This is a genomic window from Streptomyces sp. NPDC002577, assembly GCF_053594815.1.
In genome coordinates this window covers 56,412-99,446 of record NZ_JBSFWK010000035.1, presented here as the reverse complement: position 1 = coordinate 99,446, position 43,035 = coordinate 56,412, and the positions used below count along the sequence as shown (strand labels likewise).

The following is a 43,035-nucleotide window of genomic DNA, read 5'->3' as shown; positions in this document are numbered from 1 at the left end:
CAGGGCACGATCGTGAAGGTGGCGGTCGAGGAGGGCCAGGAGGTCAAGGAAGGCGACCTCGTCGTCGTCCTGGAGGCCATGAAGATGGAGCAGCCCCTCAACGCCCACCGCAGCGGCACCATCAAGGACCTCAACGCCGAGGTCGGCGCATCCATCACCTCCGGCGCCGTCATCTGCGAGATCAAGGACTGACTCACACCGGTAACCAAGCGATGCGCCTGGCAGTGCCGGACCGGGGCAACTGCCTGCCGAGTGACCACCAAAGGCATACCATTGGCTGACCAATGATTAGCAGGCGCATGCTTGCTGGGAGGTCACATGAGCTTCGATACGCCTTCGGGCACCCGTGGTACCCGTCAGCCCGGCCGCGCGGTCAAGTGGTTCAACAAGTGGACCATGAAGCGCATCCGCAGCAAGGGCGGAGGCCGGCTGATGGGCATGGACGCGCTGGTCCTGACGACCATCGGCCGCAAGAGCGGTGAGCCACGCACGACACCCGTGGGCTGGTTTCCCGACAGAGACGGCAGCTGGCTGATCGTGGCCTCGGCGGCCGGGGCCGCGAAGAACCCGGCGTGGTACTACAACCTGGCCGCCCATCCCGACAAGGTGCAGGTCGAGATCGGAAGCCGCAAGGTGGACGTCCTCGCCGAGCAACTCCACGGAGAGGAGCGGGAGGAGGCCTGGCGGCAGATCACCACCGCCGCACCCCGCTTCGCGCAGTACCAGGTGAAGACCGACCGGGAACTGCCGATCATCCGCCTGACGCCGCGCCCGACCAACTGAGGCGTACCGCAGTGGCGTTGACGCCTGCCCCGCTCGGCGCGGGGCAGGCTTCCCTGCTCAACGACCGCCCGCGGCCGCGTCGATCTGCATCACCACCGCCTTGGGTTCGGTGAAGAACTCGCGGCTGAAGGTGCCCCCTTCACGGCCGATCCCGGACTCGCCCACACCGCCGAAGGGCGCCCGCAGGTCCCGTACGAAGAAGCAGTTGACCCAGACCGTCCCCGCCCGGAGTGCCGCCGCGACCCTGTGTGCGCGATGCAGGTTCTCGGTGAACAGCATCGCGTTGAGGCCGTACGTCGTGTCGTTGGCCAGTTCGATCGCCTCGGCCTCGGTGTCGAACGGGATCACCACGACGACCGGGCCGAAGATCTCCTCACGGGCGTGCCGGGCATCCTGGCCCATCTCGGTGATCACCGTGGGGCGAATCGTCCAGCCCTCGCCGAGGCCGCCGGTGCACAACGTGCCGCCCTCTTCCGCGATCGAGTCCACGTAACCAGCGACCTTCGCGTGGTGCTCCGCTGAGGCCAGCGGTCCGATCTGTGTGGCCGCGTCCTTGGGGTCGCCGATGACCATCGCGTCCGCCGCGGCGACGAACCGGCTGAGGAACTCGTCGTAGACCTCCCGCTGGACGTAGAGCCGCGAGCCGGCGAGGCACACCTGGCCCGAGTTCGTGTAGATCGCCCTGATGGACCAGTCGACGGCGCCCGCCAGATCGGCGTCGGCGAAGACGATGTTGGCGCCCTTGCCGCCGAGTTCGAGGCTGACCGGTGTGAGGTTGCGTGCCCCGGCCGCGGCGATGATGCGGCCGGTGCCCGATTCACCGGTGAAGGTGATGCGGTCCACGGCGGGGTTCTCGGTCAGGGCCTGGCCCGCCGAGTCGGGGCCGTACCCGTGGACGACGTTGAACACGCCCGGGGGCATGCCGGCTTCCAGGGCCAGCCGTGCCAATAGGGTGGCCGAGACCGGGGTGTCCTCGGCGGGCTTCAGCACCACGGTGTTGCCCCAGGCCAGAGCCGGTGCGACCTTCCAGGACTCCAGCATCATCGGGAAGTTCCACGGGGCGATCGCCGCGACGACGCCGGCCGGGTCGAAGCGGGTGTAGGCGTGGTGTCCCGAGTCCATCGGGTAGGCCTCGGAGGTGGACAGCCGGGCGTGGTCGGCGAAGAAGCGGAAGTTCGCCGCCGTACGGGGGACGTCGGTGCCTCGGGACTGGGTGATCGGCTTGCCCATGTCCCGGGTGTCGGCCAGGCCCAGTTCGTCGGCGTGTTCCTCGATGAGATCGGCGAACCGGTGCAGGATGCGGCCGCGTTCGGCCGCGCCCATCCGGGGCCAGGGGCCGGTGTCGAAGGCGCGGCGGGCCGCGGCCACGGCCCGGTCGGCGTCGGTACGGTCGCCGAGCGCGATCTCCGCCCACGGCTCGCGGGTGTAGGGGTCGACGGAGGTGAAGGTGGCGCCCGAGTGCGAGGCCACCTCCTGGCCGTCGATCACATGGCCGTAGAACTCCATCAGCTTGTCGCTCCCCCGGTCTCGACTGCCGCGGCCTCCCGTTCGGCGATGGTGACGTCGCCGGCCGCCCAGTGGGTCTTCGGCAGTTCCCGGACGGCGACGCGCACGCTCTGCTGCGGCACGTCCAGCGCCTTGACGACCGCTCCGGTCACTTCGTGGATGAGCGAGCGGATCTGGTCCGGTGTGCGGCCGTTGACCAGCGTGACTTCGATGAGCGGCATGTCAGCCTCCTGTGAGGTGGAGCGAACCGAGGTGGGTGAAGTGCACCGCGACGGTGGAGCCGGGCGGTACGGGTACGGCGTCGGTCATGCCGCCGGTCAGCACGATCCAGCCGGGCTCGATCGCGAGGCCCCGTCGGCCGAGTTCGTTGGCGGCGAAGGCCAGTGCCTCGGCGGGATGGCCTTGTACGGCGGCGCCGGTGGCGCTGTCGGCGACCTGGCCGTCGACCTCGACCAGGCAGGCTTCCATCGCGAGGTCCAGCGCCGCGGGCGGCAGGCCGACGGGGCCGGTGAGGAAGCGGCCGGAGGAGGCGTTGTCCGCGACGGTGTCCTGCAGCTTGAACCGGAAGTCGAGGTAGCGGCTGTCGATCACCTCGATGCCGCCGTACACGGCGCCGACCGCGGCCAGCGCGATGGCGGCAGTGACGCCGGGACCGGCCAGCCGGTCCTTCATCACGAAGACGATCTCCGGTTCGGCGCGCGGGTGGATCAGCTGGTCCTGCGGGACCGGCTCGCCGGCGGGCAGCAGCATCGCGTCGGTCAGCCAGGCCGTCAGCGGGACGGAGATGCCCATCCGTTCCTGCTTGGCTCGCGAGGTCAGGCCGAGCTTGACGCCCACGATGTTCTCGCCCCGGTTGAGCCGGCGCTGGAGGGTCTCGTCCTGCACGGCGTAGGCGGTGTCCAGGTCGAGTTCGGGCCACTCGTCGGTGATCGGGCCACGGCCGGTGCGGGTGTCCTCCGCCTCCAGCAAGGCCGTCGCGGCGCGGTCGAGATCCCAGGTCATCGGTCCGCCCCCGCCGTCTCGCGCTCCTCGGCGAGCCGCAGGGCGATGTCGATGATCATGTCCTCCTGGCCGCCGACATAGCCGGCCTCGCCGACCTTTTCGAGGATCTCGTGGGCGGGCACGCCGTAGCGTTCCGAGGCCCGCTCGGCGTGCAGCAGGAAGCTGGAGTACACCCCCGCGTATCCCTGCACGATCGAGGAGCGGTCCATCCACGGCAGCCGCGGGATGAACGGCTTGACCACGTCTTGCGCGGCGGCCAGGGCGAGGTCGACGTCGACTCCGGTGGGGATGCCCATGCGCTCGAAGGTGGCAGCGAGCACCTCGGTCGGCGAGTTACCGGCGCCGGCGCCGAGCGCGCACAGAGCACCGTCGATCTGCTGGGCCCCGCCCTGGTAGGCGAGCACGGAGTTGGCGACGCCGAGGGAGAGGTTCTGGTGGCCGTGGAAGCCGACCTGGGCCTCGTGCCCGATCTCCTTCACCAGGGCCTGGACCCTGGCCTGTGCGTCGGTCAGCACCAGGGCGCCGGCCGAGTCGACCACGTACACGCATTGGGCGCCGGCGTCGACCATGATCCGCGCCTGCTGGGCGAGTTCCTCGGGACCGATGCGGTGCGAGAGCATCAGGAATCCGACCGTCTCCATGCCCAGCTCCCGCGCGGCGGTGAAGTGCTGGACCGAGGTGTCGGCCTCGGTGCAGTGAGTGGCGATGCGGGCCACGCTCGCCCCGACGGAGTGGGCCTGCTTCAGTTCGGTGACCGTGCCGACGCCGGGCAGCATCAGGACGGCGATCTTCGCGCGGGTGGCCTCGTCGACGGCCGCCCCGATCAGCTGGATCTCATCCACCTTGGAGAAGCCGTAGTTGAAACTGGAGCCGCCCAGGCCGTCGCCGTGGGCCACCTCGATGACCTCGACACCCGCGGCGTCCAGGGCGTGTACGACGCCGCGCACCTGTTCCTCGGTGAACTGGTGCCGCATGGCGTGCGAGCCGTCCCGCAGCGTGGAGTCGGTGATCCGCAACTTGCGCGGCTGCTGGGCGTTTTCGGAGGTAGTAGCAAGGGTCGTTTCGGGGCTCATGAGGTCACCGCCGTCTTTTTCGCGCCCGCCAGCAGCTCGCCGACGCGAGCGGCCGCGGCCGTCATGATGTCCAGGTTTCCTGCCCAGGGCGGCAGGTAGTCGCCCCGGCCGCGCACCTCGAGGAAGACGGCCACCCGGGCCTGGTCCTTCCACTCGGGGCGCGGGTCGTCGAACTGCGGGTCTGCGCGCAGCGTGTAGCCGGGCACGTATTCGGCCACCTCGCCGACCATGCGGACGATCGACTCGCTGATCGCGTCGCGGTCGGCGTCCTCGGGGATCGCGCAGAACACCGTGTCGCGCATGATCATCGGTGGCTCGACCGGGTTCATGATGATGACGGCCTTGCCCTTGCGGGCGCCGCCGACCTGTTCGATGGCCTGCGAGGTGGTCTCGGTGAACTCGTCGATGTTCGCGCGCGTTCCGGGTCCCGCCGAGCGGGAGGCGATCGACGCGACGATCTCCGCGTACTCCACCGGCACCACGCGGGAGACCGCGTGCACGATCGGGATGGTGGCCTGTCCGCCGCAGGTGATCATGTTGATGTTGGGGGCGTCCAGGTGCTCACGCAGGTTCACCGGCGGGCAGACGAGCGGGCCAAGGGCCGCGGGCGTCAGGTCGATCGCCTGGATGCCGGCTTCGGCGTAGCGCTTCGCGTTGGCGATGTGCGCCTTCGCGGAGGTCGCCTCGAACACCAAGTCGGGCAGCTCGTCCCTGGACAGCAGCCAGTCGACTCCCTCTGCGGACGTCTCCAGACCCAGTTTGGCCGCCCGGGAGAGCCCGTCGGATGCCGGGTCCACGCCGACCATGTACCGCACGTCGACCGTCTCGCTGTGCAGCAGTTTGGCGAGCAGGTCGGTGCCGATGTTGCCGGGTCCGACGATGGCCGCGGTCGCCTTGGTCATGAGGTCTCCTCGGTGAAACGTGCCGTGACGCTGCCGAGTCCGGCGTAGGCCGCAGTGACGGTGTCACCTGCCGCGACCGGCACGGAAGCGGTGATGGAGCCGGGCAGCACGACGTGCCCGGCCTCCAGGACCACACCCCGGGCGCCGACGGTGTTGGCCAGCCACACCAGTGAGGTCAGCGGCGAGCCGAGCACGGCGCCGCTTGCGCCGGTGCCGACGAGTTCTCCGTTGTGGTGCAGCGTGCATCCGGCGAGGCGGAGGTCGACGTCGGCGAGCGGGACCGGGGTACTGCCCAGGACGACTCCCCCGGACGAGGCGTTGTCGGCGATGGTGTCGACGATGCCGATGCGCCAGTCGCGGATGCGCGAGTCGATGAGTTCCAGGGCCGGCAGTACGAAGTCCACGGCCGCGGCGGCCTCCGCGACCGTGACGCCCGGGCCGGCCAGGGGCCGCTTGAGCACGAAGGCGATCTCCGGTTCCACCCGGGGCTGCAGGAACCGGGAGGCCGGCACGGGCGCGTTCTCCAGCCAGAACATGTCGTCCAGCAGATGACCGTAGTCGGGCTGGTCCACGCCCATCTGCCGCTGCATGGCGGGTGACGACAGGCCGACCTTGTGCCCCTTGATCCGCGCGCCGTCGGCCACCCGGCGGCGGATCTGCAGCAGTTGGATCTCGTAGGCGTCGGCGAGCGTCAGGTTCTGGTACTTCTCCACCAGCGGTTCGATCGGAACCCGGGTGTCGTAGGCGCCGATGAGGGCGTCGGCCGCCTCGGCCAGTGTCACGGCGGTCATGACGGCACCTCCTCGTCCTGTTCCGCCGGGCGCGCGGTCGGGTCCGTCATGGTGATCTCCGATCGGGTCGGTCGAGTGCTCGCCGTGCCTCGTCCAGGCAGGCGGTTCACCTCCAAACTGTGTGCACTTTCGACTATCGAAGTCAACCCTTGGTCGGCCTATTGACTGGGACTGAAACTGTATGCAGTGTTGACCCAGAGCCGCCGCCCCCAAGGCACCGCCGCGGGCTATGCCCGAATACTAGGGCGGCCAATAATCGAGCTCGGGAGTTCGAATGTCCATATGGAGCTTGGTGACCTGCCGCCCCGAGGACCAGGGAGCCGCATCGTTCGTCGCCATCGCCGACGCCGAGGGGCGTGTACGGCGCCACCCGTCCCTGACACGCTATTCCGACGTAGGTGCGGCGCTGCGGGACTGGGCCGACCTGGTGCCGGTCCTGCGCGGCTGGCAGCCCGCCGAGGGTGAGCCACTGGAAGGTGCCCGACTGCTGGCGCCCGTACCCGCCCCTGGCAAGTTGGTCTTCGCCGGCGCCAACTACCACGATCATCTGCGGGAAATGGGCGTCGGAGACGTGCCGGACGGCATGGAGCCGTACTTCTTCCTGTTGCCGCCGACCGCGATCGTCGGCCCGGACGACGCGATCGCCATCCCGGACGACCCGGGTGCCCGGGTCGACTGGGAGGCCGAACTCGGCGTGGTGATCGGGCGACGCGTCCACGACGTACCGGTGGAACTGGCGCTGGACGCGGTCGCGGGCTACACGATCGTCAACGACATCTCGGCACGCGGTCTGCACGCCCGTCCCAATCCGCTGGCCCCGCCGTTCGCCTACGACTGGCTCGCGTCCAAGGGGCGCGACACCTTCGTCCCCATCGGCCCGGGTGTGACGCCGTCCTGGTTCGTGCCCGACCCGCAGACGCTGCCGGTCCGGCTGTGGCGCAACGGCGTGCTGGAGCAGGACGGAAACACCAAGGACATGATCTTCAGCGTGGCGCAGCTCATCTCTGCCGCCAGCGCGCTGATGACCCTGGAGCCGGGCGACGTTCTCGCCACCGGCACCCCCGCCGGCGTCGGCGTCGCCAAGGGCATCGCACTCCAAGCGGGCGACCGGCTCCGCATCGAAATCGAACCGCTGGGCGCACTGGCCAACGACGTGCGGCGAGCCGACCAGCCCGCTGCCCCTTCGTCCGCGCAGGCGGCCCTGAACTCCCTGGAGCAGGGATGACCTCCAGCACGAACGCGAGCCGCGCCACCGACTCGGCGGATCTCGCGCCGCTGTTCACACCGTTGAGCCTCGGCAGACGCAGCGCCCGCAACCGGATCGTGCAGGCCCCCATGTCGGTCGGCTACGCCAACCCGGACGGCACCGTGACCGACCGGGAGATCGAGCACTACGCCCGGCGCGCCCAGGGCGGCGCGGGTGTGCTGATCACCGAGAACTTCGCGATCAGCGTCGCGGGACGGCAGATGCCGCTGCAGACGCTGGTGAGCGACGAAGAGCAGCTGCCGGGGCTGCGCCGGCTGGCCTCCGAGATCCGCCGGCACGGCGCTCTGGCGATCGTCCAGATCGTGCACTCCGGCCGGTATGCCGGTCCCTGGGAGGAGTACGAGAGCCGGCCCCGGCTCGCCCCCTCCGCGATTCCCTTCGAACTGACGCCGGGCCGTGTGGTCACTCCGCAGGAGATCACGCCCGAGGAGATCGAGGAGGCCATCGAGGAGTTCGTCCGCGCCGCGCAGCTGTGCGAGCGCGCCGGCTTCGACGGGGTCGACATCCACGTCGCACAGGGCTTCCTGCTCTCCGGCTTCCTCTCGCCGCGTACCAACCAGCGCACCGACGAGTGGGGCGGCGATTTCGAGGGACGGACCCGGCTGACCCTTGAGGTGGTGCGGCGCGTCGTCGCGGCCACCGGTCCGGACTTCGTGGTCGGCGTGCACCTGCTGAGCGACGAGCGTGTGGAGGGCGGCTGGAGCCTCGACGACGCCGTCCGGCTGGCCCCGCTGCTGGAGGAGGCGGGTGCCGACTTCCTGTTCGCCATCCCTGCCACGTTCGAGACCATGCGCCTGCCGCACAACGCGGGCATGCTCCACAAGCCGGGGTACTCGCTCGACGACACGGCGGCGCTGCAGCATGCGGTGAAGATCCCCGTGGTGGCCAACGGCGGCCTGGGTGATCCCCAGGAGGCAGCGCGGGTACTCGAGTCGCACCAGGCGCAGGCGGTGGGCCTGGCACGGCCGCTCTTCGTCGATCCCGACTGGCCGCGCAAAGTGCAGGCCGGCGCCGCTGACACGGTCCACACCTGCGCCTGCGACACGTCCCTCTGCCTGCGGACCCAGCTGACCGGCTCGATCTGCGAGAGCTGGCCCGAGAGCACCCGGTCGCGTGGATACCTCGGCTACGACGAAGGGGCCACTCAGTGATCACCCTGACCGACATCGCCTATGTGCGCTCGGGTGTCGAGGACCTCGAAGGCGCCGTCCGGTTCGCCAGTGAGATCGTCGGGCTCGAGGTGGTCGACTCCGACGAGCCCGGTGTGGCGCATCTGCGGGCCGACGCCCGGGGCCACTGCCTCACCTTCGTCCAGGGGCGCTCCGGAGTGATCTCCTCCGGCTTCACGGTCGCGGGGCCCGAGGCCCTGGCCGAGGCGGAGAGCGAACTGGAGAAGCAGGGCCTGAGCGTCGAACGCGGCGACCGGGCTGGGGCGCGTTCGCGCGGTGTGTCGGAGTACATCGCCTTCGACGACCCGTTCGGCAACCGTGTCGAGCTGGCGGCGGCTCAGTACCGTTCCGCGGATCCTGTGCGACTGGCCCGGGGGTCGGGGATCACCGAGTTCGGGCACCTGTGCCTGGACGCCCCCGACGTGCACGAGGCGTACCGCTTCTGGTCCACGACCTTCAACGCCCGCGTGTCGGACTGGGTCGGCGACGGCGCCTGCCTGATGCGCATCGACCCGGTCCACCACAAACTCGCCGTGTTCCGCGGCGAGGAGGCGGCGCTCTGCCACATCAACTTCCAGGTCGACTCCCTGGACGACCTGATGCGCAACTGGCACTTCCTGGTCGACCAGGGCGTGGAGATCGTCATGGGACCGGGACGCCACCCGACCTCCGGATCGGTCTTCCTCTACTTCCGGGGCCCCGAGAACCTCACCTACGAGTACGCCTTCGGCGGGCAGCTGATCGAGGACGACGCCGCGTGGACGCCACGCGTGTTCGACCTGGAGCAGCCCTCGTCCATCGACATGTGGCGCGGCCCGGTGGCGCCCACGACCCGGCAGCGCCAGCTGCCTCAGCAGGTATCCGCCGCCACGTCGTAGCCCGGCCCGGTACCGCATACAGCCGACACGAGGCCGGCAGTGCCGCCGGCCGAAGGAGGATCGATGATCTTCGTGAGCCACGTGATCCCCGTCAACGAACCGGGGGAACCCCGGCTCGACCGCGCCGCCGTCTGGGAGGGTCTGGTCCTCAAGGCCAACAACGCCCTGCCGTTCGTGCCCGCGATGAGCGACTGCAAGGTCGTCGAGCGCTACGACGACGCCTGCTTCGACCGGGACATCCGTATCCGGGGCGATGTGTTCCGGGAGCGGATCACCCTCGAAGAACCCCACCGGGTGGTGTTCACCCGTCTGTCCGGCCCGATCCTCGGCACGATCGCCAACGAGATCGAGGGCGAGGGCGACGACATGCAGCTGCGTTTCAGCTTTGCCCTGGTCCTCGCCGGCACGCCGGGCAACTCCGAGGCCGAGGAGAAGTACGCCAAGACCATGACCGGCGACTACATCCAGGCCCTCACCGCCACCCGCGACGCCATGCGCCGCATCGCAGTCAGCGACGCCGCGTGACGCGAGCACGTGACCTGACCGGTCGCACCTATTGGGGCCGCACCCTCTATCGCGGCCGCACCCCTCACTGAGCTCGCACCCCTTACTGAGTACGGACGAAAGGGACAAAGATGTCTGACATGTCCGACTGGATCGACTCCTTCTACGCCGATGTCGACGCCCAGCTGACCGACCGCGTCCTCGACCGCTTCACCCCGGACGGGGAGTTGGTCTTCGGCAACAACCCGCCCGCCATCGGTCACGACGCGATACGTGAAGTACTGGAGAACCTGCGCGCGGCGCTCTCGGGCATGCGGCACGAGTGGTGCAACCGCTGGACGGTCGACCAGAAAACCCTTGTCCTCGAGGCCCGCGTCCGCTACACCACACGCGGCGGCACCGAGGTGGTCCTCCCCTGCGCCACGGTCATCGCCCGCGACTCCTCGGGTCTGATCACCTCCCTGCGGATCCACATCGACGCCGCACCGCTGTTCGCGGCCCTCGACGCCGAGTCCGTGACCGGACAGCCGGAATCCGCGGCCTCCCACGAGGTGGATGGATGACCGGCCGGCTCCCCGGCCGAACGGCGGATCGGCCATGACCGGGCACGTCACGACCGAAGCGACGGTGGACCGCACGGCCACCGCCCGGGAGGTGGTCGCCGCGGCACGCACCCTCGCGGCGCTCGGCCTGGTGGCAGCATTCGGGCACGTGTCGGCCCGACGCGGCGACCGGATGCTGATCACACCCGCGATCGACCTCAGCCAGGCAACCGAGGAAACACTCCTCGAGATCCCTCTGGACTCGACGGCGCTCCCGGCGAACGCACCGGGCGAGGCATGGATCCACCTGGCGGTCTACCAGGCACGACCGGACGTACACGCCGTCGCCCGCGCCATACCGGAGTACGCCTTCGCAGCCGGCGCGGTCATCTCGCAAAGCATCCCGCCCCTGCACGGACAGGGCGCCATGCTCGGCGAGGCGGTACCCGTCCACGACGACGCGCGCCTGATGCGCTCGGCCGAGATCGCCGAACGGGCCGCCCGCACGCTCGGCGACTCCGACGCACTCGTCCTGCGGGGCAACGGCGCCGTCACCACCGGTGGCAGCCCCGGCCATGCCGTCGCCCGCATGTGGCTCCTCGACACCACCTGCCGGCTGCACCTCGCGGCACGGCAGGCCGGGGCGATCCAAACCCTCACATCCGAGGAGATCACGGCCTGGCGGGCAGCCGCCCCGCCCCTGCTCGACCGGCTCTGGGTACACCTGCGAAGACCCGACGGCCCCTGAGCCCTGACCCACCGCCACCGTTCACCCACGAGTGACGTAAGCGTCCGCCCCGTATCCCGGGGAGGACCGACCGACGAAGGAAAGCACCATGCGCGTCAGCGGCCTGCTGCACTACGGCCTCCAACTGCCCGACCTGGCCCAGGGCAAGGACTTCTACACCGACTTCGGCCTGAACGTCGACGAGAACGGCGACCAACTGGTCGTACGCTGCGACGGCCGGGACCAGGACCAGACACTGCTCGTCGAGGGACACGACAAGCGCCTGCACCACGTCGCCTTCGCGGCGCCCGACGGCTCGCTGCCCGAGCTGCAGCGCCACCTCGAATCGCTCGGCATCGCCCTGCAGGACGCGCCGGCAGGCGGCCTCGAGGGCGGCCTGTGGTTCCGCGACCCGGACGGCAACGCGGTCAACGTGCGCGAGCGGGACCTTGCCGCGCCGCGCCCCGTGCAACCGGTCAAGCAGAACGTGGCCGGTGACTACCAGCGAGTGGACGAAGCACGCTGGCTGACCGCGAACACCGCGCCGCGCCCCCGCCGGCTGGGACACATGCTGATCTTCTCCTCGGATGTGAACCACTCGCAGGACTTCTACGAGCGCACCCTCGGCCTGAGGCTGTCCGACCGGATCACCGGCAAGGCCGTGTTCATGAACTCCGGGCCCGGCGACCACCACGTGTTCGGGTTCATCCAGAGCAGTCACCCCGGTCTGCACCACTCCAGCTGGGAGGTCGACAACCTCGACCAACTGGCGATGGGCGCCCAGGTCATGGCCGACAAGGGACACACCGTCGGCTGGGGCCTCGGCAGGCACAGCCTGGGCTCGAACCTGTTCCACTACCTGCGGGACCCATGGGGCAGCTGGATCGAGTACTTCTCCGACATCGACCAGATCAGCGAGAACTGGAAGGGCCAGGACTGGGACGTCCCGCCCGCGGTGTGGTGCCCGATGATGCCGGACGAGTTCCTGCAGAACTTCGAGCCGAAGCCGGAGTGACGCGCACCCGCCGGCAGAGGCCGGCCGCGGTATCGCGCCCCGTAAGGGGCGCGGGGCTGTGTCGATATTCGGCTCCGCCGCGTGGGCGCGATCAGCCCCCACCGGCCCGCGGATTCATCACCGCAATTCCAGCGGAACGCTCGCACGCATCCCCCTGCCGAAAAGAGGACGAGATGACAACATCCGCGCAGTTCGCCGGGCGCGCCGCCATGGTCACAGGCGCCGGATCGGGAATCGGCAGAGCCTCGGCCCTGGCGTTCGCGGCCCGCGGGGCGGCGGTGGGCGTGTGCGACGTCAACACCGAGGGCGGCAAGGAGACCGTGTCCCTCATCGAGAGCGCCGGCGGAAAGGCCGTCCTCCTGCACACCGACGTGGCGTCAGGCGACGCGGTACGGGATGCCGTGGACACGATCGTGGCGACGTACGGAGGGCTGCACTTCGCCCACAACAACGCCGGCACGTTCACCATGGCGCTCACCGGTGAGCTGTCGGAGGCGGAGTTCACTCGCGTGTTGAACGTCAACCTCCTCGGCGTGTTCCTGTGCATGCGCCACCAGATCCCGCGGATGCTCGAGGCCGGCGGTGGCGCGATCGTCAACACGGCCTCGATCTGGGCCCACACCGGAATGCCGACTCAGGCGGCGTACGTGGCCAGCAAGCACGGTGTCGCCGGTCTGACCAAGACCGCGGCCATCGAGTACGCCGCCCAGGGCGTCCGCGTCAACGCGGTGTCCCCCGGCTACATCGAGACGCCGATGACGGCGGCCAATCCGCCCGACGCCGTGGCCGCCATCCTGTCCCGGCAGCCCATCGGCCGAGCCGGGCAGCCGGAGGAGGTCGCGGCCGCGGCGGCCTGGCTGTGCAGCGACGAGGCGTCGCTGATCACCGGAGCGGTCCTCAACGTGGACGGCGGCTATCTGGCCCACTGACCGGTCCCCCATCGACGGAGGACCACGACAACCACCTTTCAGGGAGGCAGATCGCATGGCCGACTCTGCGAACGTCACGACGATCAAGCGTTTCTACGACATAGCCGACGGAAGAATCACGGGCGACCCCACCGGGTTGTTCACCGAGGACGTCAAGATCTACACCCCCAAGTTCGGCGTCGCCGCCGGGCTCGACGCGATGGTCGCGGCAGGCAAGGGCCGCGCGATGTTCCGTCGCATGAAGCACCACGTCGACGAGTTCCAGATCGTCGAACAGGGCGACCGAGTCGTCGTCGAAGGCACCACGGAGGGCGAGACCGTCACGGGCCGGACCTGGGACGGGCGCAAGGACATCCCCGGGCACTTCTGCGCCGTCTTCGACTTCCGTGACGGGCGAATCTGCAGGATGCACGTCTACTTCGATCCCGACCTCGGCCACGAGGACGCGGACCGCTATCCGTGGTGGCAACAGGCCACCCCGACGGCGAACACCTGACCACGCCAACCAGCGACCCTCTCAAGTACCTGCCGCACAGGGTGACTTCGCGCGCCCTGCGGCGCATCGCATCACATCACGAGACGAAAGACGGGACACCATGCCTGAGAACGTGGACGGGACCATTAGGCACACCCTCGAAATGAACGAGGTGGAGTTCCAGCGGCGTTTCGACGCACCCCTGGAGCAGCTGTGGCGCTTCGTCTCCGAGCCGGAGCTGCTCGCGAAGTGGCTGGGCGGTCCGGTCGACAAGCTGGAGCCGTTCGTGGGCGGTGAGGTCGTCATCCAGATCGCGCCGAAGATGGGCGCGACGGTCTACGGCAAGGTCCTCGAGTACGTACCGCAGCAGGTAGTGGCACTGACCTGGGAGGTCCCCGCCTGGGGCCACACCCCCGACCTCAAGGGCACCACCATGCGGTGGGCGGTCGAGGCGGACGGCGACGGCTCGAAGCTCACGCTGACCCACGCCCTGCCCCACTCCGCCTTCCGCGAGCACCTCTTCAGCGCCGCCTGGCATCTGCACATGGACCAGCTGGGCCAGCTCCTCGCCGGCCACGACGAGCACTACACCATCCAGCAGGACGAGATCTACGCCCTTGTCCTGGCCTACCTCGAGAAGGACCAGGCCGAAAAGCGGGCGTACTACGAGCACCTCCTCGGCATCCAGAAGTCCGAGGCCTGACCTGACCACACGGGGGCGCACCCGCCGCACGGGAAGCGCCCCCTGAGCCCCACCCCCCACACGACAAGGTCGATCGAGAGTGCCCTTCTCAGCAAAGCCCGCCAGATCACCGTACGAAGGAGAGCCGGCATGGCATCCGACACCACCGAGACAGAGAGAATCAAGAAGGTAGCCGTCGTCACAGGCGGCGCCGCGGGCATCGGCCAGGGCTACGCCCTCCGGCTCGCGCGCGACGGCCACAACGTCGCCGTGGCAGACCTCGGCCCCGCCGACGAGACCGAGAAGCTGATCCGCGAGGCAGGCGGCGAGGCGTTCTCCGCCCGATGCGACGTATCGGACGCCGACAGCGTCGCCCGGTTCGCCGCGGCCGTCACCGACCGCTTCGGTGACGTCGACATCCTCGTCCACAACGCCGGCATCTACCCCATCGTCCCCTTCGAGGAGACCGACTGGGCGACCTGGCGCCGCATCATGGACGTCAACCTCGACTCCCTCTTCCACCTGAGCAAGGCGTTCCTGCCCGGCATGAAGCAGCACGGCTGGGGACGCATCGTGGTCATGGCCTCGGCCACCTTCCACTCAGGGCCGCCCGGCATGGTCGCCTACACGGCGAGCAAGGGCGGAGTGATCGGCTTCGTCCGCACGCTCGCCGCCGAGGTCGGCGAGCACGGGGTCACCGTGAACGCGATCGCACCGGGCCTGGTCCGCACACCGGGCACCCTCTCCGGGCCGCAACAGGAGCTGGGCATCTTCGACGCGATCCTCACCACCCAGGCGATCAAGCGCACCGGTGTCCCGGAGGACCTGATGGGCACGGTGTCGTTCCTGACCTCCGACGAGGCCGCCTTCATGACCGGCCAGACGCTGGTCGTGGACGGGGGATTCGCCCGGGCCTGAGCCCGGATCCGCTCGGGGTGAGCCCGAGCGGATCCACCATGACCGCATGCGGCCACGGGGACAGCAAGCACATCACCAAGGGACGACAGACTTCAGGGAGAGATCGTGACCGAGACCCAACTGCACACCGCTCGGAACACCGGCGAGACACCCACCTGGGTGAGCGAGCTGTACGCATGCTTCGACGGTCTGGACATGGAGGCGATACTCGCCCGCTTCAGCGAGGACGCCCGCATCCGGTTCGGCAACGCGGAGCCGACTGTGGGCCTGGACGAGTATCGAGCCACGTTCGACGCGTTCCTCGGGACGATACGAGGCACGGCGCACCGCTTCACCCAGGTGTGGGAGTGCGGCGAGTCGGCCGTGTTGGTCGCCGAAGTCGAGTACACCTGCCACAACGGCAAGGTGATGTGCCTGCCGGCAGCGACGGTCGTGCATCGCCGGTCGGACGGACTGATCGACGACATGCAGGTCTTCGCAGACGTCACCCCACTCTTCGCACCCTGACCTCTGTGTCGCGGGCGGGACGGTCACCGTCCACGCCGAAGCTGAAGACCTTCTCCGCGCGGCGCGAGTGACAGGCCAAGTCCCGCCGCCTGCACACCCTCCAAGACCGGCTGGCGGGGGTGGAGGCGGACGGGGCTGCGGGCCGGTTACGCGTGGTGCGCGGCGGCAAGGGTATGGCCCGCACCCGCCACCACCTGGCGGCGGCCGGGCTCGACGAGAAGGCGTGGCGGGAGGGTGGGAGGCCACCCAGGACCAGCCTACTGTCCGAACAAGTAACTCCATGAATCAATCCCGATTCATATGTGATCCACACCACACCGGCGCCTGAGTCCGGGGTCTCGCCTAGCAGCAGCCCCTCCGCGACCCCGGCGCTGTACTCTTTACTTGTTCAAGCAACTGTAAAAGGCCACACGAGGAACCCATGAGCCAGCCGGAGACCACAGACGCCCGTCGGCCGACGACAATCGACACCAAGGGACCGGCGGATGTGTGCATGCCGGATTCCGTTGCGGCTGGCGCCATCAATCATGCGATCTTCCGTGTCGCTCGTCTGCACCGCATGCTGGCCGGCCAACTACTTCGGCGAGTCGGTCTCCATCCCAGCCAGGAACTGGTGATGATGCAGTTGTGGGATCGCGGCCCCCAGCGGCAGACCGACCTGGTCCGCCTGCTCGGCTCCGACGCCGCCACCATGACGCGCACGATCCGGCGCCTGGAGAACGCGGGCTTCGTCCGCCGCTGCCCCTCCACCACCGACAAGCGGGTCACCATCGTCGAACCCACAGCGGCCAGCAACGCCCTGCGCAGCGAGGTGGAACAGGTCTGGATGGACCTCGAGACCAGCGTCGCCGAAGGCATGACACCGGCCCAGCAGGCCGAAGCCATCGAGGTCCTGGGACGGATCGAGAAGAGCCTCGCCCGCGCCACGTCGCACGACGCCTGAACGGCCAGGAAAAGCGGCGACACCCACGCGGCGAATCCGGGACGCCGCGCGTGGCTCAGCGCCGCAGCAGCACAGGCAGGACGGATGCCTCCATGACGCGAACGAGGTAGGCGGTGTCGACCCCCGCCTCCGCGATCGCCAGCCGGCCGTACGCGGCTCCGATGACGAGTTCCGGTCCAAAGTCGAGCGCGGGGTTGTCCGGCGATATCTCCCCGCGCCGAACGGCCCGATCCATCACTCGGCGCAGCGGCTCGGGCTCGATCTTCCGCTCATGTACGGCGGCAGTCAGCTCGGGATGGCTCTCCATGGCCCGTTTCAGCGCATCCACCGGTACCGCACCCCCGCGGCCCCCGGCCTCGCCGACGATCCGTGCGATCTCATGCAGGTCACCCCGCAAGGAGCCGGTATCGACCGACATCACCTGACCACATGCATGGTGATGCACTGCGGCGGCCACCAGCTGTGACCTGCGCCCCCACCGCTGGAGCAAGATGTCCCTGCCGACCCGCGCCCTGGCCGCGACCCCGTCCGGAGTGAGCGAGTCGTACCCGACCTCGCGCAGCAACTCGAGGACCGCCTCGTAGATCTCATCATCCCCCCGCTCGGATTCCGTCCTTGCGGCCATGGCACACCTGGATCTCTCTCGCGCGGTTTCCTGAGCGCCGTCCTTTAGGCCGACGCAAGACCGAAGAGGACCGGCACGGCCGACACGACGACCAGGATCACCGGGAACGCGGCCCCCTTGCCGTCCTTGACGCGCAGGTGTGCACCGACCGCCCCGAGAAAGAAGAGCACGACACCGACGGCTGCAGCGACGCCGAGAGGCCGATAGGCGATGCCGACCACAAGGCCGAGCGCCCCGGCGAACTTCACAGCAGCCAGCGGCAGGCGCCAGGCGTCCGGCACTCTGACGGCGTCGAGGGAGGCCATCACTCGCTCATCCTTGACGATCATGCCGCGCCCGGAGAAGACCAGCATCACCGCGACCAGGGCAGCGGCGATCACGTATCCCACGAACATGTACGACTCCAGGTAGTAGAAGAAGGCAAATGATTGAAGCGCCTCAATGATTACCTCAGATCCACGGTAGAGCAACTGTTACCGTTGACACATGACGGCAGATAGGACCGAAGGACCGATGGAGCGCCTCGGATTGCTGCTGGCCTGGCACGGGAGAATCACGGACGCCTGGATCCGGCGCGCCCTGGGCGCCACCGGCCTCACTCCTCGACACGCCATGACCTTGATGCACCTCGGCACGGGGCCCACTAGCCAGCAGTCTCTGATCGACAAGCTGAACGTCGACCCCAGCGTTTTGGTGGCCATCCTCAACGACCTCGAGGGCGGAGACCTGCTCCACCGTCGACGCGACCCCACGGATCGACGGCGTCACATCGTCGAGATCACACCCGACGGCTCGGTAACCCTCGGCACCCTGGAGACCGCGTTGACGAAGGTCGAGAACGAACTGTTCGCCGACCTGTCCGAAAAGGAGCGCGCGACTCTGCGAGGTTTGCTGAACCGCGTCGCCTCCACCGCAAGCGACTACGAGTGCTGAGTCGCTGACCGACCGTAGGCACACCGCCCCATTTAGTTGCCTGGGCAAATAAATGTGCCGACGGACCCTCGCCCGCCAAGTCGCCCACGCAGCAATACGCCACGCTCCACCCCCACCCCTCGGTGAATCTGCATGTTAGCTTTTACTTGGCTGACCAACGAACGATCGAGAGGACGTACGCCATGCCCACCGACATCAACAAGGGAACCGTCCTTGTTCTGGGTGCGACAGGCAACCAGGGGGGCGCCGTCGCACGTGAACTGCTGCGCAGGGGCTGGCCCGTGCGTGCGCTCACCCGCGATCCGAAGTCGGCGAAGGCCCAGGCCCTCGTTGAGGCGGGCGCCGAGGTGGTGGCGGGCGACCTCGACGACCCGCAGTCGCTCGACGCCGCCCTGAGCGGTGTGTACGGCGTCTACAGCGTGCAGACGTTCATGGGCCCCGAGGGCGTCGAGGGCGAGGAGCGGCAGGGTATCGCCGTCGCCAACGCCGCGGCGCGGGCCAAGGTGCAGCACTTCGTCTACGGTTCGGTGGGCGGTGCCGAGCGCGACAGCGGCGTCCCCCACTTCGAGAGCAAGGGCCGGATCGAGAAGCACATCGCCGAACTGGGGCTGCCGACGACCGTGTTGCGCCCGGCGTTCTTCATCAACAACTTCGCGTTCGTCGGCCCCCAGCGCGCCGGTGACGGGCTGGTCCTCGCGCTGGGGCTGAAGCCCGAGACCAAGCTGCAGATGTTCGCCCCGGAGGACATCGGCCTGTTCGCCGCGGACGCCTTCGAGAACCCTGACGAGTACATCGGCCGCCAGCTGGAACTCGCCACCGACGAACTGACCGGGCCGCAGATGGCCGAGGTGTTCGAGAAGGTGTCGGGCCTGCCCACCACCTTCCAGGAGCTTCCCATCGAGCAGGTACTGCAGTTCAACGAGGAGATGGGCCTCATGTTCGGCTGGTTCAACGAGGAAGGCTTCCGCGCCGACCTTCCGGCCCTGCGGGCCCGGCACCCCGAGCTGACGACCCTGGAGGCCTGGGCCCGGCGCGAATGGACCGCCCCGGCCCAGTAAGCAATCCCTCCCCCGCCGGCCCGGCTCACCACGAGTCGGGCCGTGCGCGTCTTTCCCCGTGCAGCCCCCTGCAGCCCCGTGCAGCCGCTTGCTTCACGCCGCCTCGTCCACCGTCGGCCACGGTGCAGGACCCGCGTTCACCAGGGCCATCGCCCTCGGCACAGCCGTAGGCGCATGGTTGGGAGCGTGCTCCCGCATGACCCGCAGGGCCGTGCGCTCCAGATGATGCGCCAGACACGACACCGCCGCGTCACGATCCCCGTCGACGACCGCCTCCAGGATCGCCGGATGCTCGATGTCGCCCGCGGCGGACCAGCTCTCGGGGTCGAAGCGCTGGGCGATACGGATGTATCGCGCGCTTCGGTCGGAGAGCGCACGCATCTGGCGCTGCAGTGGTTCGCTCGCACCGGCGGTGAGCAGGCCGTGGTACTCACCGTGCACGACGAACCACGTCTCGATGTCCTTGGCCCGCGCGGCACGCCGCATCGCCGTGATCCGCGCCTTGGCCTCCCGTCTCTCCCGGGCACCGAACCTGTCGAAGGTCATGGTCAGTGCGAGCGTCTCCAGCAGGATGCGCTGCGCGTAGTCGGCATCCAGCTCGGCCGGGTCGATACCTGCCACGCGCATGCGCTGGTTGGGCTCCGCCTCCACGAAGCCCTCCTCCTGCAGCATGCGCAACGCCTCCCGCACCGGCGTGCGGCTCACACCGAGCTGCCTGCCCAGCGCCACCTGCGACAGCGTGGTGCCCGGCGGCAGCCGGCCGTCGAGGATGCACTCACGCAGGAAGGCGTGCAACGGAGCGATCGACTGCCGGGCGCCCGGCAGGTTGAGCGGCTCGATGCCCGGGATGCGGATGGACGGCTGAGGCATGCCACCCATTATGACGTACCTGCATACACATTCAGTTTCGGTCGGGTGAATCCGTCGTCAGAGGCAGGCGTACCTGAAACCGTGTGTCACCCGGGACGGACCGCACCTCAAGGCTTCCGTGATGCTTGTTCACGACGATCCGCCACGAGATGTCGAGGCCGAGACCGGTTCCTTCGCCCACCGGCTTGGTCGTGAAGAACGGGTCGAAGATGCGGTTTTGGATCTCGGGATCCACGCCCGGGCCGGTGTCGCGGAACTCGACGAGCAGGTGGTCCCGGTCGAGAGCGGTGCGCAGGGTCAGTGTTCCCTCACCGTCCATCGCCTGGACGGCGTTGTCGATGAGGTTGGTCCACACCTGGTTCAGCTCCCCCGGGTAGGCGGGGATCCTCGGCAGCGTACGGTCGTAGTCCTTGACGACCCGGACACCGGGACCGATCTTCCGGGCGAGCATCACGAGGGTGCTGTCGAGCAGTTCGTGCACGTCGGCGTTCTGGAAAGGAGCCCGGTCGAGTTGTGAGTACTGCTTGGCCGCGTCGACGAGCCGCGAGATGCGGCTGGTGGAGTCCTCGATCTCGTTCATGAGCAGCTCGGTCTCCACGGTGTACTCGAGCCACCGGATCGCGGCGTCGAGGGTCTCCTCGTCCACGGTCGCCGCCACCTGGTCCAGCCAGTCGGTGCCGAGCCCGGCCTGCACGAAGGTGGCCGCGAGCTCCCAGCCCACCGCGATGTCATGCTCGTCGAGCCAGTCGGCGAGCGCGTCCTCCCGGTCGGATGCCTTCAGCGGGCTGAGCGGCGTGGTCTTCGACACCAGTTCGGCTGTGCGCTCCTGGATGTCGACGAGTGCCTCGAGGGTGTCGCGCGCCTGCGGGCCGACCGCGATCGCCGCGAGCCTGTGCCGCATCCCGGCCACTCGCTCGCGCAGCGCCGCCGTGGCGCGTACGGCCGCGGCCGCGGGGTTGTTGAGTTCGTGGGTCAGACCGGCGGACAGTGATCCGAGCGCCAGCAGCCGTTCGCGCTGGTTGATGGTCTGCTGGGTGTTCTGCGTGCCGAAGAACATCCCTTCCAGGAGGTGGACGGCCATCGGGAACCAGTCCCGCATGATCGTGGCGAAGGTCCCGGCGGGGAGGACGAAGAACCGTGAGGGCTCCGTGACCCGGAGAGAACCCCGGTAGCGGTCGCCCTCGTGGCCGTTCACATACGCCTGCAGGGCGCCCGCGTACGCGCCTCTGTGCGAGGTGCGGTTGATCTCCACGTCGTCGTCCCCGACCCGGCGCGTCATGACGATCGTGCCTTCCAGCAGGACGAAGAAGCAGGTGGCCGGGTCACCCTCGCGATAGACGTAGCCGGGCTCGAACTTCTCCACGCGGCCCTCGCGGCACAGCCGCGCCAGCTGCTCCTCGGTGAGCTTCTCGAACAGGAAGAGTGTGGCCAGCTCTTCCTCCTCGCAGGGCATCGGCTGCCCGTTCATGACTGCTCCAGATAACGGTGGACGAGCATCACGGCCATGGCTCCCTCTCCGACGGCGGAAGCGACCCGCTTGGCGGACTCGGCGCGCGCGTCGCCCGCCACGAACACGCCGGGAATGTTGGTCTCCAGGTGGTACGGCGGCCGGTCCAGCTCCCAGCCCGCCGGCGGCCGCCCGTCCGGGCTCAGGTCGGGCCCGGCCAGGATGAACCCGCGCTCGTCGCGCAGCACCGTGCCGTCCAGCCAGTCCGTCAGCGGGGCCGCGCCGATGAACACGAACAGCCACTGCGTGTCGACCAGCTCGGTGTGCCCGCTCTCGGTGTCGCGCAAGGTCAGCTGCTCCAGGTGGTCGGAGCCGTGCGCGGACTCTACGACCGTCCGCGTGCGCACGAAGATGTTGGCCGTCTGCTCGATCTGCTGGATCAGATAGTGCGACATCGACGCCGACAGGTCCGGGCCACGCACCAGCAGGATCACCGACTTGGCGCCCTTGGCGAGATACATCGCCGCTTGTCCGGCCGAGTTGGCGCCACCCACGATGTAGATGTCGTGGCCCCGGCAGGAGGGTGCCTCGGTCAGCGCGGAGCCGTAGAAGACCCCGCGTCCGGTCAGCTCCGTCAGGCCGGGCGCCGCCAGCTGCCGGTAGGACACTCCGGTCGCCAGAAGGACGCTGTGCGCGGCGACCGCGGAGCCGTCCGAGAACCGCACGATGCGCGCAGCACCGGACACTTCCAGGCCCGTCACCTCGCGGGCGGTGAGGAGTTCGGCGCCGAACTTGACCGCCTGCCGCCGGGCGCGCTCGGCCAGTTGGGCGCCGGAGACGCCGTCGGGGAAGCCGAGATAGTTCTCGATACGGGAACTCTGCCCGGCCTGCCCGCCGGTCGCCGACCGCTCCACCAGCACGGTCCGCAGGCCCTCGGAGGCTCCGTACACCGCGGCGCCCAGCCCGGCGGGACCACCACCGACGACGACCAGGTCGTAGAAGTCCTCCGTCGGCGTGGTCGCCAGACCGACCAATGCCGCGAGGTCGGGATCCGAGGGCTCCGCCAGTGCCGTCCCGTCCGCGGCGACCACCAGTGGCAGCCGCTGCCCGTCCTGTCCCGCGGCGGCCAGCAGCCGCTGTCCCTCGAGCTCGTCCGAGGAGTACCAGCGGTACGGCACGTGGTTGCGGGCCAGGAACTCGCGGACCTGCGACGAGCGTGCCGACCACCGGTGTCCGACGACCTTGGTGATGGGCGCCGTTCGGTGGTCGGTGGTCCGCCACGCCTCCAAGAGCTCGTCCAGGACCGGGTAGAGCTTCTCCTCCGGTGGATCCCACGGCTTGAGCAAATAGTGGTCGAGGTCCACGACGTTGATCGCGTCGATCGCCGCGTTGGTGTCCGCGTACGCGGTCAGCAGCACCCGGCGGGCACCCGGATAGACGTCCAGGGCCTGTTCCAGGAACTCGATGCCGTTCATCTGCGGCATCCGGTAGTCGGAGAGGATCACCGCCACCTGGTCACCGCGGAGCTTGAGCTCGCGCAGGGTGTCCAGCGCGCTCTCGCCGGACTCCGCCCGCACGATCCGGTGCGTGTCGCCGTAGCGGCGCCGCAGGTCGCGGGCGACGGCCCGGGACACGCCCGGGTCGTCGTCCACGGTCAGGATGACGGTCCGCCCCGGACTCTCCGACTGGGCCATGCCTCTCCCCTGTTCGATCATCTCGCTCCGCTCCCCCACGCTTTCGCGGTCTACTCTGGCCGCAGAGCGGCCAGTTGCTCCGCGAAGGGCACGACGTCCGTGTCGTCGGCCGCCTGGCCGCCACCCCCGGGGAGGTCGCGCAGGAGACCGGCCAGTTCCCTGCCCGCACGCGCAATTCGGCGGGGCAGCGTGTCGGTGAGGGAGTCGCCGTTGCCTCCCCAGTCCTCCGACGCCGCGTACACGGCGGTGGGTACGACCACCGCACGCAGGTACGCGAAGAGCGGACGCAACGCGTGCTCCAGAGCGAGCGAGTGGCGCCCGGTCCCGCCGGTGGCGGCCACCAGCACGGGCTTGCCGGTGAGGGCGTCGTTGTCGATGACGTCGAAGAACGACTTGAACAGACCGCTGTAGGAGGCGGTGAACACCGGCGTGACGGTGATCAGTCCGTCGGCCGAGGTGACCGCTTCGATGGCTTCGGACAGCTCTGGCGAGGGGAAGCCGGAGGCGAAGTTCTTGGCGATGTCGACGGCCAGGTCGCGTAGTTCGACGATCTTCACCTCGACCTCGCGCTCCGCCGCCAGTTCCGTGCGAACCGCCTCGGTGAGCCGGTCGGCGAGCAGACGGGTGGACGAGGGGACGCTCAGGCCGGCCGATACGACAGCCAGGCGCAGTGGCTCGCGGGTGCTCACTTGGCCCCCTCCTCAGAGCTCTCAGAGGCCGGCGACACCAGCGCCTCGCGGTCGTCGAGCAGGGAAGCGTGGGTGGGCGCATCCGGAACGTTGCTGGGCCGCAGGGCGGCGACCTCCTTGCGCAGGACGGGTATGACCTCCTCGCCGAGCAGGTCGAGCGTGTCCAGGACCGACTTCAGCGGCATACCGCCGGTGTCGACGGCGAAGAGCTGGCGCTGGTAGTCGCCGTAGTGCTCGCGGAAGGTCAGCGTCTTCTCGATGACCTGCTGCGGGCTGCCCACGATGAGCGGTGTCTGCTCCATGTACTCCTCCATCGTCGGACCGTGCCCGGCCATCGGGGAGTTGTCGAAGTACGGGCGGAACTCACCTACCGCGTCCTGCGAGTTCTTGCGGATGAAGACCATTCCGCCGGCGCCGACGATCGCCTGTTCTGCGGTGCCGTGACCGTAGTGGGCGTAGCGCTCGCGGTAGATGCCGATCAGGCGGCGGAAGTGGTCCTTGGGCATGAAGAGGTTGTTGACGAAGAAGCCGTCGCCGTAATAGGCGGCCTGTTCGGCGATCTCGGGGCTGCGGACCGAGCCGTGCCAGACGAACGGCGGGATGCCGTCGAGCGGCCGCGGGACCGAGGTGAAGGACTGCAGCGGGGTGCGGAAGCGGCCCGTCCAGTCGACGTACTCCTCGCGCCACAACTGGTGCAGCAGCGCGTAGTTCTCGATGGCGAGCGGGATGCCGTGCCGGACGTCCTTGCCGAACCAGGGATACACGGGGCCGGTGTTGCCTCGGCCCAGCATCAGGTCGACGCGGCCGTCGGCGAGGTGCTGGAGGACCGCGTAGTCCTCAGCCACCTTGACCGGGTCGTTGGTGGTGATCAGCGTCGTCGAGGTGGAGAGGATGATCCGGCTGGTCTTCGCCGCAATGTAGGCAAGGTGGGTGGTGGGCGAGGAGGAGACGAACGGCGGGTTGTGGTGCTCGCCGGTCGCGAAGACGTCGAGGCCGACCTCTTCGGCCTTGACCGCGATCGCGGCTATCGCCTTCAGCCGCTCCTGCTCGGTCGGCGGCCTGCGCGTGGTGGGGTTGGGGGTGACGTCGCCTATGGAGAACGTGCCGAACTGCACTGGGGGCTCCGGGTGCTGGGATGGGGGAAAGTTCTGAGGTGCGCGGCAGGACAAGACCGCGAGGCGCATGGGTGAGGGGCGGGCCGACCGCCTGCCCCTCACTCCGTTCGGTCACTGCTGCGGCATGAGCCCCATGACGAACGGGATGATCTTGCCGCCGCGCTCGCTGGTCCAGTTCTGGGCCAGTTCGGCCAGGAGCTGGATGGTGGAGGTGATGGTGGCGCCGGCGTTCTCCATGCGGCGGATGGCGATGTCGTCGGCCATCTTCGTCGGGGAGCCTCCCGCGTCGGCGACGACCTGGACGTCGTAACCGAGCTGCAGGGCCGTCAGGGTGGGGTAGACGGTGCAGACGTCGTTGGTGACACCCGCGATGATCAGCTTCTTGCGCCCGGTCTCCCGCACCGCGGCGGCGAAGTTCTCGTCGTCCATGGCGTTGACGACGCCCAGGCGCTTGATGCGCGCCTCGAACTCCTTCGGGGCGATCTCCGCGAGTTCGGACAGCAGCGGGCCCTGGGCGTACTCCTCCATGGAGGAGGTGAGCACCAGCGGGATGTCGACGGCCTTGGCGGTCTGGGCCAGCGCCAGGGCGTTGGCCTTCATCTGCTCGAAGGGGATGGACCGGACCCATCCCATGGTGCCCACCTGGTGGTCGATGAGCAGCATGGCCGTGTTGTCGGCAGTGAAGGGTTGTGCGGACATGAGGAAGACCTCTCTGAACGTACGGGCCAGCCTTGCCGGCTGAGCCACGTATCGGCCGGGCCGATTTAGTTTGCCGACCAATCGTTCCCCTCAGCGTACGTCACGCGGCGCGTATTCCCCCGGCGGGACAGAAATTAGGAAACGGACCGGCGACACCGCGACGGCCTGCACTCAGGGCGTCTCGAGAGCCTGCCGGACAGCCGGGACCACCTCGTGGGCGAACACGCTCAACTGCCGCTCGTGATCCCCGTCCGGCCAGTAGGCGAACCCGTTCATGCCGTGATCGCGGCAGACCTGCGTGATCTGCTCGACCCACTGCCCGACCGGACCGTGGAAGTCACCACTGGAGGCCGGTTCGATGATGCCGTTGAGGTTGTAGACCTTGCGGATCGAGCCTGGGTCGCGGCCCGCGCGCGTCGCCGCGTCGTCGAGGCGGGCGACGGCATCGCCCAGGCGGTCCAGCCCGAGAGAGAACAGAGAGGGAATCCATCCGTCGGCCCTGGCACCGGTCAGCTCCAGCATGCGGGGCCCGTACGCACCCAGCCAGATGCCCAGCGACCGGGACGGCGTGGGCCCCGGGTGGATGCCGGCCACGCGGTAGTGCTCACCGCCCGCCCGCGCCGTCCGCTCACCGCTCCACACGGCCCGGATCACGTCGATGGCCTCGACCAGCGCGTCGACGGACTCCTTCTCACTCCGACGCGGACCACCCATGGCCGCGATCGGCTCCCAGAAGGCCCCCGCACCCAGACCCAGCTGCAGGCGCCCGCCCGACAGCAGGTCGAAGCTGGCCGCGGCCTTGGCGAGCATCGCCGGCGGCCGCAGCGGCAGGTTGGCCACCGTGGGGACGAAGGTCACCCGTTCGGTGCGGGCCGCCAGGAACGCCATCAAGGTCCACGTGTCATGGAACGCCTGCTGATGGGGGTTCGGTGCTGCTGCCACTGGAGTGTGTTCGAGTGCGTTTTGGTAAGGGGGAGTGAGCGTCGTCCGTCTTTGGTGTGGCGTGCCTGTTGGCCCATGGCGTCGGCCTGTCGGGATGGGAACGGGGGTGCTGGTGTCGAATGCGTGACCTTTAGTGGCGGGCTTCGTTGGATGCGGTGACGGGGTCTTGGGGTCGGAGCTGGGTCGGGGGTGGCGGATGGGCGGGCTTAGGCAAGGCGGAGCCGTTCGTTGCGTCCGGGCCGACCGGTGTGGCGATCCGTGCCCGGCTGGGGCACCTGACGCCCGGGGACGAGAAGATGCTGGGCCTGGTCGGCGCGCATCTGGGCTCGCTCGCTTCGAGGGATTTGGCCGCCCGCTGCCGGGACGCTCTGGAGCACTCCGCGCAGACGTGGGCGGCCCGCAAGCGGGAGCTGAGGTGTGTGTCGTCGTCGCGCTGGGCCGGAGCGATCACGAAGGCGTCGCATGATCAGTGGGGGCTGGCGCGCAGGTGCCAGATGGCGCACCTTCAGTCCCTTCAGGCCGGTATTGCGGCCATCCGTCACCGGCTGTCCCTCCCCATCGGCGTGCGCGGCTCGAAGAACGCGCCGGGCGGCTACCGCTCCGCCCAGGAGTGGCATGCCAAGTCCCGCCGCCTGGCCGCCCTGGAGGACCGGCTGGAGCGCGAGCGTGCCGAGCTTGAGGCCGGACGCGTGCGCGTCGTGCGGGGCGGGAAGCGACTCGCACGCGCTCGGCACAACCTTGACGCCGCGCAGCTCACCGGGACCGCATGGCGGCAGCGGTGGGAAGCGTCGCGCTGGTTCCTGCAGGCGGACGGGGAGTCGGGTAAGCGGTACGGCAACGAGACCATCCGCGTCACCCCCGGCGGCGAGGTGTCGATCAAACTGCCCGCACCCCTTGCGGAGTTCGCCAACGCTCCGTATGGCCGGTATGTCCTGGCCGCTCGCGTCGGGTATTCGCACCGGGGCACCGAGTGGGCCGACCGCGTGGCAGCCAACCGGGCCGTGGCCTACCGCATCCACCTGGATACGGTACGGGGGCGCTGGTACCTCACCGCGTCCTGGCAGATCCCTCCCACCCCGATGATCCCCATTGAGGCCACCCTGGCCCAGGGGGTGATCGGTGTGGATACCAACGCCGATCACCTGGCCGCTTGGCGCCTGGACACCTGCGGCAACCCGAGTGGCCAGCCGCGCCGGTTCTTCTACGACCTGTCCGGCACCGCCCAGCATCGCGACGCCCAAGTCCGTCACGCCCTGACCCGGCTGCTGCACTGGGCACAGACCTGCGGCGTGACAGCGATCGCGATCGAGGACCTGGACTTCGCCGCGGAGAAGACCCGCGAGAAGCACGGCCGCAACAAGAAGTTCCGGCACCTCATCTCCGGCATGCCCACAGGCAAGCTGCGCGCCCGGCTCACCTCGATGGCCGACGCCACCGACATTGCGATCATCGCGGTCGATCCCGCATACACCAGCAAGTGGGAGCCCAGCACTGGCAGGCCCCACTGACCAGCAACAGCCGCAAGACCACACGCCACGATGCGGCAGCCGTGGCGATCGGCAGGCGCGCCCAGGGGCATCCGATCCGGCGACGGACGGCACCGCCCCGCACCCACCAGAGCGATGGATGCGGGCATCGGACCGTCCAGGCCGCACCGGGGACCTCCGGGCGTGAGGAACCCCGCCCCCGCATCCCCGGGCCACGGACACGATCCGTGCGCGCCGGAAGCGGAGCGAACGCGGGGAACCAGAACGCCCAACACCGTTCGGGGCGTTCGGCTGAGCATGAGTTCCGGCAACAGAACTCACTCCCGCTCAGCCTCTAGGAACGGTGGTCCTGAACAGTGACGAAGTCCAGGCCGCCACGGTCCGCCAGCAGGGCGTACCGCAGGGGTTGATCACCCTGGCCGCACACCGGATCGACGTTCGCACCGAACAGCACGGGCAGGGTCATGTGTCCACTCCGTAGGCCGGGGACTGGTCACCCACACCACTCTATTGGCCGACCAATTTAGTATGGGTGAGATGATTCCACGACAAGCGAATCGCGTGCCACGCAAGGAGGACCAGCAACCATGCCGCCAGCGTCCGAATCGGTCCAGGCCAAAGATGATGCGGTACCGACCGTCGCCGAGGCTCCGATGAGCGAGGCCATCTTCCGCGCCGCCCGTGTGCACCGGATCATGGCGGGCAATCTGCTGCGCGAGACCGGCCTGTACCCCGGGCAGGAGCTGCTGATGATGCAGCTATGGGAACAGGGCGAACAGCGCCAGGCCGACCTCATCAAGACGCTGGGCCTCGATCCGTCCACCGTCACCAAGATGCTGCAGCGCCTGGAGCAGTCCGGGTTCGTCACCCGCAGCCCCTCCCCCCACGATCGCCGGGCGGTCGTCGTGAACGCCACCCGCGCGGGCCAGGCCCTGCGCGACCGGGTCCTTCAGGCCTGGCGCGACCTGGAGTCGATCACGGCCGCGGGGTTCACGGACGAGGAGTACCAGCAGGCGATGCGGGTCCTGACCCGCATCGAGGCGAACCTCACCAACACCTCCGCCGACGCCGGCGATCCCTCGGTCATCTGCTGACCGCTGTTGCGGACGCACCCGGCAGTCGCATTCGCCCGGGTAGTGGACGCCGATGCTCTCGCGTACGGCGTCCAGCGTCGTCATGACCGCGAGGGTGCCATCCAGCGGAACGAACGGCGACTCGGTGGCGCCGGCCCGCAGGCAGTGGGTCACCTCCAGCGCCTCGTGGGTGCAGCCGTTGCCCGGGGAGTCCGGCATGCGGACCTCCTCGGGCTCGTGGCCCTGCCGGTGTTCCTGTCACGGAGTGAGGCCTTCCGCAGGACGCGGCTGACGTGCGCTCACTTGCCGAATCCGGCGGTGAGACCGCTGATGAGCTGGCGCCGGCCGATGGCGTACAGGGCGAGGATCGGCAGGGTGGAGAGGACGACCGCGGCCAGGATCGCGGGCACGTTGATCGTGAACTCGCCCTGGAAGCTCCAGACGAACAGCGGCAGGACGCGCTTGTCGGGGCTCTGGGTGAGGATCAGCGGGAACAGGAAGCCGTTCCAGACGTTCAGCGCGTCGTAGATCGTGACCGTGATCAGCGCCGGGCGGGACAGCGGAAGGGCCAGGTTCCACAGCATGCGCCAGTGGCCGGCGCCTTCGGCACGCATCGACTCGTACAGCTCGTCGGGGATGTCCCGCAGGAAGTTGGCCATGATGATCACGGTGATCGGGATCGCGAAGGCGGCCGAGGGCAGCACGATCGCGAGCAGGGTGTCGTACATCTGCGCCTTGGCGATCAGGTAGTACACCGGGATGATCGTGGCCTGGAGAGGGATGGCCAGCCCCAGCAGGAAGACGCTGAACGTCCAGCGCAGGGCGCGGCTGGTGCCGCGCACGATGGCGTAGGCGGCGAGGAAGGACACCGCGAGCGTGAGCACTGTCGCGCCAGCCGTGACCACGAGGCTGTTGAGCAGGTAGTGCCCGAAGCCGTTGTCGAGGACCTGGCGGTAGTTCTGCAGGGTCGGGTGCGAGGGAACGGAGAGCGGGTTGGCGTCGAAGTAGCCGTCGCGGGTGCGCAGGCTGGTGACGACGACCCAGTACACGGGCACGAGCACGATCACCAGCCACACCAGACCGCCCAGCGCGCCGAGCGGGTTGGTACGGCGCAGCCGCCACAAGCGGCTGCGGCCCGGCCGGCGTACGGAGGGTGCCGCGGCTGAGTCGGTGGACGGGGCGTGGGAGAGCGCGGACATCACATACCTGCCTGCTGGCTGCGCATCCGGCTGAAACCGGAGAACCGGACGAGGGCGAGAGAGAGGACCAGTCCGGCCACGACGAGCACCACGGAGACGGCGCTGGCGAGACCCATCTGGTTGCTCTGGAAGCCGGTGATGTACATGTCGAGCGGCAGGATGCGGGTGGAGTAGCCGGGACCGCCGCCGGTGAGTACGAACACGAGGTCGAAGTAGGTGAGGGAGCCGACGGTCATCAGCGTCGAGGACGTGACGATCGTGTAGCGCAGCTGGGGCAGCGTGATGTGCCAGAACTGCTTGATCCGGCCCGCTCCGTCGATCGAGGCGGCCTCGTACAGCGAGGCCGGGATCTGCCGGGCCCCGGCCTGGTAGAGCAGGGTGTGGAAGGGCAGGAACTGCCAGGCGATGACGAACACGAGGGCATAGAAGGCGAGTTGGGGGTCGCCCAGCCAGTCCTTGTCGAGGAGCGGCAGATGGAGCGTCGCCCCCAGGCCGAAGTTCGGGTCGAGCAGGTTCTTGAAGATGATGGCGATCGCCGCTGTGGAGATCAGCAGCGGGACGAAGTAGAAGACGGCGAGCAGCGCGCGGTAGCGCTGCTTCCCGGCGACGAACACGCCCAGCAGCAGGGCGAGCGGGGTCTGCACCACCCAGGAGATGACCATCATCTTGAGAGTGAGCCACAGGGCGTGCCGGGTGACGTCGCTGGTGAGGGCCTCGTGCCAGTTGTCGAAGCCGGCCCAGGCGGGGCTGCCCAGGCCGTCCCAGCGGGTGAAGCTCAGATAGACCACGATCGCCATCGGCACGAGCGCGAACAGGGCGAACAGCAGCAGCGCGGGCAGGGCCATGAGGAACGGCGGGCCGTCGCCGCGCGCGCGGGACGTGCCGGCGCGCCTGCGGGGTGGCGCCTTCGAGGCGCTGGTGAGGGTCACTTCGCCGCCGCCTGGTCCATCTGTGCGCAGAACTGCTGCGGGGTGATCTGGCCGAGGAAGAGCTGGTCGAGGTGGGTCAGCAGCGCGTCGCCGAGTTCGGGGCTGAGCGCCTGGTCCCAGGAGAGCTGGAAGCTCTTCGCGTCGCGGGTCAGGTTGTAGACGTACGTCGTCCAGTCCGCGTTCTTCGTGGACTTGAGCTTGGCGTCGAGGTCCTTCACCGGCGGTACGTCGCCGTTCTTGAGGAGGTTGTCGACGTAGGTGTCTTTGTAGACGCCGTCCTTGAGGTACGACACGGCGGTCTTCTTCTCCTTGGCGCTCGCCTGTGCCGACACGGAGAAGAAGTTGGCGGTGTTGCCGACGATGTTCGTCGCGTCGCCCTTGCCGCCGGAGACCGCCGGGAAGCCGGTCCAGCCGAGCTTGCCCTCCGAGACGAACTTGGGCGAACCGGTGGCCATGGTGCCGTACGCCCAGCTGCCCTGCAGGATCATCGCGGCCTTGCCGGTGTACACCTGGGCCTCGGCCTGTCCGGCGTCGGCGGAGACGGAGGTGAAGCCCTTGGCGAAGCCGCCGGCGTCGACCAGCTGCTTGATCATCTGGGCGGACTTGAGGACGGCCGGGTCGGACCAGGCACCCTTCTTGCCTGCGGCGATGTCGGCGAAGGTGTCCGGGCCGCCGACGCGGTCGACCAGGTACTCCAGCCACATCAGGTCGGGCCACTTCGAGGCGCCGCCCATGGACAGCGGGGCTATGCCCTTCGCCTTGAACTTCTTCACCAGGGCGAGCAGATCGTCCCAGGTCTTCGGCGGCTTGGCGCCCGCCTTCTCGAACAGTTCCTTGTTGTAGTACAGGACCACGGGCTGCACGCCGTTGACCGGGACGCCGTAGACCTTGCCGTCGATGGTGGCGGACTTCAGCACCGAGGGGAAGATGCGGTTCTTCCACTCGGGGTTCTTGTCCAGGTCGGGCGTGAGGTCGGCGACCTTGCCGGCGTCGACGTAGTTCTTCAGGGCGCCGCCGCCCCAGTTCTCGAACAGCACCGGGCCGTTGCCCGCGCCGACGGCCGTACGCAGCTTCTGCTTGTACGGGTCGTTCTGGAAGAACTGGTAGTCGACCTTGCTGTCGGGGTGGGCCTTGTTCCACTCCGTGGCCGAGGCGCGGAAGGTCGCCTCGGAACCCTGGGTGAGGGCCCAGACCAGCGCCCCGTCGCCGGAACCGGAGCTGGTGGTGCGCCCGCTGCTGCCGCAGGCCGTTACCGTCAGGGCGAGGGCCGCCGCGCCGGCGGTCACCAGGATGCGGGTGGGGATTCTCGTGGCCATCGTGAGCTCCTTCGCTCTCCAGAGGCTCGTACGTGCTTCGCGGCTCTGCGCAGCGGTTCGTAAGTTTTCGAAACCTCTGTGTTTCGTGGCCGACAAAGTAGGTGGGTCTTTCGGCCGGGTCAAGATGTCCACGAGATTAATCTTCACCACAAAATCCCACTCTGGACCGGCGCGAAAGCTTGCGCTAGCTTCCCCGTAAGCCTTCGAAAGGATCAGCATGGCGAAGAGAGCCGTCGAGCGGAGCCGGACGACCCTGACCGGTATCGCCGAAGCGGCCGGGGTCTCGGTGGCCACCGTGTCGAAGGTGGTCAACGGCCGGAGCGACGTGTCGCCCGAGACCCGGGCGCGCATCGAGCGGCTGCTGGTCGAACATGACTACGTGGCCCGTGGCCCGGGCGGCGCCCAGTCGCCGGTGCGCATCATCGACCTCACCTTCGACCAGCTGGTCAACCCCAACAACCTGGTGATCACCCAGGGTGTGACGGAGGCAGCGGCCGAGGCGGGCGTGGACGTCGTCATCGGCGTCGCACCCCAGGATCCGCTGGGCGCGGCCTGGACGAGGAAGATCACGAACGCGGGACGGGAGGGCGTCATCCTGGTGACCTCCGAACTGACCCCGCAACAGCGTGCCCAGTTCGCTCAGTCGGGCATTCCGCTGGTGCTGATCGATCCGATGAACGTGCCCGACGAGAGCGTGCCGAGCATCGGCGCCACCAACTTCAGCGGCGGCATGGCCGCCACCGAACACCTCCTGGGGCTCGGTCACCGCCGTATCGCGATGATCGAGGGCCGGCACGACGCCCTGTGCAACACCGCCCGGCTGCACGGCTACCAGGCCGCCCTCACCGGGGCCGGCATCACGCCCGATCCGAGGCTCATCAAGCGGGGCGCCTTCCAGTTCGGACCCGCCTACCAGGCCGCCCTGGAGCTCTTTGCCCTGGACGATCCGCCCACGGCCGTCTTCACCGGCAACGACCTGGAGGCGTTCGGCGTCATCGAGGCGGCCCGTGTGCGCGGCCTGCGCGTGCCGGAGGACGTGAGCGTCGTCGGCTTCGACGACACCGCCGCGGCCGCCACCTCCGCCCCTCCCCTGACCACCGTCCGCCAGCCCTTCGCCGAGATCGGCCGCGCCGCGCTGCGCAGCCTGCTGCGGCTCGCCGCGGGACAGCCTTTGGACAGCCACCGGATGGAACTCGCCACCCAGCTGGTGGTCCGGGCGTCCACGGCCCCACCCCCCAGCCACACCTGACCCCACACCGGCGCCATGCGCCACCAGCTCAAGGGACGCACCATGACCACACCCTGGGCCGATCCGGCCTGCCCGCGCGACGACAGGGTCGAGGCCCTCCTCGCGGAGATGACCCTGGAGGAGAAGCTCGCCCAGCTCGGCAGCGCCTGGCCGGGCGTCGAGCGCGTCAGCGGCAACGTCGCTCCGATGCAGGACGTCTTCGCCCGCCAGACGGAGTTCGCCTCGGCCAGCAAGGACGGCCTGGGCCACCTCACCCGGCCGTTCGGCACCCGCCCAGTCGAGCCGACCGAGGGAGCACGTCAACTCGCCCATCTTCAGCGTGAGTTGATGGACAACACCCGCCTCGGCATCCCGGCCATCGCGCACGAGGAGTGCCTGACCGGATTCACCACCTACCGTGCCACCGTCTTCCCCACCGCCCTCGCCTGGGCCGCCACCTTCGCCCCGGACCTGGTCGAGCGCATGTCCCACGCCATCGGCAGCAGCATGCGCCGGGTCGGCGTCCACCAGGGCCTCTCCCCCGTCCTGGACGTCGTACGGGACTACCGCTGGGGCCGGGTCGAGGAGACCCTCGGCGAAGACCCGTACCTGATCGGCATGACCGGCAGCGCCTATGTGCGCGGGCTGGAGAGCGCCGGGATCATCGCCACGCTGAAGCACTTCGCGGGGTACTCGGCCTCCAAGGGCGCCCGCAACCACGCTCCGGTCTCCATGGGGCGCCGCGAGTTCGCCGACGTGATCCTGCCGCCGTTCGAGATGGCGCTGCGCGAGGGCGGGGCGCGCTCGGTAATGAACTCCTACTCCGACGTCGACGGCATGCCGGCCGGCGCCGACCCGTCGCTGCTCACCGGAACCCTGCGCGAAGAGTGGGGTTTCGACGGCACGGTCGTCTCCGACTACTGGTCGATCGCCTTCCTGCGGACCATGCACCGCATCGCCGCCACGGACGGCGAGGCCGGCGCCCGCGCCCTGGCGGCCGGGATCGACGTCGAACTGCCCGACACCCTGTGCTACGGCGAACCGCTCGCCGAACTCGTCCGGGCCGGCACCGTCTCCGAGAACCTCGTCGACCGCGCCGTACGCCGCGTCCTGCGCCAGAAGACGGAACTCGGCCTGCTCGACGCCGACTTCAGCCCCGAGGTCGACACCGAGGAGCCGATCGACTTCGATCCACCGGCCCATCGCGCGATCGCCCGCGAGCTCGCCGAGCAGAGCATCGTCCTGCTCGACAACCGCGACGGCATTCTGCCCCTGGACCAGGACACACCGTCCCTCGCCCTCGTGGGCCCCTGCGCCGACGACCCGAACGCCTTCTTCGGCTGCTACTCCTTCCCCAACCACGTCCTCCCCCACCACCCGGGCTACGACAACGGCATCGAGACGCGCTCGCTGCTCGACGCCCTCACCACCGAGCTGCCGGGGACCCGGGTCGCGTACGAACAGGGCTGCCCCGTCAAGGACATCGACCGCAGTGGTTTCGATGCGGCCGTCGAGCAGGCCCGGCAGGCGGACGTGTGCGTGGCCGTGGTCGGCGACCGCGCCGGACTCTTCGGGCTCGGCACCTCCGGTGAGGGCTGCGACGCGGAGGACCTCGCGCTGCCCGGCGTCCAGGACGAGCTGGTCGAGGCGCTGCTGGCCACCGGCACCCCGGTCGTGCTGCTCGTCGTCTCCGGCCGGCCCTACGCGCTGGGTGCCTACGCGGACCGCGCGGCCGCCGTCGTCCAGGCCTTCTTCCCCGGCGAGGAGGGCGGGTCCGCGCTGGCTGGCGTGCTGTCCGGGCGGGTCACTCCGTCGGGCAAGCTCCCTGTGCAGGTCCCCAGGAGCCGGGGCGGTCAGCCCGCCACCTACCTCCACGCTCCGCTGGGCGGCAACAGCGAGGGCGTGAGCAACCTCGACCCCACGCCGGCGTACCCCTTCGGGCACGGGCTGTCGTACACGACCTTCGCCTACGAGGGGCTCGAAGTCGGCGCCGAGCACATCCCGACCGGCGGCGAGGTCGAGATCAGCTGCCTGGTGCGCAACACCGGTGACCGGGCCGGCGCGGAGGTCGTCCAGCTCTACACCGCCGACCCCGTCGCGGAACTCCCGCGGCCTGTCACGCAGTTGACTGGATTCGCGCGCGTCAGCCTCGCGCCCGACGAGCAGCGCCGGGTCGCCTTCCGGCTGCATGCGGACCGGCTCGCCTACACCGGGGCGGACATGCGCCGCATCGTCGAGCCGGGCGAGATCTCGGTGATGGTCGGTTCGTCCAGCACCGATGTCCGGCTGCGCGGCACGTTCCACCTGACCGGTCCCGTCCGCACGGTCGGCGCTGAGCGTGTCCTGCACACGGCGGTGGAAGTGGACTGAAACCGCAACGGCTGTCCGGCCCCTCACGTCGCCGTGACGGGCCGGACAGCCGTTCAGTTTCACGCGCGGGATGGCGATGCCTCTCCGCATGCGAAGGCATGGCTCTCCTGGACGAGCTGCCAGACGACAGCCAGTTCGCCGTCGTCCTGCGGCCCGTACAGCATCACCCAGGTTTCAGGTCCCAGGCCCATGGCGACGACCGGGTGTTCTTCCGCCCATCCCGTCCGGATCGCCTCTGCGGCGCGGGCGGAGGGCAGGGCCACATGCAGGCTTCCGCTCCCGTCGCCGTGCAGGTGGGCGAACTCGGTTCCGACCATGAACGCATCGGCGGGTCCCAGGGCGAGCCCGGGGTCGAGGTGCAGCGCCCGCGTGTGCGGTAGCGAGATGCCACTGCGGCCGCTCGTCACGCCCGGCAGACCTGTCATCAGGCGCCACAGCTCCTGCTGGAGGGCCGGGGGCGCGTACTGGTCGAGCTGTATGTGGGGGGTGGCGGGGGTGGTGCGCGGGCGGTGGCCCGACCGCTCGGGCAGGCCTGCCTCCTTCGCCGTGCCGCTGCTCATGTCTAGTCCTTCCTTCCGGCGAAGCTGCTGGTCATCCGGGGTGCGGGTGCGGTCCGGCGGGAGGGCGTAGCCGCCGTGAATAATGAGGAGGGCAGTCATGGGGGCCTCTCAGGAGTCACACCCTTAACGCTTCATTGGCCGCCCAATCTACGCTGCTCCGTCAAACTCCCCCTTTCCTCGCTTTACCGACCGGCCAGGACACCAGCGGCCGTTGCAGGCGGCGCGGTCAGCCTCAACCCCGCCAGCACTTTCGCGCTTAGCGGGGGAACCCACGGCTCACCTCGATGAACCGCTGTCGGCCGCCACGCGGCGGCTATTTGGTCGACCATGCTCCGGGCTCTCGCGCTCCACGGCGCGCGGTGCGACCGCCCGGCTTGCTGCCGGCCTGTGCCGCAGAGCATCGTTGACCGTAATCACAGGCGGGACAGGACACGACGATGAAGTCCCATGAGCCGCCGGGGCAGCACCGACCGCTGCCGCCCGGCACCGTCCTCGACACGGCCCTCGCGGTCGTGGTCGCGGACGCCGACGGCCGCATCACCCACTGGAGCGAAGGTGCCCGGGTGCTCTGGGGGCACACTGCGCCAGAGATCGTCGGCAGACCACTCGCCGATCTGTTCACCGAAGCAGAGGGCGGGCCCCGGCATCGCGACGGCCGTCCACTGGCTGCCCAGGTGCACGTGGTTCCCCTGTCGGAGGACGGAGGGGAAGCCGGTTTCCTGCTCACGGCGCGTCCGGACGCGGCTCAGGACGCGGCCGCGCGGGAGCCGCTCAAGGGGTGGGCGTTCGACCAGCATCCCTTCCCGCTCTCGGTATGCGGTCCAGACGCGCGACTACTCCATGTGAACGAGGCGTTGGTGCGGGTGACGGGCTACCCCGAGGAGCAGCATCGGGGCAGACTCATCACCGAGATCGCCCAGGGTGACGTGTACGAAGACATCGTGAACCGCATCCGACGGGTTCTCGAGACGGGCAAGCCGGAGTTCGTCGAGCACTTTGTCAGGCTGCCGGGCGAGTCGAGAGCGCACGCCTGGACCATGGACGTCTATCCGCTCGAGGACGCGTCCGGCCGGGTGCGCGGCGCGGCCGTGTCGTCGTACGACTACTCCGAGCAATACGACTCCAGGGAGCGGTTCGCGCTGCTGGGCGAGGCCCGCACCCGCATCGGCAGCAGCCTGGACGTGGCGGGCACCGCCCGCGAACTCACCGAGGTCACGGTGCCTCGCTTCGCAGACGTGGTGTGCGTCGACCTGCTGGATGCCGTTGTCCGGGGCGACCTGCCCCTGCCGGTCACACCGGGCCCCGTCCGGCTGAACCGGGCCGCCGTCGGGGCGGCGAGCCTGGTGTCCTGGCAGCACGCCGCCCAGGGCGAGACGGCATACCATCCTGCTTCGTCGCCCGTCGCCCGATGCCTGGTCACCGGCCACGCGGAACTGCACCACGTCACCAACCCCGCCATCACCGGCTGGTTCGCCGAAGATCCCGTTCATGCGGCGCGGGCGCAGGAAAGCGGACTGCACTCGCTGATCGCAGTCCCCATCCGGGCACGGGACACCGTTCTGGGAGCGGCCCTCTTCCTCAGGTGCGCGCCGCACCGTGAGCCGTTCACCCATGACGATCTGGCCATCACCGAGGACCTGATCACGCGGGTCGGCATCTCGATCGACAACGCGCGCAGGTTCACCCGCGAACGTGGCGTCGCGCTGGCGCTGCAGCGCGCGCTGCTGCCGCCTGCCCCTGGCCCGCACGCGGCCGCGGAGACGGCCGCACGCTACCTTCCCGCGGGCGGCGACGCTCAGGCGGGCGGAGACTGGTTCGACGTGATTCCGCTGCCGGGAGCGCGGGTCGGCCTGGTCGTCGGCGATGTCGTCGGCCACGGCATCCCCGCCGCGGCGACCATGGGGCGTCTTCGCACCGCCGTCCGTACCCTCGCCGACATCGACCTGCCGCCCGATGAACTCCTCACCCACCTCGACGACATCGTGACCCACGACGCCGCCGAACGGAGCGACATCGCCGACGGGATCCCCGGCGATGTGGGAGCCACCTGCCTGTACGCGGTCTACGACCCCGTCGCCGGGACCTGCTCCCTGGCTCGCGCCGGTCACCCGGCTCCGATCCTGGTCCATCCGGACGGCACGAGCAGTGTCGTCGACGCGCCGGCCGGCCCACCGCTCGGGTTGGGCAGCCTGCCGTTCGAGGCAGCCGAAGTGACCTTGTCCGAGGGGAGCCTGCTCGCACTGTTCACCAACGGCCTGCTCGCCGCCGGCGACGTGGACGAGAGGACGGACGAGTTGCGCCGCGCCCTGACGCAGCGGTCGTCCTCACTCGACGCGCTGTGCGACGGTGTCCTGCGCACGATGAATCCCGAACCAGCAGGCGATGACAGCACCTTGCTGCTGGCCCGGCCGCGCGTCTTCGGCAAGGACCGGGTTGCCGAATGGGATGTTCCCGTCGACCCCGCTGCTGTGGCCGAGACCCGCCGACGTGCCACGCGGCAGCTCCGCTCTTGGGGGCTGGAGCACGTCGCCTTCATCACCGAACTGGTCGTCAGCGAGTTGGTCACCAACGCCGTTCGGCACTCCACCGGACCGATCCGTCTCCGGCTCATCAGGAACGAGACCCTGGTGTGCGAGGTCTCGGACGGCAGCAGCACCAGTCCGCACCTGCGCAGGGCACGGCTGCACGACGAGGGCGGCCGTGGTCTGTTCTTGGTCGCGGAACTGACCCAGCGGTGGGGCACGCGCTACACCCGGGCGGGCAAGACGATCTGGGCGGAGCAGTGCCTGTCGGAGAAGTGAGCGGCTCGGCGCGTCAGCCGGTGCACTGTGTCGCGAGCGGGCTGCTGCCGGTCCTTCCCCCGACCGCCCTCGATCTCATTGCCCGGCGCCGACGACGGCGCCCGGAGACCCAACCGGCGTGCGGCGGGCGGCGACTACGTCCAGAACGTACTGGAGGGCTAGGCAGCCCAAGCCCCATGCGGCCAGGGTCAGCACTGCTCCGGTGAGATGCGTGTCGTGGAAATAGGCGGCGCCCCGCAGACCCCGTACCGCCGCCGCCGGAGGCATGAACGAAGCCAGTGGGGAGAGCCACGCGGGCAGAAAAGTCGCCGGCAGGATTCCCCCGGAGGCGGCGTTGCCGAGGATCAGGAGCACGACCGAGGCCACCGGCATGCCGAGCGGCCCGAACAAGCGCAGCAGCAGCCCGGCAGCCGCGGCGCAAGCCCAGGCCAGCAAGCCCACCACGACGGCGACCACGGCGAACGATGCCGGCAGCGCGTTCAGGGCGGTGTGCGCGATCAGCGCGACCATCACGCCGGAGGCGGCGGAGAAGACCAGCATCGATACGACGCGAACGGACAGCCGCAGGCGCGGAGCGATCCCGTACGAGGACACCGCGAAGAGGAAGCCGGCAAGCACCACGCCGAAGGACGCGTAGAACACCGACAGCCCGCGCGAGTCCCCCGCTGCCAGGGGCAGCACATCCTTCACGGGAACGGGCTTCCCGACCGCAGTCGTCATCGCCGTGGCGAGGCCGGAAACCGTGGACGGCCCCTGCGCGCCGGCCACCAGAACACGCGTGCCTCGGCGGTCGGCGACCAGAGCTGCCGGGACCTCGTCGTGGGTGACGGCCTGGCGAGCGGCCTCGGCATCCGGGTAGCGGTAGAAGCTGTACCCATCGGGTGCCGCGTTGTTGAGGGCGAGTTCCGCGCGGGCGGCCACCTTGTCGGATGCGGCGATGCCCAAGGGCTGATGACGCACTGACGGCGCGTGGAACGCCGCGAGATAGATGGCGACGAACGCGGTGCCGATCGCCAGCGCGGTGACCACAGGTACGAGCATCGCCTTGCGGGCGCCGGCGGCCGCGGCGAGCACCGGAGCGGGAATGCCGCGCTCGGAGTCGACCAGCGCGTGCCTGGCGCGTCGCGGGTGATCGACTACGGGGTTCGCACCGGGATCGTGAGGGGTGACCCGGGACGGTGCGCCGGGAGGGAACGTGGTGCCGTGGTGCATGGGGTGAGGGACTTTCCGGTGTCAACGGGGCCGGGGCCCCTTCGGTGGTGTGCTCCCGCCGAGGCTGCGGGCAGGGCAGGGGCGCGTTCGTCACCCCTTCGTGGTCGACCCGTCCCTAGAACATGCCGCCGTCGACCTGCAGAGTGCGGCCGGTCATGTAAGCCGCGTCGTCGGAGGCGAGGAACGCGTATCCGGCGGCGATCTCCGCGGGTTCCGCGAGCCGTCGCAGCGCGACCGCGACGCCGAGCCACTCGGACAGGTCCTGCTTTCCGGCCAGGTCGGGGTGCTGGTAACCGGCCCCGTACTCGGCCGCCATGTCGGTGGCAGTGCCACCCGGAGCGATGGCGTTGATGGTGATGCCCTTCTGCCCGAGCTCGGCGGACAGGTTCAGCACCATCGACTCCACCGCCGCCTTGCTGGCGGCATACAGGGTGTGGCCGAAGAACGCCTTGGAGGCACTGACCGAGGAGGTCAGCACGATCCGGCCGCCCTGGCGCATGTGGGCCACGGCGTGTTGCACGGCGAACAGCTGCCCGCGTGTGTTGACCGCGAAGACGCGATCGAAGTCGGCCGGCGTGATCTTCTCGAGAGCGTCGAAGTGCTCGATACCGGCGCAGGACGCGAGCACGTCCAGTCGGCCGAACTCGGCCACCGCCCGCTCGATCAGCGTCCCGGTCTGCGCCGGAACGGCGGCGTCCGCCTGAACGGCGATCGCCCGGCCGCCGTCGGCACCGAGCTCGGCGACTAGAGCGTCCGCTGCCTCCTTGTTACCTCGGTAGCCGATCGCCACCGCCGCACCTTCGGCGGCCAGCCGCCGCGCGACGGCCGCGCCGATCCCACGGCTGCCGCCGGTGACGACTGCCGCCTTGCCTTCGAAACGTGTCCTCTGCACGGATGACACCACTTCTCTTCTCTCGGGATACGTGGGGGACAGCGGGCGACGCATACGCAGTCCGAACCGAAGGCCGGCCGGGGCATCGGCGTACTCGAGGGGTGTCCTCGGGGCGCGTGCCTCCGGCGGCACATCCACCGACACCGTACACCAAGCGAAGGAAATCCTTCACTTATGCGGCGTGGGGGGTGCTGCTGACGTAATCTCGATGCGGCGGCCGGCAGCGATCAGGGCGGGTCGGCACAGTCGAGAAAGGACGGGCTCACGGTGACTTCCCGCACCGCCGGTGAGGGCAGCAGGCCGCAATTGAGGGCCGACGCGGCCCGCAACCGGGCACAGATCCTCGCCGCCGCCCGCACCGCCTTTCGCGAACTGGGCACCGCCGCACCGCTGGACGAGATCGCCCGCCGCGCCGGAGTGAACATCGCCACGCTCTACCGGCGCTTCCCCGACCGCGAAGCCCTGATCCAGCAGGTCGTGCTCGACGGGTTCGACCTGGTGCTCCAGGCCGCCCGCGACGCACTGGACGCCGCCCCGCAGGACCCCTTGGCCGCCATTGAGGGGTACCTGCTGCGCCTGGTCGAGAAGCGGGACATACTCGTGCTCCCCTTGATCGGCGGCCCTGTCGGCGCCACACCCGAAGCAATCGAGGTCCAGAGCCAGATCGGCCCCGTTCTCGAGGACCTACTGGCTCACGCCCGCACTCAGGGAGCCATCCGGCCCGACGTCACATCCGTGGACCTGATCACCACCGGAGCCCTGGCCTGCCGCCCCCTGCCATACCTCCCCGAGGAACAGGCCACCGCCCTCGCCACCCGCCACGTGCACATCTTCGTCGACGGCCTGCGCCCGGACGGCACCCGGCCGCTTCCAGCGTCCCCGACGCACGAAGAACTCAGCGTCCATCTCCACGCGGGGCCTCCGCAGAGCTGAGGTCCGACCGTCCCGGGCGGCCCCTTCCGCGGTCTGCTGAGCCGCGCGGACGAGGCTGCCCCTACCCTGCGGATCGCCGCCGTTTGGGAGGCGAGCCCCGCCTCGTCAACGGGCTCTCAGGGGCGGACACCCTGCCATTCCAAGGCGATGATCACGGCGGCGGCGTCGTAGGGCCGTTGCACGTCGGGGCCGGTGTACTTCTCGAACGAGTTCAGCCGGTTCAGCACGGTGTTGCGGTGGACCTGCAGCACCCGAGCCGTGTCGCCCAGGCTGTCCAGCATTGCCGTGAACGACTCGATGCTCGCCCGCCGCAAATCCTCCGCCGTGAGTTCGGAATCGGCCTAAGAAGG

45 protein-coding genes and 1 pseudogene are annotated in these 43,035 nt (G+C 69.3%); 23 read left to right on the top strand and 23 right to left on the bottom strand.

The window, feature by feature from the left end; all coding sequences use genetic code 11:
* Together ACWD4J_RS32210 and ACWD4J_RS32205 are read left to right on the top strand one after the other, a co-directional pair.
* Nucleotides 1–192, top strand: a 192-nt coding sequence (locus ACWD4J_RS32210; protein ID WP_451399000.1) for an acetyl-CoA carboxylase biotin carboxyl carrier protein subunit, incomplete at its 5' end; no start/stop codon positions are given.
* A 126-nt stretch (nucleotides 193–318) separates the two neighbouring features.
* Nucleotides 319–783, top strand: a complete 465-nt coding sequence (locus ACWD4J_RS32205) for a nitroreductase family deazaflavin-dependent oxidoreductase (RefSeq protein WP_451398999.1) — start codon at nucleotides 319–321, stop codon at nucleotides 781–783.
* A 57-nt stretch (nucleotides 784–840) separates the two neighbouring features.
* Here ACWD4J_RS32205 and ACWD4J_RS32200 read toward each other — a convergent pair whose 3' ends face one another.
* The 6 genes from ACWD4J_RS32200 to ACWD4J_RS32175 are packed head-to-tail and all read right to left on the bottom strand — an operon-like array spanning nucleotide 841 to nucleotide 6,057.
* The gene (locus ACWD4J_RS32200) at nucleotides 841–2,289 is read right to left on the bottom strand and encodes an aldehyde dehydrogenase (RefSeq protein ID WP_451398998.1); all 1,449 of its coding nucleotides are present in this window, start codon (nucleotides 2,287–2,289) and stop codon (nucleotides 841–843) included.
* Complete coding sequence (locus ACWD4J_RS32195) at nucleotides 2,289–2,510, bottom strand: tautomerase family protein (protein ID WP_451398997.1); 222 nt, start codon at nucleotides 2,508–2,510, stop codon at nucleotides 2,289–2,291. Before ACWD4J_RS32195 ends, ACWD4J_RS32200 begins: the two co-directional genes overlap by 1 nt.
* 1 nt (nucleotide 2,511) lies before the next feature.
* The gene (locus ACWD4J_RS32190) at nucleotides 2,512–3,291 is read right to left on the bottom strand and encodes a 2-keto-4-pentenoate hydratase (RefSeq protein ID WP_451398996.1); all 780 of its coding nucleotides are present in this window, start codon (nucleotides 3,289–3,291) and stop codon (nucleotides 2,512–2,514) included.
* Entirely contained in the window at nucleotides 3,288–4,364 is a 1,077-nt protein-coding gene (gene dmpG, locus ACWD4J_RS32185; RefSeq protein ID WP_451398995.1) for a 4-hydroxy-2-oxovalerate aldolase, read from the bottom strand. The genes ACWD4J_RS32190 and dmpG overlap by 4 nt, the downstream gene beginning before the upstream one ends.
* Nucleotides 4,361–5,266 (bottom strand): acetaldehyde dehydrogenase (acetylating), encoded by a 906-nt coding sequence (locus tag ACWD4J_RS32180; protein WP_451398994.1) that lies wholly within the window; start codon nucleotides 5,264–5,266, stop codon nucleotides 4,361–4,363. The genes dmpG and ACWD4J_RS32180 overlap by 4 nt, the downstream gene beginning before the upstream one ends.
* Nucleotides 5,263–6,057 carry a 2-keto-4-pentenoate hydratase gene (locus ACWD4J_RS32175; protein WP_451398993.1) on the bottom strand — a complete coding sequence of 265 codons (795 nt, stop codon included), beginning with the start codon at nucleotides 6,055–6,057 and terminating at the stop codon, nucleotides 5,263–5,265. The genes ACWD4J_RS32180 and ACWD4J_RS32175 overlap by 4 nt, the downstream gene beginning before the upstream one ends.
* A gap of 274 nt (nucleotides 6,058–6,331) precedes the next feature.
* Between ACWD4J_RS32175 and ACWD4J_RS32170 the strand changes: the two genes are divergently transcribed.
* The 13 genes from ACWD4J_RS32170 to ACWD4J_RS32110 all read left to right on the top strand — a co-directional run bounded on the left by ACWD4J_RS32170 (nucleotide 6,332) and on the right by ACWD4J_RS32110 (nucleotide 16,613).
* The gene (locus ACWD4J_RS32170; protein WP_451398992.1) at nucleotides 6,332–7,282 is read left to right on the top strand and encodes a fumarylacetoacetate hydrolase family protein; all 951 of its coding nucleotides are present in this window, start codon (nucleotides 6,332–6,334) and stop codon (nucleotides 7,280–7,282) included.
* On the top strand, nucleotides 7,279–8,475 hold the full coding sequence (locus ACWD4J_RS32165) for an oxidoreductase (RefSeq protein ID WP_451398991.1): 1,197 nt from the start codon (nucleotides 7,279–7,281) through the stop codon (nucleotides 8,473–8,475). Before ACWD4J_RS32170 ends, ACWD4J_RS32165 begins: the two co-directional genes overlap by 4 nt.
* Complete coding sequence (locus ACWD4J_RS32160; protein ID WP_451398990.1) at nucleotides 8,472–9,371, top strand: VOC family protein; 900 nt, start codon at nucleotides 8,472–8,474, stop codon at nucleotides 9,369–9,371. The genes ACWD4J_RS32165 and ACWD4J_RS32160 overlap by 4 nt, the downstream gene beginning before the upstream one ends.
* Nucleotides 9,372–9,434: 63 nt before the next feature.
* Complete coding sequence (locus tag ACWD4J_RS32155; RefSeq protein WP_451398989.1) at nucleotides 9,435–9,896, top strand: SRPBCC family protein; 462 nt, start codon at nucleotides 9,435–9,437, stop codon at nucleotides 9,894–9,896.
* A 110-nt stretch (nucleotides 9,897–10,006) separates the two neighbouring features.
* The gene (locus ACWD4J_RS32150; protein WP_451398988.1) at nucleotides 10,007–10,438 is read left to right on the top strand and encodes a nuclear transport factor 2 family protein; all 432 of its coding nucleotides are present in this window, start codon (nucleotides 10,007–10,009) and stop codon (nucleotides 10,436–10,438) included.
* A gap of 34 nt (nucleotides 10,439–10,472) precedes the next feature.
* Nucleotides 10,473–11,165 carry a class II aldolase/adducin family protein gene (locus tag ACWD4J_RS32145; RefSeq protein WP_451398987.1) on the top strand — a complete coding sequence of 231 codons (693 nt, stop codon included), beginning with the start codon at nucleotides 10,473–10,475 and terminating at the stop codon, nucleotides 11,163–11,165.
* An 88-nt stretch (nucleotides 11,166–11,253) separates the two neighbouring features.
* Entirely contained in the window at nucleotides 11,254–12,159 is a 906-nt protein-coding gene (locus tag ACWD4J_RS32140) for a VOC family protein (protein ID WP_451398986.1), read from the top strand.
* Nucleotides 12,160–12,332: 173 nt separating this feature from the next.
* Nucleotides 12,333–13,088 (top strand): SDR family NAD(P)-dependent oxidoreductase, encoded by a 756-nt coding sequence (locus tag ACWD4J_RS32135; RefSeq protein ID WP_451398985.1) that lies wholly within the window; start codon nucleotides 12,333–12,335, stop codon nucleotides 13,086–13,088.
* Nucleotides 13,089–13,143: 55 nt separating this feature from the next.
* A complete protein-coding gene (locus ACWD4J_RS32130) occupies nucleotides 13,144–13,584 on the top strand; it encodes a nuclear transport factor 2 family protein (RefSeq protein WP_451398984.1) in 441 nt (146 codons plus the stop codon).
* A gap of 100 nt (nucleotides 13,585–13,684) precedes the next feature.
* On the top strand, nucleotides 13,685–14,266 hold the full coding sequence (locus ACWD4J_RS32125) for an SRPBCC domain-containing protein (protein ID WP_451398983.1): 582 nt from the start codon (nucleotides 13,685–13,687) through the stop codon (nucleotides 14,264–14,266).
* 129 nt (nucleotides 14,267–14,395) lie between these two features.
* A complete protein-coding gene (locus tag ACWD4J_RS32120) occupies nucleotides 14,396–15,163 on the top strand; it encodes an SDR family NAD(P)-dependent oxidoreductase (protein ID WP_451398982.1) in 768 nt (255 codons plus the stop codon).
* A gap of 105 nt (nucleotides 15,164–15,268) precedes the next feature.
* Nucleotides 15,269–15,670, top strand: a complete 402-nt coding sequence (locus ACWD4J_RS32115) for a nuclear transport factor 2 family protein (RefSeq protein ID WP_451398981.1) — start codon at nucleotides 15,269–15,271, stop codon at nucleotides 15,668–15,670.
* A gap of 493 nt (nucleotides 15,671–16,163) precedes the next feature.
* Nucleotides 16,164–16,613 carry a MarR family winged helix-turn-helix transcriptional regulator gene (locus ACWD4J_RS32110; protein WP_451399003.1) on the top strand — a complete coding sequence of 150 codons (450 nt, stop codon included), beginning with the start codon at nucleotides 16,164–16,166 and terminating at the stop codon, nucleotides 16,611–16,613.
* A 55-nt stretch (nucleotides 16,614–16,668) separates the two neighbouring features.
* Here the strand turns inward: ACWD4J_RS32110 and ACWD4J_RS32105 are convergent, their stop codons facing one another.
* Both ACWD4J_RS32105 and ACWD4J_RS32100 read right to left on the bottom strand, forming a co-directional pair.
* Nucleotides 16,669–17,238, bottom strand: coding sequence for a TetR-like C-terminal domain-containing protein (locus tag ACWD4J_RS32105; protein WP_451398980.1), 570 nt, complete (start codon nucleotides 17,236–17,238; stop codon nucleotides 16,669–16,671).
* Between the two features lie 44 nt (nucleotides 17,239–17,282).
* Entirely contained in the window at nucleotides 17,283–17,633 is a 351-nt protein-coding gene (locus ACWD4J_RS32100) for a DoxX family protein (protein ID WP_451398979.1), read from the bottom strand.
* Nucleotides 17,634–17,724: 91 nt separating this feature from the next.
* On the opposite strand from ACWD4J_RS32100, the gene ACWD4J_RS32095 reads away from it, so the two are divergent.
* Together ACWD4J_RS32095 and ACWD4J_RS32090 are read left to right on the top strand one after the other, a co-directional pair.
* The gene (locus tag ACWD4J_RS32095) at nucleotides 17,725–18,171 is read left to right on the top strand and encodes a MarR family winged helix-turn-helix transcriptional regulator (RefSeq protein WP_451398978.1); all 447 of its coding nucleotides are present in this window, start codon (nucleotides 17,725–17,727) and stop codon (nucleotides 18,169–18,171) included.
* A 182-nt stretch (nucleotides 18,172–18,353) separates the two neighbouring features.
* On the top strand, nucleotides 18,354–19,229 hold the full coding sequence (locus ACWD4J_RS32090) for an NmrA/HSCARG family protein (RefSeq protein ID WP_451398977.1): 876 nt from the start codon (nucleotides 18,354–18,356) through the stop codon (nucleotides 19,227–19,229).
* Nucleotides 19,230–19,322: 93 nt separating this feature from the next.
* On the opposite strand, the gene ACWD4J_RS32085 is transcribed toward ACWD4J_RS32090, so the two are convergent.
* The 7 genes from ACWD4J_RS32085 to ACWD4J_RS32055 all read right to left on the bottom strand — a co-directional run bounded on the left by ACWD4J_RS32085 (nucleotide 19,323) and on the right by ACWD4J_RS32055 (nucleotide 26,685).
* Entirely contained in the window at nucleotides 19,323–20,099 is a 777-nt protein-coding gene (locus ACWD4J_RS32085; RefSeq protein WP_451398976.1) for a GntR family transcriptional regulator, read from the bottom strand.
* 31 nt (nucleotides 20,100–20,130) lie between these two features.
* The gene (locus tag ACWD4J_RS32080) at nucleotides 20,131–21,567 is read right to left on the bottom strand and encodes an ATP-binding protein (protein ID WP_451398975.1); all 1,437 of its coding nucleotides are present in this window, start codon (nucleotides 21,565–21,567) and stop codon (nucleotides 20,131–20,133) included.
* Nucleotides 21,564–23,240 (bottom strand): FAD-dependent oxidoreductase, encoded by a 1,677-nt coding sequence (locus tag ACWD4J_RS32075; protein ID WP_451398974.1) that lies wholly within the window; start codon nucleotides 23,238–23,240, stop codon nucleotides 21,564–21,566. The genes ACWD4J_RS32080 and ACWD4J_RS32075 overlap by 4 nt, the downstream gene beginning before the upstream one ends.
* A gap of 50 nt (nucleotides 23,241–23,290) precedes the next feature.
* Complete coding sequence (locus ACWD4J_RS32070) at nucleotides 23,291–23,929, bottom strand: FMN reductase (RefSeq protein WP_451398973.1); 639 nt, start codon at nucleotides 23,927–23,929, stop codon at nucleotides 23,291–23,293.
* On the bottom strand, nucleotides 23,926–25,044 hold the full coding sequence (locus ACWD4J_RS32065; RefSeq protein ID WP_451398972.1) for a CE1758 family FMN-dependent luciferase-like monooxygenase: 1,119 nt from the start codon (nucleotides 25,042–25,044) through the stop codon (nucleotides 23,926–23,928). The genes ACWD4J_RS32070 and ACWD4J_RS32065 overlap by 4 nt, the downstream gene beginning before the upstream one ends.
* 111 nt (nucleotides 25,045–25,155) lie before the next feature.
* Nucleotides 25,156–25,743, bottom strand: a complete 588-nt coding sequence (locus ACWD4J_RS32060; protein WP_451398971.1) for an isochorismatase family protein — start codon at nucleotides 25,741–25,743, stop codon at nucleotides 25,156–25,158.
* A 171-nt stretch (nucleotides 25,744–25,914) separates the two neighbouring features.
* Nucleotides 25,915–26,685, bottom strand: a complete 771-nt coding sequence (locus ACWD4J_RS32055; protein ID WP_451398970.1) for an LLM class flavin-dependent oxidoreductase — start codon at nucleotides 26,683–26,685, stop codon at nucleotides 25,915–25,917.
* A gap of 196 nt (nucleotides 26,686–26,881) precedes the next feature.
* Here ACWD4J_RS32055 and ACWD4J_RS32050 point away from each other — a divergent pair.
* Nucleotides 26,882–28,532 (top strand): annotated as a pseudogene (locus ACWD4J_RS32050) (IS200/IS605 family accessory protein TnpB-related protein).
* On the opposite strand, the gene ACWD4J_RS32045 reads toward ACWD4J_RS32050, so the two are convergent.
* A complete protein-coding gene (locus tag ACWD4J_RS32045; protein WP_451398969.1) occupies nucleotides 28,507–28,638 on the bottom strand; it encodes a hypothetical protein in 132 nt (43 codons plus the stop codon). The pseudogene ACWD4J_RS32050 and the gene ACWD4J_RS32045 overlap by 26 nt on opposite strands.
* A 121-nt stretch (nucleotides 28,639–28,759) precedes the next feature.
* On the opposite strand from ACWD4J_RS32045, the gene ACWD4J_RS32040 reads away from it, so the two are divergent.
* Nucleotides 28,760–29,266, top strand: a complete 507-nt coding sequence (locus ACWD4J_RS32040) for a MarR family winged helix-turn-helix transcriptional regulator (protein WP_451398968.1) — start codon at nucleotides 28,760–28,762, stop codon at nucleotides 29,264–29,266.
* 278 nt (nucleotides 29,267–29,544) lie between these two features.
* On the opposite strand, the gene ACWD4J_RS32035 is transcribed toward ACWD4J_RS32040, so the two are convergent.
* The 3 genes from ACWD4J_RS32035 to ACWD4J_RS32025 all read right to left on the bottom strand — a co-directional run bounded on the left by ACWD4J_RS32035 (nucleotide 29,545) and on the right by ACWD4J_RS32025 (nucleotide 32,689).
* A complete protein-coding gene (locus ACWD4J_RS32035; protein WP_451398967.1) occupies nucleotides 29,545–30,444 on the bottom strand; it encodes a carbohydrate ABC transporter permease in 900 nt (299 codons plus the stop codon).
* The gene (locus ACWD4J_RS32030) at nucleotides 30,444–31,289 is read right to left on the bottom strand and encodes a carbohydrate ABC transporter permease (RefSeq protein WP_451399002.1); all 846 of its coding nucleotides are present in this window, start codon (nucleotides 31,287–31,289) and stop codon (nucleotides 30,444–30,446) included. The genes ACWD4J_RS32035 and ACWD4J_RS32030 overlap by 1 nt, the downstream gene beginning before the upstream one ends.
* Before the next feature lie 80 nt (nucleotides 31,290–31,369).
* The gene (locus ACWD4J_RS32025; RefSeq protein ID WP_451398966.1) at nucleotides 31,370–32,689 is read right to left on the bottom strand and encodes an extracellular solute-binding protein; all 1,320 of its coding nucleotides are present in this window, start codon (nucleotides 32,687–32,689) and stop codon (nucleotides 31,370–31,372) included.
* A 217-nt stretch (nucleotides 32,690–32,906) separates the two neighbouring features.
* Here ACWD4J_RS32025 and ACWD4J_RS32020 point away from each other — a divergent pair, with 217 nt between their 5' ends.
* Nucleotides 32,907–33,938, top strand: coding sequence for a LacI family DNA-binding transcriptional regulator (locus tag ACWD4J_RS32020; RefSeq protein ID WP_451398965.1), 1,032 nt, complete (start codon nucleotides 32,907–32,909; stop codon nucleotides 33,936–33,938).
* A gap of 42 nt (nucleotides 33,939–33,980) precedes the next feature.
* Nucleotides 33,981–36,287: a beta-xylosidase/alpha-l-arabinosidase gene (locus ACWD4J_RS32015; RefSeq protein WP_451398964.1), complete on the top strand. Its 2,307-nt coding sequence runs from the start codon at nucleotides 33,981–33,983 to the stop codon at nucleotides 36,285–36,287.
* A gap of 59 nt (nucleotides 36,288–36,346) precedes the next feature.
* Here the strand turns inward: ACWD4J_RS32015 and ACWD4J_RS32010 are convergent, their stop codons facing one another.
* Nucleotides 36,347–36,847 (bottom strand): luciferase domain-containing protein, encoded by a 501-nt coding sequence (locus ACWD4J_RS32010; RefSeq protein ID WP_451398963.1) that lies wholly within the window; start codon nucleotides 36,845–36,847, stop codon nucleotides 36,347–36,349.
* 437 nt (nucleotides 36,848–37,284) lie between these two features.
* On the opposite strand from ACWD4J_RS32010, the gene ACWD4J_RS32005 reads away from it, so the two are divergent.
* Nucleotides 37,285–39,648, top strand: coding sequence for a SpoIIE family protein phosphatase (locus ACWD4J_RS32005; protein WP_451398962.1), 2,364 nt, complete (start codon nucleotides 37,285–37,287; stop codon nucleotides 39,646–39,648).
* 75 nt (nucleotides 39,649–39,723) lie between these two features.
* On the opposite strand, the gene ACWD4J_RS32000 is transcribed toward ACWD4J_RS32005, so the two are convergent.
* Both ACWD4J_RS32000 and ACWD4J_RS31995 read right to left on the bottom strand, forming a co-directional pair.
* Complete coding sequence (locus ACWD4J_RS32000) at nucleotides 39,724–40,677, bottom strand: ABC transporter permease (RefSeq protein ID WP_451398961.1); 954 nt, start codon at nucleotides 40,675–40,677, stop codon at nucleotides 39,724–39,726.
* Between the two features lie 298 nt (nucleotides 40,678–40,975).
* Nucleotides 40,976–41,752 (bottom strand): SDR family NAD(P)-dependent oxidoreductase, encoded by a 777-nt coding sequence (locus ACWD4J_RS31995; RefSeq protein WP_451398960.1) that lies wholly within the window; start codon nucleotides 41,750–41,752, stop codon nucleotides 40,976–40,978.
* A gap of 267 nt (nucleotides 41,753–42,019) precedes the next feature.
* On the opposite strand from ACWD4J_RS31995, the gene ACWD4J_RS31990 reads away from it, so the two are divergent.
* Entirely contained in the window at nucleotides 42,020–42,685 is a 666-nt protein-coding gene (locus ACWD4J_RS31990; protein ID WP_451398959.1) for a TetR/AcrR family transcriptional regulator, read from the top strand.
* A 116-nt stretch (nucleotides 42,686–42,801) separates the two neighbouring features.
* Here ACWD4J_RS31990 and ACWD4J_RS31985 read toward each other — a convergent pair whose 3' ends face one another.
* Nucleotides 42,802–42,966, bottom strand: coding sequence for a helix-turn-helix domain-containing protein (locus tag ACWD4J_RS31985; protein WP_451398958.1), 165 nt, complete (start codon nucleotides 42,964–42,966; stop codon nucleotides 42,802–42,804).
* Nucleotides 42,967–43,035 lie beyond the last annotated feature (69 nt).

Bases quoted from the DNA above. Each gene is read 5' to 3' on its own strand.
- ACWD4J_RS32205 (WP_451398999.1), top strand. From the start codon at position 319: ATGAGCTTCGATACGCCTTCGGGCACCCGTGGTACCCGTCAGCCCGGC.
- ACWD4J_RS32200 (WP_451398998.1), bottom strand. From the start codon at position 2,289: ATGGAGTTCTACGGCCATGTGATCGACGGCCAGGAGGTGGCCTCGCAC.
- ACWD4J_RS32195 (WP_451398997.1), bottom strand. From the start codon at position 2,510: ATGCCGCTCATCGAAGTCACGCTGGTCAACGGCCGCACACCGGACCAG.
- ACWD4J_RS32190 (WP_451398996.1), bottom strand. From the start codon at position 3,291: ATGACCTGGGATCTCGACCGCGCCGCGACGGCCTTGCTGGAGGCGGAG.
- dmpG (WP_451398995.1), bottom strand. From the start codon at position 4,364: ATGAGCCCCGAAACGACCCTTGCTACTACCTCCGAAAACGCCCAGCAG.
- ACWD4J_RS32180 (WP_451398994.1), bottom strand. From the start codon at position 5,266: ATGACCAAGGCGACCGCGGCCATCGTCGGACCCGGCAACATCGGCACC.
- ACWD4J_RS32175 (WP_451398993.1), bottom strand. From the start codon at position 6,057: ATGACCGCCGTGACACTGGCCGAGGCGGCCGACGCCCTCATCGGCGCC.
- ACWD4J_RS32170 (WP_451398992.1), top strand. From the start codon at position 6,332: ATGTCCATATGGAGCTTGGTGACCTGCCGCCCCGAGGACCAGGGAGCC.
- ACWD4J_RS32165 (WP_451398991.1), top strand. From the start codon at position 7,279: ATGACCTCCAGCACGAACGCGAGCCGCGCCACCGACTCGGCGGATCTC.
- ACWD4J_RS32155 (WP_451398989.1), top strand. From the start codon at position 9,435: ATGATCTTCGTGAGCCACGTGATCCCCGTCAACGAACCGGGGGAACCC.
- ACWD4J_RS32150 (WP_451398988.1), top strand. From the start codon at position 10,007: ATGTCTGACATGTCCGACTGGATCGACTCCTTCTACGCCGATGTCGAC.
- ACWD4J_RS32145 (WP_451398987.1), top strand. From the start codon at position 10,473: ATGACCGGGCACGTCACGACCGAAGCGACGGTGGACCGCACGGCCACC.
- ACWD4J_RS32140 (WP_451398986.1), top strand. From the start codon at position 11,254: ATGCGCGTCAGCGGCCTGCTGCACTACGGCCTCCAACTGCCCGACCTG.
- ACWD4J_RS32135 (WP_451398985.1), top strand. From the start codon at position 12,333: ATGACAACATCCGCGCAGTTCGCCGGGCGCGCCGCCATGGTCACAGGC.
- ACWD4J_RS32130 (WP_451398984.1), top strand. From the start codon at position 13,144: ATGGCCGACTCTGCGAACGTCACGACGATCAAGCGTTTCTACGACATA.
- ACWD4J_RS32125 (WP_451398983.1), top strand. From the start codon at position 13,685: ATGCCTGAGAACGTGGACGGGACCATTAGGCACACCCTCGAAATGAAC.
- ACWD4J_RS32120 (WP_451398982.1), top strand. From the start codon at position 14,396: ATGGCATCCGACACCACCGAGACAGAGAGAATCAAGAAGGTAGCCGTC.
- ACWD4J_RS32110 (WP_451399003.1), top strand. From the start codon at position 16,164: ATGCCGGATTCCGTTGCGGCTGGCGCCATCAATCATGCGATCTTCCGT.
- ACWD4J_RS32105 (WP_451398980.1), bottom strand. From the start codon at position 17,238: ATGGCCGCAAGGACGGAATCCGAGCGGGGGGATGATGAGATCTACGAG.
- ACWD4J_RS32100 (WP_451398979.1), bottom strand. From the start codon at position 17,633: ATGTTCGTGGGATACGTGATCGCCGCTGCCCTGGTCGCGGTGATGCTG.
- ACWD4J_RS32095 (WP_451398978.1), top strand. From the start codon at position 17,725: ATGACGGCAGATAGGACCGAAGGACCGATGGAGCGCCTCGGATTGCTG.
- ACWD4J_RS32090 (WP_451398977.1), top strand. From the start codon at position 18,354: ATGCCCACCGACATCAACAAGGGAACCGTCCTTGTTCTGGGTGCGACA.
- ACWD4J_RS32085 (WP_451398976.1), bottom strand. From the start codon at position 20,099: ATGCCTCAGCCGTCCATCCGCATCCCGGGCATCGAGCCGCTCAACCTG.
- ACWD4J_RS32080 (WP_451398975.1), bottom strand. From the start codon at position 21,567: ATGAACGGGCAGCCGATGCCCTGCGAGGAGGAAGAGCTGGCCACACTC.
- ACWD4J_RS32075 (WP_451398974.1), bottom strand. From the start codon at position 23,240: ATGGCCCAGTCGGAGAGTCCGGGGCGGACCGTCATCCTGACCGTGGAC.
- ACWD4J_RS32060 (WP_451398971.1), bottom strand. From the start codon at position 25,743: ATGTCCGCACAACCCTTCACTGCCGACAACACGGCCATGCTGCTCATC.
- ACWD4J_RS32045 (WP_451398969.1), bottom strand. From the start codon at position 28,638: ATGACCCTGCCCGTGCTGTTCGGTGCGAACGTCGATCCGGTGTGCGGC.
- ACWD4J_RS32040 (WP_451398968.1), top strand. From the start codon at position 28,760: ATGCCGCCAGCGTCCGAATCGGTCCAGGCCAAAGATGATGCGGTACCG.
- ACWD4J_RS32035 (WP_451398967.1), bottom strand. From the start codon at position 30,444: ATGTCCGCGCTCTCCCACGCCCCGTCCACCGACTCAGCCGCGGCACCC.
- ACWD4J_RS32030 (WP_451399002.1), bottom strand. From the start codon at position 31,289: ATGGCCCTGCCCGCGCTGCTGCTGTTCGCCCTGTTCGCGCTCGTGCCG.
- ACWD4J_RS32025 (WP_451398966.1), bottom strand. From the start codon at position 32,689: ATGGCCACGAGAATCCCCACCCGCATCCTGGTGACCGCCGGCGCGGCG.
- ACWD4J_RS32020 (WP_451398965.1), top strand. From the start codon at position 32,907: ATGGCGAAGAGAGCCGTCGAGCGGAGCCGGACGACCCTGACCGGTATC.
- ACWD4J_RS32015 (WP_451398964.1), top strand. From the start codon at position 33,981: ATGACCACACCCTGGGCCGATCCGGCCTGCCCGCGCGACGACAGGGTC.
- ACWD4J_RS32010 (WP_451398963.1), bottom strand. From the start codon at position 36,847: ATGAGCAGCGGCACGGCGAAGGAGGCAGGCCTGCCCGAGCGGTCGGGC.
- ACWD4J_RS32005 (WP_451398962.1), top strand. From the start codon at position 37,285: ATGAAGTCCCATGAGCCGCCGGGGCAGCACCGACCGCTGCCGCCCGGC.
- ACWD4J_RS31985 (WP_451398958.1), bottom strand. From the start codon at position 42,966: ATGCTGGACAGCCTGGGCGACACGGCTCGGGTGCTGCAGGTCCACCGC.